A 57,671-nucleotide genomic window follows, 5' to 3' on the forward strand; every position below is an offset into this window, starting at 1 on the left:
AACGCCGATTTGTCGCTTATCAATATTTAAGGTGATGAAGTCTGCCGGTCGAATATCGCGACCATGCTTGTTTTTGTTGGGTTGAAAATACAAGTCACGGTTGGCCAGTTGCAGGGCACTGCCACTAAAGGTAGGCTCGCCCTTAATCAGCAAGCCATAGCCCGCTTCATTGCTCAGACTCATCCAGCGAACGTCCTGCTTATTGCCGGTTTCCTGTGGTCTTGCATAAGGGTGATATTGACTCCAAACGCTTGCGCCATAGTGGCCGATTGGGGCGGACAAATACCGATCAGCATAACTTTCATGCGGACCACGGCCAAACCATTGCAGCTGGTCAAATTCTTGCGGTAAGGTCATGCTCATGCCAAAACGTAACAAGTCACGACCGTTCTCTTGTATCGGCCGCAAAGTCGAGGTCAGCTGAATATCGCCACTGCCAAAGACACGGTAATGGGTTTGGTAACTAAAGCGGTTACCGTTGTTGCGCGACACCCAAATATCAACGGTTTTGCTATCGTTTTGCTCAACCTTGATGGTCGCGGTTTTATCGAATTTTGCCGGTGCATTTTTCCATTGCTTGGAAGTAATATGCAATTTACCGCCAATATCGTTATCGGTTAGTGGTCGCCAAAAATTAGCTTCCAGCGGGCTGCGGATCATTTGCACCTGGTCGTAGGTTAATGACGATAGCATGCCGCTATTTTTATCCAGGATTAACTGAAAACGTGCAGCGCTAACTTTGATTTCATCCTGGCCTTCCAACAGTTGCACGTCTTCCATGGCCTGAATGTCGAGTACCGCTTTGTCACTATGCCACGGCAAGTTAAATTGTTGCCAGGCAACCAAGTGCTGCTCAGGTAGTAACGGGTTCGCCAAATGGTTCGCATGGGCTTGCACCATTAAGAAATATTCCGAACCGGCGTTAATATTGATCTTAGGCAGATCTAACTTAACCTTGACCTTGCCACCGGCCCCGATCGCAGCAACAGCAAATTTACCTTCGGCGATGTCCAGTCCGTCTTCGCTCAATTGCCAGCTAAAGTCCAGATCTGTGCTGTCGTTAAAGTCGCGCAGATTGCGAATTGAAATTTCATTATTCATCAAATCAACGGCGCTGATAGCCAGCGGTTGAAACACTTTCTTCATTTCCCAGGCGTGTGGGTTCGGCGTGCGATCTGCCTGCAAAATGCCATTGGCTAAAAAGTTGCCGCGCAGCGGTTTCTTCGGCGGCGTGCTGCCATCAACTTGCTGCGGGCCAAAATCACCACCATAGGCAAAGAAATGGCTGCCGTCGCTGCGTTGCTGTAATAAGCCCTGATCGAGCCAGTCCCAGATAAAGCCGCCCTGCGCCATCGGGTACTTATTAATCACGTCCCAGTGTTGTTGAAATCCTCCCAGGCTATTGCCCATAGCATGGGCGTATTCGGAATGGATCAGTGGCTTTTGTGGATCTCCTCGTAAATATTGCTCAGTTTCTTCTGGTGAACGATAAAAAGGCACATAAATGTCGGTATAGTCCACCAGGCCCGCGGCTTGATATTGCACTGGACGAGTAGGATCTCGTTGTTTGGTCCAGTCATACATGTCTTTGAATGCCTGGCCGCCACTGGCTTCGTTGCCTAATGACCAGATGATGATCGACGGATGGTTTTTATCCCGTTCGACCATGGCCTGCATGCGGGTCATATGGGCCTTGTTCCATTCAGGCAAACTACCTAACGCCACTCGCTTGTTCATATAACCATGCGATTCAATATTGGCTTCATCCACCAGATATAAGCCATATTGATCGGCCAACTTGTACCAATAAGGATCATTGGGGTAATGGGATGTACGAACCGCATTGACATTAAACTGCTTTAATAGCGCGATGTCCTGCTCCATCGATTCTTTGCTGATCACCCGCCCGGTATTCATGTCGTGTTCATGACGATTAACACCGCGCAGAGTTACCGCCTTACCGTTAACCAGTAATTGCTCGGCTTTGAGTTCAACCGTGCGAAAACCTAAGTGATCGTTAATGCTTGCCAGTTGGTTTTGTTGATTATCATATAGTTCGATTGTTAACTGGTACAAGTGTGGCGATTCCGCCGACCAGGGCAACACCCCAGTAATGTTTTCATCAATGCTCAGCTGGCTATTTTGCTCAGTTGCAGCAAAGTCGATATCACGTCGGTACTGAGCTAAAGCGACGTTATCTTTGCCCAGACTAACCACCAGTTCACCTTGAAATGACTGGGATAAATGGTTGCTCAGGTCAACATCGAGTTGTAACCGGCCATTTTGATAATTATCTTCCAGGCCAGCGCGAACAAAGTAATCGCGCACTCGCACTTTCGGTGTTGCATAAAGGGTGACATCACGGCTAATGCCGGTTAAACGCCAGGCATCAACATCTTCTAAATAGCTGCCATCACTGAAACGATAGACTTCAACCGAGATGTTATTACTGCCGGGCTTGAGAAAAGCAGTAAGATCGAATTCCGCTGGCGTTTTTGAGCCTTGGCTGTAACCGACCTTTTCGCCATTTACCCATAAATAAAACGCACTTTCCACCGCGCCAAAATTGACGAACACTTGCTGGTTTCGCCACTGCTTCGGCACCATAAAATTTCGACGATAAGAGCCAACATGATTATCTTGGCTGGGCACATTTGGTTGTTGCATTTTGAACACGTAGCCACTGTTTACGTAGTACGGACGGCCATAACCATTTAGTTCCCAGTTTGCCGGCACCGATAACTCCTGCCACTGACTAACATCAAAATTGTTTTGCCAAAAGTTTTTTGGACGCAGCTCTGGGTTTTCAGACCAATGAAACTTCCAGTTACCGTTGAGTGATAAATGCTGCTTTGAATGCTCATGGGCTACATAAGGGGTCACATTCGCATGTGGCTGTTCACGATTAAGCTGTTGAATATCAGGCCTATTCCACTCAGAAATAGTTTGCTGTGGCTCTGCTGCTGCCACCAAACTAGAGACAAACATTAGTGTCGCGTACAGGGAAAAGAAAGTGCTTAGTTTTTTCATCATAAATCCAATTTTGTTCGGTTTTGCTCAATCGCTTTATTCGGGCCGTCACTGCTGGAGTTTGCTTTTGCCCATTGTTGGTAAAACCCCTTTAATTGCGCCATGATTTCTGGCTGCTCGGCCGACAGATTGATGGTTTCAGCAGGATCATTATCAACATCAAAAAGAAATTCATCCTCTGCCGGTTTAATAGGAAGTTCACCCGCAGCTAAATCGTCAATCATTGCCGTGTATTTCCAGTTATCGCGGCGTACCACGATTTCATCACCAGCATCAACAATCATTAGCCGCTCGGCCAGGTTGAAATAGCGGGTTGATTTTTTCATCATAAGCCTGCTTTCAGACGGTTGGCTTTTGTGATTTTACTGAGTTTTTTCGGCTCGACATTTGCCTTAGCCCATCGCTGGTATTGGGCTTTTAATTGCGCGACGACTTTTGGATAGTTGGCAATAATGTTATTGCTTTCACCTGGATCGGCATCCAAATCATAAAGATATTCGCCGAGTTCAAGATCAACCATTTGTTTCACCGCATAATAGTCATCAAACGCGGCTCTGTACTTCCACTTACCACTGCGCACCGCAATTTCGTGACCGCTATCCCAGATCAATGTTCGTGCCGCCAAGTTATTATCAACTGCTGTGTCTGACGTACTTGCTATCAATGGCGTAATATCCTGGCCATCGAGAAAGTCAGGAATTTCAATTCCTGCTGCCGATAACACCGTCGGATAGATATCCATGGCGCTGACGACATCCGTGACTACCTGTCCCTGTTGATAACCCTTGCCACCATAAATAATCATGGGGATACGAATACCACCTTCATACAAGGTATACTTACTGCCGCGTAATGGACCATTATTGGCATAGATAGGGGTAGATCCACCATTGTCGCCAACGTAAACCACTATGGTATTATCCATCAGCCCTTGTTGCTCAAGCTGAGCCAGTAATTTGCCAATCTCCACATCGAGAAAATGCAGCTGCCCTAAATAATGGGCTCTGCCCTCGGGATTATTTGGATAGCGCCCGCCAACATACCAGTCTCGGAAGTTTTCGGTGGCCGGATCCCAGTCGTGATAACCTTTTAGCCCCTGCTGTTTAAGGTAAGCGGCTGGCAATTGATGAGTAAAATTGTGGATCGCATTAAAAGATACCTGTAAAAAAAACGGCTTAGTTTTATTTTCAACAATGAACTGGTTGGCATGTTGACCAATCAATTCGGTGGAAAAGCCCTGTTGATCCACTTTACTGTCATTGAGCCACACCGGCCCCATCTCTAAGCCTTCACCCTTCTTGTTATGGGCTTTACGGCTTTGCTGGAACGCATTTTCCGCCGCTTGGTTGTGGATCAGGTAATGTTTACGTCCGCCGGAAAAACCATAGAAACTATCAAAGCCATGATCGGTAGGGAAATTACGAGATCCTGGTTGGTGGCTGGTGCCAAAATGAAATTTGCCGACATAACCGGTAGCGTAGCTTTGCGCTTTTAACGTTTCAGCCAGAGTTTGCTCGGTTGCTTGTTCAAGCCCGTTGCCACCATACCAATAACCACCAAATCGCTGGGTATATCGGCCGGTGATTAAACCCGCCCGCGAAGTATTGCAAATTGGTGATGTCGCATAAGCCTGAGTAAAGCGGATGCCATTGTTGGCCAGTTTATCCAAATTCGGAGTATTAACGTCGCTATTAAAGCCAGTACTGCCCAAATCGCCATAACCATGATCATCACCAACTATCAACAGGATATTCGGTTTGCTCTGCTCACCAGCAGAACGTTCTTCCTGCTGAAACACTTGTTTACTGCTTGCAGCAGAACAAGCACTGAACATCAGAAAAATGGTTAAAGTGCTAAAAGATAAGAGCGATTTTTTAAACATGAATGATTTACCTAAATTAACTAGCGTTATGATTTAATGAGTTGCTCGCTTACCACCTGCAGTTCAGCCTAAGTTAGGTGGCAAGCGAGTGAAAATGAAATACCAAAGGGGGTTGGGACCCTTTGGCTAAACCGATGACTCGGTTTAGAACTTGGTTGTAAAACCTAAGTAAACCCGTCGGCCAGACGTTTCACATTAACCATTTCTTCAACAAGAGCTAACGATGCCAAACTACTACTTAATACAGCATCAACAGATAAAGCCAATTTATTCTTTCTCATCATTTCCCCACTTCGATTTATCAGTATTCGTTATTTTATTATTCTTGCTCAGACAATAACTGCTACCAACTTAGGCAAACGTTACCACAGCAACTTTAAATTAACAATAAATAAAAACAATTCAAACAAAGTGAAAGATCAACAAACACAAGAAATACGACTAAACAACAGCGCAACAAACTGTTTTAAAAGGGATTATATAAAAATGTGAAATTTTGCAAATTAGGGAAACACCAAGGGAAAACGATCACCCCAAATGTAATTATTTCAACTTAAAAGGCTCATGACTGTTCTTATCGCTTGCTCTGTTAATTACGTTTGCATAGCTACAAATACCAGGGTATGCCACATAGCAGTTATTATATTTTCAGCTACTAACAACGACTTTGCGTCTAAACTGGCCATAATAAAGACTTTCTCAGGCTGATTTGTACCACAAGCAGCGATGCGATATTAGAAAAAATACTTCGTCATGTCGGAGGAGCACTAGCGACATCCGGTACCTCCTCCAGTAATAGTGTGCTTATAAAAAAGTTTGATTTTATTTATTTGTAGAACCACAGCTTACGTCAGGAGGTCCCGTGTCTCGTTTAGGCTCGCACAGGATGACGTCGCGCTTTTCGTAGAAAGTGTACGACTCTTAATCGCTCATCAGAGCCGTTGGTTCCCTCTATATTTAGAGGTAAAATAAATACAACAAACTAGGTACAGCATTACCACTCTACGAGATTATTATCTAAATTAATTTGATGTTGCTCATATGCAGCTTCAATACTTCCGCAATGTTCTAAGATAAGTTTTTCTACATGACATGAAGCTTTATGCTGATGAAACTTAATATATGTTTGTATCCAAGCTTTAAGTAAATACGGGGGAATATTTTCCATGTTTGACCACTCTTGCTTTTATTTTCTTTTAAATATAGATTAGAATTAAGTTTTTGTACAAATATTCAAAATATCAAATAGAGTGATGAATTAAATGCAAAATTTTAGTGATGGCGACAGGCTGATTTGAGCGAGCAGCAGACATTGAGCTGCCGTAAATACCTACTTTACAAATTCAAAAATTGCTAAGGGATAGCATGAAAAAAAATCTAGCCATCTTAACCGTCTTTCTTTTCTCTTTTGCTTTTCTTTCAGTGGTTGTTGGAATCATTGAAATAGGATTAATGGTGTTAGATACAGAAATAATAGCCAATAGCGACCCCAAAGTAATGGCTGGCTTAATTGCTGAAGAATTGGTATCCGCCGCTATAGTTTTGATTATTAGCCCATTTACCTCGGCGATAGGATTGATAATATTGTTATTCAACAAATATAGGGCTCGTTGGTATTTTTGGACTTGCCTTATATTCACTTTGCCTTATGTTTTCTTTTTTCCTATTGGCACTATAGTTTTCTCTATTACTTGGTTTTATTTACTGTATAAAAAACGAGAGTTTAATAATAACCACCCTGTCAATGTTGCAACATAGATACGGGCTAAATATCAATAACTGCTTGTGGCACAATTTGCACGGTAGCAGGATTTAACGTAATGTAATCAAAAGCTCACAGGCCGCTGCGAGCGATAACCAGACCCTCACTAACCATTATTATATAAACCTATCTAAGATATTATGCTAACCCGTGAAGAAAGAAGTCGTAGAATAAAAAGAAATGCCGCAATCAAGAAAGTTGCTTTAGCTGCTTGCGGAGTATTGTTGCTTTTCTGGGTTATGTTGAGCCTGTCTATTCAGCGTGATGATTCGGTTGTTTTGAATGAGAGCTGGCATGAATGTATTCCAAATCAATGTAGCTACAAAATTACTATCAATAACACATCAAGGATAAGTAAGACCGCTTACGTTCGTATAAAGGCTTATTTTCAAAAATCGCATCCTGACGGTGGTGATACTTTTCATATCGTGAATACAGAACGTATGGAGGTTTACCTAGAACAAAGTGAACAGCGAGTTTTAGAGGGAGTAATAAAAGTGCCCTTAGAAGCTCACTTTTTAAAATTTAGTGTTGGTGATGTTAACAGTGATTAGCATATTGATTTGACTGTAACCATTTGAAAAGGTTAAGGTCTGGTTGGAGCGAACAACGGACATAAGTAATCTAAGGATTAAAATTAATATGAACGCAAGGAAAGTATTGTTATGGGCGTTCTTTATTGGGTTGCTTATCGTTTGGGTACTACCTTTTTTGATTGGAAAAGCTGCCGCATTTCTTTTGCCTGTTTGGTTGGTACTTTTCTGTAAACTTGCAGCCAACTCTCTATGCCCCTCATGCGGGAAGCCAATACCTAAAATGAAAGGTTGGTTTAGTGGCAATGTTTTTTATGAGGCTGTATTTAGAGGGTGTTGTAATAATTGCCCTGAACGACAATAATGAGCGATTAAGAGACATAAAGAATTAGGCAATTCTAGAAAACAAAATAATATAAAAGGAATTAACCGTGCTGGTTACCGAAAGTGAAAAGTTATTTATAAGAGAGCGTATTAAGAACTCAAACAATTTAACAACTAGAGTGAAAATTGTATCTTGGTGCGTTTATATGTTGTTTTTTTCCTTGTCCATTTTTTTGTACTTAGATTTCTCTACATATGATAATTTACTATCCGAAGTATATATTTTGTTGTTTCCTTTATTCTTTTTTATAATAAACCGTTCTGACAAAGACCAATTGAAATTGATTAATGTACTAAAGAAATTGGATACTAATAAATAAGCAACGTAAACGGCAACAATGAGCGATAACCAGCCATTCAAGATTAACAAATACCACCATTGAAAGAATAAAGGACTATGAGCCAAGCAATATTATTTCTAACGCTTATTTTCACATTTAATGCTTATGCTACGACACTCGCAAATGTTGAACCTATCGATGTTATCAAGAATTCATCACGAGTGATTCACGTACAAGTTTTAGAAGCGAGATATAAGGAATTAACTCCTGAAGAAAATGACTATATACCTACATGCGGTACAAATGTTACCGCTAAAGTTATTCATGATTACTTTGGGATTGAAGGCAAAGAAATAGTGTTTTCTATTTTTGGCAATATCGAAGTAGGAAGCGAATATTTAGTTTTTTTGAATAAGAAAAACTCAGCAGAATGGTTTAAGGAGGAGTGGTGGAGATCTTTTGTTGAAGAAGATGAAATAAGCTCTCAAGCTATTAACTGCCTTAAAGATTCGAACGACCTTAAGGCAAGCTCATTTCCCCAAAGAGCTATTAAAATAGATTATGATTATAATTTAGTCTTTGAATTAAATAATATGTTAATTCCGAAAGAAGTTAATATCAAAACAGGCAAAGACTCTATTATTATAATGCAATATAATCAGACGCTTGTAAGCTTTCAGGATTTTGATAAATATCTTAAAAACTTAATTAAGTCTAATAATCTGATACCAGCAACTTCAACAGACGCTACTATTGATTAGTTCACCGATGACTGTCTCTGATTGGCACATTTGAAACATTCAATAGATCCTGAAACCAGTTCAGGAAGTCGAGATATTAATATTCACAATCTGCTTAATGAGGTCCCCTATGTCGCTTGAGTTCCTCGAGGACGGTGTACTTTTTCTAGTTATTTGATGTGCGATTCTGGCACCAAGTCGATGTTAGCACCTAGCGATAAAAATAGTCGGCTAAGCGACGAAAGTGACATTATGGGTTGGAAATCGTACTTCTCCTTTACTCTAAATAGACTTTAACCTTTTCAGTATAATAAAGTAATACTTGCCCCCAGAGAGAATAGTAAGTGATTTATTTACCACCAGCTAAATCAATAAATGAACCTGTAACATATGAAGCTTCATCAGAGAGTAACCACAAAATCGCATTTGCGACTTCCTCAGGTGTACCACCACGTTGCATTGGGATTTGCCGCGAAAGGCGTTCAACTCTATTAGGCTCTCCACCATCTGCATGCATCTCGGTGTAAATAAAACCAGGTCGAACTCCATTAACCCTGATGCCCATTGTTGCAACTTCAATTGATAAGCCTTTAGTTAAAGTATCTATTGCTCCTTTGGATGCCGCGTAGTCAATATATTCAAAAGGACTGCCAGACCTTGATGCTGCTGATGACACATTTACAATGGCCCCCCCTTCTTTCATAGACTTTAACGCCTCACGGCAACATAAAAAACAGCTAGTTATATTGGTTGTTAATATTTTATTGAACCGTTCAACACTAATGTCTGCTATAGAGGCTTGCTGAAAAAGGATTCCAGCATTATTAACTAGGTGTGTAACCGACCCGTAGGTGTTATTTACCGCTTTAAATAAAGCAATAACTTCACTTTCAATGGATACGTCAGCTTGAAATGAAAATGCTTGCCCACCATTATTACAAATATCGCCAACAATAGATTCTGCCATAGCTTTATTAGATTTATAGTTAACACAAACTGAATAATTATTAGCGGCAAGCAACTTAGAAGTAGCAGCTCCAATTCCTCGACTACCGCCTGTTATAATAACGACTTTTTTCATTTAATTCCTTGTGTGAATGACTATCAATTGCTCACTACTGCCTGTGATTTTTAAATAATTTACGTTATATATCTTAACGTTGCAAACGGACAAAGAAAATTCCCCAATAAAATAAAAAACCACCAGATTAGATAAATAATCTGATGGTTTTTTTAATAGAATCAGTTTAGGAAATCAACTTATCCCGAAGAGTGTCTATTACAAAAATGTAAAAGCTACTTTTAAGTTAAGAAGATAAACTTAGCGATGAACAGAGCAGTAAGCGCCCAAACACCGTTAGATATCTGGCTAGCCTTACCAGCACCTACTTTTAGAACAGTGTAAGTAATGAAGCCAAAAGCTATACCATTAGCAATAGAGAACGTGAACGCCATCATTACAGTAGTACACACTGCTGGAGCGTATTCAGTTAAATCTTCCCAGTCTAGTCCTTTAAGAGAGCTCATCATCAACATAGCAACGTAGATAAGTGCACCGTCAACAGCGAAACCAGGTAACATTTGTGCAAGAGGTAAAAAGAACATACCTAAAGCAAATAATACACCGATAGTAACAGCCGTTAAGCCCGTACGACCACCTACCGCAACACCGGCAGCAGATTCAACATATGAAGTAACTGGAGGACAACCAAAACCTGTACCAATAACAGATGAGATAGAGTCAGCTTTTAAAGATTTACTTAAACCTTCTATTTTACCATTTTTATCTTGCAAGTTAGCACGTTCAGCAACGCCCATTAATGTACCGGCAGTATCAAAAATATTAACAAATAAGAAGGTAACAATTACCGGGATCAAGGCGACTTCAAAAGCACCAACAATATCTGCTTTCCACAAAATTGGCTCAAGTGCAGAGAACTCAGGTACAGCAAGCAAGCCGTTGTAGCTAACAAAACCAGAGGCTGGTGCCCAAGCTTTAGCTTCTTCAGCAATAACAAAGAAGTCAGCAGGTAAAACCCAAGTCATTATAAATGCAACCAGAGTCGTTGCAGCAATACCAATAACAACAGCACCAAACACTTTACGGTAACTAAGAATAGCAATAAGTAAAAAGCTTAAAAAACCAAGAGCAGGTGCTTCAGGACCGAATTTACCAAAACCGAAGTGGGTAAGATCAGCAATAGCAACTACATTATCAGGATTTGGAACAACGATACCGGTGAAACGTAAACCGATGAAGCCCAAGAAAAGGCCTACACCTGCAGTCATTGCGAGTCGCAAGCTCATGGGGATACTATCGAGCATCCATTCACGCAATCTTGTGACACTCATTAATACGAAGATTACACCCGAAAGGAACACTGCTCCTAATGCAATTTGCCAACTATAACCCATAGCGCCAACGACGGAGAAAGTGAAAAAAGCGTTTAAGCCCATACCAGGAGCAAGACCAACTGGCCAATTTGCGTATAACCCCATCAGAATGGTTGCAATTGCAGCACCCAAACAAGTGGCTAAGAATAATCCATCAAAGGGCATGCCTGTTTTCGACATGATAATTGGATTTAAAAACATAATGTAAGACATGGTCACAAAGGTGGTAAGACCCGCCATGAGCTCAGTTTTTACAGTGGTGCTATGTTCAGAAAGTTTGAAAAGACGTTCTAGCAGTCCTATCTCACTCGCTTGGTTTTCGCTATTTGTACTAACCTGTTCCATAACTACAGTTCTCTCGTTGAATGATAAATAAGGCCGTTTATTTTTATACTTTTAAAGTGTGACCTGCTTGTTGTCAAACTACCGCAATAAGTCGGTAATCTCTGTGTTTGCTATTTTAAAGAAAGAGGCTGTGTTGGACCCTGTTTCTGTGTAGCTAACTCACTAGAGCATAAAAAAAAGCTAAAGTTAATAGTTACACCTTCTTTATGATTTCACATCGTGAAAACGATGTGTTTTAAGTTGGTTTAATCATGGTTAGCTACAGAGCTGAGTGACGAATAAGGCATTCTAATTCCACATAGTAAAATAGGCCGATAATTAATTAAACACCACCTGAAGCATTCAGTATCGTATTGAAGTACACAGATTTTTTGACTTTTTAAATCCTCTATTTGGTCAATAAAATATTTACTATTTTTACCATGTTTCGTGCTGTTGTTGATGTTAATTCATCAGTAAATAATGAGGAGTATTTGAGCAAAATTAGAGATGAATTATTTTTCGCGTGAACTTTGTGACTAGTTTTTAACCATTGTTTTCATTATAATTAGCTCATCATTTAAGTTTAAACTTATTTGCACATTTCATCATCTCTTAGTAGTTAAATCCGAAAATCTGTCCACGGTTCAGGTGTCTGGTTTATATTGTAGAACAACATCTCTGGTTATTTTCGTTCCACATCTGTAATAGATGTCAATCGTATAACGAGGGCAATTATAGTGGCATTAAATTAATGCGACTAACCAAACATTTTAAATTAGGTAACTATGCTTTCTTTATCACATTTTAATAGACAAACTATTAAGGGCGACATATTTGGAGCCCTAACATCAACAATTGTTGCATTACCTTTTGCCTTAGCCTTTGGTGTTACATCAGGGGCCGGTGCTAGCGCAGGTATTTATTGTGCGATTATAACCGGGCTATTTGCTTCACTATTTGGTGGTACAAATCAACAAATATCAGGGCCCAATACCGGTTTGACCGTTGCCATGGTAGCTATATTAACCAGTTTTGTTGCTCAGTCTCCTGAAAACGGTATTGCAATGGCCTTCACCGTAGTGAGTTTGGCGGGTTTATTCCAAATGCTGTTTGGTTTTTTTAAACTAGGTAAATATTTTATTTTGGTCACCTACCCTGTTATATCAGGTTTTACTTCTGGTATTGGTGTGTTGATCATCCTTTCACAAATTGAGCCGTTATTTGGCCGCTCTTTAGCTGAACTACAAGTTTCATTAGCGACATTAACCAGTACCAATACCTTACTGGGGCTTGCTTGTATATTAGTGCTGTTTTTGTGGCCACAAAAATATAGCAGAGTTGTTCCTGCCAGCATTATTGCGGTAATTGGTGCTACTATCTTTTATATATTTGCCGGCGTAGATATGCCTGTAGTTGGCGCTATTGCCAGTGAACTACCTTCTTTTAATATGCCTATCTGGGACAACGCCCTAGCAGGTGAAATGATTAAGTCTGCGTTATTAATTGCCACGTTGAGTACGCTCGATTCATTAATGACATCACTAACCGTTGATAGTATCAGTAATGATTTACATGATTCTGATCAGGAGCTTGTCGGTCAAGGCATCGGTAATATCGTCGCAGGGTTATTTGGCGCTTTGCCTGGTGGCGGCGCGACTATGCGTACTGTAACTAATTTAAGAGCAGGTGGTACCACACCGTTATCAGGTATTCTGCACGCGCTATTTATCTTAGCGATTGTATTATGGGCAGGTGAATATACCGCATATATTCCAGTGGCAGTTTTAGCTGCTATTTTGACTCATGTTGGGATCAGCATAATTGATTGGAACTTTCTTAAACGGATTCATCAAGTACCATTATTTAGTGTCGGTTTAATGATATCGACAATGTTTATGTCAGTAGCGTTTGATTTGGTTACTGCGGTGTTAATCGGTGTATTTATCGCTAATTTGGTGACAATTCGTCGTATATCAGAAATCCAATTAGATAATATTAAATTATGTACGGCTAAAGATGCCGAGCATATGTCGACACCGGAGAAGCAATTATTAGCGTCAATGGACGATAGTGTGATATTGCTTAATATTTCTGGGCCAATAGGTTTTGGTGTAGCACGCGGCTTAAAGCAGAGCGTCTCACAATCTGATCATAGCAAAGCCTTACTGATAGATTTAAGCGATGCGCGCTTTGTCGGCATTACCAGCACCATTGCAATTGAAGAAATAATAGTAAGCTATCTTAATGAGGGGCGGGATATATTATTATCAAGCGTTTGTGAGCGAGTGCGCAATGATTTTAATAAGTTAAAATTACTCGACAAAATTCCAAAAGAGCATATCTTTGCGACAAGAATAGATGCACTTAATTACTTAAAGCAGAAACTGTCAAAGTAATAAAATCAGTCAGGTTATTTTTAAGGCTTTAATGTTAAGGATTGGTACAGTGAAAATGCTAGTTAGCCTAAGTTAAGGTTAACTAGCAAACCACTTAAAGATAGTATTATTGAACGTTATAAAACATTCAGGCTAACCGATGCAGCTGTAATTCGACTAAAAGCATCAACCCCTGCTTGCGCACAACCTAAATCTTGCTCTGGAGAGCCAGAACTAACTCCTATACCACCCACAACCTTGCCGTCACAAGTTATTGGCAAACCACCGCCGACAATACACATACGCCCGCCTAATGCAGTATGAATTCCAAATAAATTGTTTTCATGACCCGGAATACACGCTTGATTGAATTCATGTGTGCCTTTACGAGCCGACGCTGCAGTAAAGGCCTTATCTTGAGAAATGGTAATACTGTGTATTTTACCACCATCCATACGCTCAAAAGCAATTAAACTGCCTGATTCATCGACAACAGAAATACACATGGGCACAGCCAGCTCATTTGCTTTTTTTACCGCACCGTCAATGATTAACTTAGCTTCAGTTTGATTTAGTCTATTTATTGTTAACATAATTTACACTCTTTAGTTTTAAAATCTGTGCATCAAACAAGCCTAAGCTTCATCAAAGAAGTAGATGTTTATTGTTATCTTGTTTGATATGAAACGAACATCGTCCATTTCATTAATTTAATATGTGATCTCGGCTGTTTTCCTTACATAAGGGAAAGCCTAGGTTTTGCTTAAGTCAAAATTGTTGTACTGATTTTAAAAGGGATGCAAGTATTGCATTAGTACAGACCGAATTAATATTCAGTAAAGTTTAAAGCTGTATTTTTAGATCACATCAGTATAAATTTCATTAGTCGCTTATATTCACCTTATAAACAACTGATAAAATTTACTGTTAATAGTTATTCATCGGAAGCTTCCGCTTCAATATATCCAAGCTCTGCAGAAAGTGCCCTTCCGGCAGTAATTAAATCTTTAGTCCATTCATCTTTACGTCTTTCAATAGGAGCAGAAACCGATAAACCGGCAACAACTTCACCGTACCGGTCATATAGAAGTACCCCAATACAACCTACTCCCATTTCAGCCTCTTCATTGTCAAAGGCAAAACCTTGTTTGACACAGCTTAAGCATTCTGGAATTAAAGTATCCAATGTTGAAAATGTTTTACGTGTATAGCCGGGTAAATTCGTGCGCTGGGCATATCCACGTATCCCTTCTTTACCATCCATACCCAGCATCATTTTACCCACCCCGGTTACATGTAAGGGGGCACGGCTACCAATAATTTGTTGAACATGCATCATTCTATTAGGGATCGCTTTTTCTACATAAATGATCACATCTCCCTCACGGGTAGTAAGGTTTATGGTTTCGCCAAACTTATCGCGAAGTTTTTCCATGTATGGTTTAGCAACTGCTCGAAAATCAATATTTGTATATTGAGAGTTACTTAACCGTATTAGCCGACCACTTAATTGATACTTACCCGTGCTATCTCTATCGACAAAGCGGTTATCAATTAACGAGTGTAAAATACGAAAGGCGGTAGAAGGCGCCAAATTTGTATCAGCACTGAGCGCTTTTAGCGTGACCGGTAATGAATATCGTGATATTGCATCAAGCAACATAGCAGCTCGATCAATCACTTGGATTCTAGATTCTGGTTTAGCTTTTTTCATAATTAATGCTACTCATGCGGCAACGCTCATTTTAAATATAAACCTAAAACTACATTAAAAAGCCCAATAAAACCACAATATGGTATGGGGTTACTTATTTCACATTATGGAATAAGTAAGTTAAAAGCCACAAAAACCAGTAAACACCGTAGAAATATCAATAACTTAGATTAAGAGTACACATTATAATTTCACTATATGAAATTCGAGGTATTTGCCAGTTATTAACATTTTCCATAGAGTGAAATTTCATTGCAGAATTAAAGCAAATACTCAAACTAATAAGTAAACATACCCCAGGAAGAGTCGCTAATTATATATACGGTTCTATTTTGGTAAATTTCGAGAGGAAAATATGAGCAGTTCAACCGAATCGACAATGTACATTCCAACCTTTGAAGATGTGCAAGTTGCCCATGAACGCATCAAACCCTATATTCATGAAACACCGGTATTAACCTCTCGTTTCTTGAATGAATTAACTGGTGCAGAGTTGTTTTTTAAATGCGAAAACTTACAAAAAGCTGCAGCATTTAAGGTTCGCGGTGCTTGTAATGCCGTATTTGGATTAACCGATGAAGAAGCAAAAATAGGCGTAGCTACCCACTCTTCCGGTAACCACGCGTTATCACTTTCTTATGCTGCTGGCCAGCGCGGTATCCCGGTAACAGTAGTCATGCCTAGAACTGCGCCACAAGCTAAAAAAGATGCTGTGATTGGCTATGGTGGCAGCATCGTTGAATGTGAGCCATCGACTAGTTCTCGTGAAGCAGTATTTGCAGATGTTGTAGCGCAATCGGGTGCAGATTTTGTTCACCCGTATAACGACCCGCGTGTTATTGCCGGTCAAGCTACCTGTTCAAAAGAGTTGGTAAATCAGGTAGAAGATTTAGACGCCGTGATAGCACCAATTGGCGGCGGCGGCATGATCTCGGGTACATGCTTAACGCTTTCAACAATCGCTCCCAATGTAGACATTTATGCCGCTGAGCCACTAAATGCCGATGATGCTGCACGTTCATTTAAGGCAGGACACATCATTGCCGATGATGCGCCTAATACCATTGCCGACGGCCTGAAAGTGCCACTAAAAGATTTAACCTGGCACTTTGTTAAAAACCATGTAACCGATATTTTAACTGCTACTGAAGAAGAAATTGTCGCAGCGATGAAGCTTATCTGGTTGCGTATGAAGCTTGTAATTGAGCCAAGCAGCGCCGTGACTTTGGCAACTATTTTGAAAAATCCTGACGTATTTAAAGGCAAACGTATCGGGGTAATTATTACCGGAGGCAATGTCGATTTAGACAAGCTTCCGTGGATGAACAAACAATAAACGAATTAAATAAATACTTAAAACTAATAGTTAAAACTTTGGAGAATATAATGGCAAGAGGAAATAATTTAGAAGTAGGCTACGATGTTCCTGCAGTACCAGGAATGGCTGAAACAGATATTCAAACCCCATGTTTGGTTGTCGATCTTGACGCGCTGGAGCGTAATATTAAAACTATGGGGCAATATGCTAAAGACATGGGCGTTCGCCATCGCGTGCATGGCAAAATGCATAAGTCGGTTGATATTGCGTTACTGCAAGAGCAACTAGGTGATAGCTGTGGCGTATGTTGTCAAAAAGTATCTGAAGCTGAAGTATTCGCTCGTGGCGGAATTAAAGATGTTTTAGTTTCAAACCAAGTACGTGATCCAGCAAAGATTGATCGCTTAGCCCGCATGCCTAAATTAGGTGCTCGTACGCTTTGTTGTGTTGATGATATCGAAAACGTTGCTGAGTTAGCCGCGGCAGTTAAAAAGCACGGTACTGAAATTGAGTGTTTAGTCGAAATTGACTGTGGTGCCGGCCGATGTGGTGTTAGTGAAGGTCAGCCAGTTGTAGATATTGCCAAAGCGATTGCAGCAACTCCAGGTTTAAAATTTGCTGGCATTCAAGCATATCAAGGTGCAATGCAGCACATGGAAAACTATCAAGAGCGTAAAGAGAAAATTGATATTGCCATAGGTATGGTAGCTCGCACAATCGACATGCTAAAAGCCGAAGGTCTTGAATGCGATATTGTTGGTGGTGGTGGTACGGGTTCGTATTACTTCGAAGGTAACTCTGGTGTTTTCAATGAATTACAGTGTGGTTCTTACGCATTTATGGATGCTGATTATCAACGTATCCATGATGAAAAAGGCGAAAGAATCTCTGAATTTGAAAACTCTTTATTCATCTTAACTTCTGTTATGAGTCATACAAAAACAGACAAAGCGATTTGTGATGCCGGACTTAAAGCACAATCAGTAGACAGTGGTTTACCGTATATCTTTGGCCGTGACGATGTTGAATACATAAAATGTTCAGATGAACACGGCGTGATCTCAGATCCGAATGGCGCGTTAAAAGTTAATGAAAAATTAAAGCTAGTACCTGGACACTGTGATCCAACTTGTAACGTTCACGATTACTACGTAGGTGTTCGCAACGGTAAAGTAGAAACATTATGGCCTGTTTCTGCTCGTGGTAAAGCTTACTAATTGCAATTAAAGTAAGCCAAAAAGATTTTCCCTAATACGAGAGTTTAAGAGTTTTAAGTACAGTTTCATTAGTCCCCAACTAAGCTACCCCTACATTTATGCAGGGTTCATTGTAACAACAGTGTTGAAGCGTACAATTTTTAAAACTCGTTTTAGGGAATTTTTAATAGTGTCCCCGTATAACACTGGCTGAAAAATACTCCCAATTGCATTGGTAACATTCTTACCACCTTTTCTCCTTAAGATTCACCTTAAGGGATTACAAATATTCTAGGAAAAAAACAATGAGTAATTCAAACCAAAATAATAGTAAAGGCGTATCAGTTGTATCTGAAGAAGTGTGTCAACAAATAATGGGACGTACTGAAGCCTTCACCGCAGTAGAAAGCGTGTTTGCCGCTATGGCGAAAAATACCGCCTATAATTTTCCAGTAATACGCGAAGCGATTGGTCATGCCGATGCCTTATACGGCTTTAAGTCAGGATTTGATCGTGACGGTATGGTATTAGGTTTAAAGTCAGGTGGTTATTGGCCTGGTAATATCCAAAAAGATTTAACCAATCATCAGTCAACGGTTATTTTATTTGACCCTGATACTGGTAAGTTAAAATCGCTTGTTGGTGGAAACTATTTAACCGCAGTACGCACTGCAGCATCATCTGCGGTATCAATTGCTCACTTAGCGCGTAAAGATGCCAAAGTATTAGGTATGGTTGGTGCAGGACATCAATCAACGTTTCAGTTAAGAGCAGCGGTTGAACAGCGTAACTTTGAAAAAGTGGTTTGTTGGAACTTCCACCCGGAGCAAATTCCTAACCTTGCTGCAGTAGCTGAAGAGTTAGGTTTACCGTTTGAGTCAGTAACTCGTGAAGAGTTAGGCGCACAAGCCGATGTTATTATTACCATCACTTCGGCGTTTGAAGCCTTAATCGATGCCGATTGGATCAAGCCAGGTACACACATTGCTTGTATGGGCACTGACACTAAGGGAAAACAAGAAGTTGATGCTAAACTATTAACTAAAGCAACTGTCTTTACTGATGAGTTAGCTCAATCTATTAGCATAGGTGAAGCACAACATGCTGTTGCACAGGGAATAATTAAAGAGTCAGAGATCACACCAATTGGTGATGTTATTAATGGCGCTAAACCTGGTCGTAGTTCAGATACCGAAATCACCTTATTTGATGGTACCGGTGTTGGTTTACAAGATTTAGCCGTTGCATCAGTAGCTGCAGAATTAGCCGAAGCTAAAGGCCAAGCGACTTATTTTAATTTATAGCTCTCGCTGACAATAAGAGAGTGCCTTGTTCGTAGGCATTCTCCTCTTAGCAACTAAATTTTTATAAACTACCTTTGTAGTTATAGCAAAAAAGTAAAGGACACAGTTATGGAGTTAAACGTTTATCTCTCAGGTGAAATTCACACCGATTGGCGAGAGCAAATAATTCAAGGTTGCCAAGAACACGATTTAAATATTACCTTTTGCTCTGCAAATACCAATCATGATGAAAGTGACAGTGCAGGTGATGCTCTCGGTAACGAAGATAAATCATTCTGGCGTGATCATAAATCAGCAAAAGTAAACGCGCTTAGAACAAATACATTAATTGAACGGTGCGATATAGCAATTATCCGCTTTGGCGATAAATATAAACAATGGAATGCAGCCTTTGATGCCGGCTATTGTGCGGCGCTTAGCAAGCCATATATTACCCTGCATAGTGAAGATATTATCCACCCACTCAAAGAAGTAGATGCCGCAGCCCATGCATGGGCTACAACCGTTGAACAAGTGGTTGAAACACTTAAGTATATAAGCAACAACTAGTTAACCTGAACTCATTACCTCAAGTTCAGGTTATTTATACAAAATAGGGGTTAATGGTTATTAATCCCTATTTTATTTACTTTGGTAACTCGCATGACGACCCCTTTTCATCATTTCATCAATAGCTTTCTGCGTAGTTTTTCTCAAATAATGCTGCAAAGAAATGCTCTCACTGGCTTATTATTTTGTCTTGGGATTGGTCTAAATTCTCCGACTATGTTGTTAGGAGGGGTAATCGCAACACTCTCAGGATTATTCACCGCTAGCCTGGGTAAGTTTACCTCTGAATCTATACAAAGTGGCTTATATGGTTTTAATTCCGCGCTTGTTGGTATTGCGGTATTTTTCTTCTTACCATTTGACGTAATTTCGTTAGTTTTGGCAATCTTCGGCGGCGTGCTATCGACTGTCACCATGCATTTTATACTGGTTAAAATCCCCAAAATCCCTGCATTTACTGCTCCATTTGTTATTTCAACATGGTTGCTTTTAGCGATTATTGATACTGCGGGCATAAAGACTTCGACGACTATCTTTACAACCAATGCTATCGGCGACTTTTTCATCGTTATGCGAGGTGTTAGCCAAGTAATGTTTCAGGATTATTGGCTCTGTGGAGTCTTTTTTATTGCTGGACTGCTTTTGCATTCCTTTAAAGCTGCGACTTGGGCTGTGATTGGCTCGTGCTTAGGAATGCTATTAGCCGGTATTTTAAACTTTTCGGACGATTTGGTGTTGATGGGGATCTATAGCTTCAATGCGAGTCTTGTTGCAATAGCACTCTCTGCTCGATACGAAAAAAAGCTTTTGCTAATTTTTCTTGGGGTATTATTTTCTGTTTTACTTACTGATGTTTTCGAGCAGATAACTTTGCCAGTATTAACCGCTCCGTTTGTATTGGCCTGTTGGTTAACTATTGGTTTCGTTAAAGTATGCTCGACCATTACAAACCGAATCAGTGAATGCCGCAGCCTTTAAGAATAATTTGCGTTAATGAAGACACAACCTCTTCAAAATCGTCATCGTTCATCGCTTCTTTGTCTAAAGCGGCAACCACTTGCACACTAAAGTCGGCGTAGTGTTGGGTTGAACTCCAAATTAAGAATAATAAATGATGTGGATTCACATTATCGATTAGGCCATTATCAATCCAGTTTTGAATAACCGCAACTTTACTCTTCAGCCATTCTTTAAAGTCACTATTTAAGTAATCGTTTAATACTGGTGCGCCATGAATTAATTCACTGGCAAATATCCTCGATGAATCAGGGTCATCTTTAGAGTGCATTACTTTGGCTCGAATATAAGCACTAAGGGCCTGTTTCGGCTCATGGTTAACATTTAATGTATCGTAGTCCCTGTTCCACACTTCAATGATATTGCTAAGCAATTGCTGATATAAATCGGTTTTATCTTGAAAATAATAATGAATATTAGCGCGAGCAATACTCGCTCGTTCGGCAATACGTTTAATTGACGCGCCTTTAAAACCATAAGTGACAAACTCTTGTTTGGCTGCATTGAAAATGATGGCTTTATTCTTTTGTCGAATGTTGCCTTCTGATGCTTTATTTTTTGTCACAAAAACTCCTATTTAACCATTAAAATAAGCCGCATCGAATATAGTGTAACCATGCGGCTGATTTGCCAATCATTAGATAATAAAAGTCACTTATTTTCAACCAAGAAAATCATGCTTTGAGAATTATTTTTTACATTTTAATTTACAGCTTTTAATTCAATACGACGCTGATGCAATAATGGTTCTGTATAACCACTAGGTTGCTCCTTGCCTTTGAAAATTAAGTCCATGGCGGCGTTAAAAGCAATGTTAGAGTCAAAGTTTGGCGCCATAGGTATATACGCTGCGTCGGTTATATTTTGTAAATCTACAACAGCAGCCATACGTTTTAATGATTCCATTACTTGCTCTTTGCTTAGTAAGCCGTGATGTAACCAGTTGCAAATGTGCTGACTTGAAATACGCAAAGTAGCTCTATCTTCCATACGGCCAACATTATTAATATCAGGTACTTTTGAACATCCTGTACCATGGTCAATCCAACGAACCACATAACCAAGTAAGCCTTGAACGTTATTATCGAGTTCGTTTTGAATATCTTCTACGCTAAGAGCTTCTTGATTCTGTAGCAATGGTATGGTTAATAAATCCGATAAATCATCGTCATTATTTGATTCGGAAAACTGCTCCAGCATAGCGCCTTGAATATCTGCAACATTGACCTTGTGGTAATGTAATACGTGCAATGTAGCGGCCGTTGGAGAAGGAACCCAAGCACAATTTGCGCCAGATTGTGGGTGGGCAATTTTAGTACTTAACATCGCAGACATTTCATCTGGAATAGCCCACATGCCCTTACCTATTTGCGCTTTACCTTTTAATCCAGTTTGTAAGCCAATACGAACATTGCGGTTTTCATAAGCCGAAATCCATTTTTCGTTTTTCATCAACTCTTTACGAGCCATAGGTCCAGCTTGCATGCTGGTATGAATTTCATCACCGGTTCTATCTAAAAAACCAGTGTTAATAAAGGCAAGTCGGTTTTTTGCCGCACGAATACACTCTTTTAAGTTCACTGAAGTACGTCGCTCTTCATCCATAATGCCCATTTTTATGGTGTTAGTCGCTAAGCCTAAACCTGCTTCAATGCGAGTGAATAATTCATTACTAAAGGCGACCTCTTCAGGTCCGTGCATTTTCGGTTTAACGATGTAAATACTGCCTTGGCGTGAATTTTTATATTTAGAGTTGCCTTTTAAATCATGCAAAGAAATTAATGTGGTAATTAATCCGTCTAAAATCCCCTCAGGTACTTCTTCGTTGTCTACGGTTAATACCGCATCATTCGTCATTAAATGGCCAACATTGCGGACAAATAATAAGCTGCGACCAGGCAAGGTTAATTCTTGCTCATCTAACCCGGTATAGGTTCTATCGCCATTAAGCTCGCGAGTAATAGTCGCGCCATTTTTTTTCAAGGTTTCTTTTAAGTCACCTTTCATTAAACCTAGCCAGTTACGATACACCGCAGTTTTGTCTTCGCCATCAACTGCGGCAATAGAGTCTTCGCAGTCTTGAATGGTACTTAACGCAGACTCTAAAATTATATCGGCTACTGACGCTGGATCAGTTTTCGCCACCGGCATACTAGGGTCTATTTTAATCTCAATATGCAGCCCATTGTTTTTAAACAAAATGGCCGATGGGTTTTGCTTATCACCTTTAAATGCAACAAACTTTTCTTGGTTAACTAAGCTTACTTGCTCGCCATTTTGCAAGGTAACCACAAGTTTGCCATTAGCAACTTGATAACTTGTAACTTCAATATGGCTGCCTTGAGTTAATGGAATAACATCATCTAAAAACCGACGAGCATAAGCTTGTACCCGTGCACCACGGATAGCATTGTAGTTTTTGGTAACTCCTGCGCCGTTGTCTTCACCGATAACATCAGTACCGTAAAGGGCATCATATAAACTGCCCCAGCGAGCATTTGCGGCATTTAAGGCAAAACGAGCATTCATTAAGGGGACAACAAGTTGTGGCCCCGCCACTGTGGCTACTTCTTCATCCACATATGACGTACTAATTGAAAAGTCATCTTGCTCTTCGATGAGATAACCAATATCGCTCAAAAATTGCTGATATTTTTGCTGTTCGAAAGGTTGGTTTTTATGGTCTAAATGCCAAGCATCAATTTTTGCTTGCATGTGTTCACGGGTGACTAAAAGTGCTTGGTTTTTAGGAATGAATTCATCAAATATATACGCTAAAGTCTGCCAAAAACCTTCCGAATCAATACCCGTTCCAGGCAGGACTTCATGCTCTACCAAATTGTATAAAGACTCTGCAACTTTATATCCGTGTTTAATTACGTGTTTATTCATAGGGTAACCCTGTTTATTTGTTTCAGATCCAGAAAAGCAGCTACGCTGCTTTTGGATTTACTATTACTCATCCCCGTTACCATTCAAGATGCAGGTTTAAGAGCACTTTGAATGGTAACGGACATATTCATTTAACTGATTAGTTAGTGCTTGTTTGCGCCAACCAAATAGCTAAACTGGTGCGTTCCTCATCGCTCATTTGTGTTTTATTCATAAATGGCATGTCTTTGGCATCAATGACACGCGCCTTTATCCGCGGTGCCCATTGTTCAATACTTGCCATATCGGTAAATACAATACCTGCTGGCGCGATTTTAAAAATATCATCCGTTGGTTGTTCTGAATGACAAGACCCGCAACGTTGCTCGATAATTTGAGTCACTTGTTCATTACTCACTACTTGTTGTTTTTGCTGTGCACTTATTTCTACCGTTTGAGGCGCGATAAGAAATGCCAGGGCGATAGTCGCAACAACAGAGCCAACTAATACCAATGGTTTTTGTTTACCAAAATGACGTAATACAAAATATTGGCGAACCGCAGCCGTAATTAAAATAATACCGATAAGTACTATCCAGTTAGCACTATGATTATAAGTCATTGGGTAATGATTTGAGATCATAATGAAGATAACCGGCAAGGTTGTATAAGTATTATGAGTTGAGCGCAATTTCGCATTTAATCCATAAGATGGGTCAGGCGATGTACCATCTTCAACCGCTTTCACCAAAGCACGTTGTGACGGCATAATTCCAAAGAATACGTTACCCGCCATAATGGTACCGATGATAGCTCCCATGTGCATGTATGCACCACGTGCACTAAATACCTGGGTTAAACCATAAGATAAAGCGGTTGCAACAACGATTAAGATCAAGCCTAAAATAATGCCATGATTTTTTAATTTAGTGCGCACTAAAACTTCATAACTACCCACACCAACAACAATTGAACCTATGCCTAGGGCGACAGCTTGAAATTGCGTTAAATCAGCAACACGTTTATCAATTAAATATGATTCAGCGCCAACGTAAAACATTAACGACAATAATAAGAAGCCAGTGATCCACGTAGTGTATGCTTCCCACTTGAACCAATGTAATGTTGTTGGCATTTTTGGCGGTGCAAGTTTGTATTTTGCCACTTCGTAAAAGCCACCACCGTGAATGGCCCATAAGTCACCACCAACGCCATTGTCGGCTTTTACTTGTGGTGGTTTTTCTAAATGGTTATCTAACCAGACAAAATAAAATGAGGCACCGATCCAAGCGATACCAGTAATAAGATGAGCAAAGCGAATGACTAAATTTAGCCATTCATTAATATACGGATCCATAATATTCCTTAATTCTTCTAATTGCGTGGGCGGGTTTAACTGAGTTAAACACGTTCACCCATGATATGAGTTGCTTTAACGTGGCGTTCATCACCTAACATACTTAAAATGAAAAGTTTTTCTTCTAAGTGTGTGCAATGTTGCATACGTCTATCCATCAGCGGAGTGGCATGATAATCAAGAACGATAAAGTCTGCTTCTGCACCTTTAGTGAAGTTACCTATAGTGCCCTCAAGATCTAACGCAATGGCTCCCCCTAATGTGGCCAAATAAAACGATTGGAATGGGCTGAGTTTTTCTGCACGAAGTTGTTGAGTTTTATAACCTTCGTTTAGTGTACTTAACATTGAGAATGTTGTACCGGCACCTATATCTGTACCGTAGCCAACATTAACATCAAATTTTTGTGCCTGTTGCAGGTTAAATAAACCACTGCCTAAAAACAGGTTTGAGCTTGGACAAAAAGCAATAGCTGAGTCGGTTTCACCTAAGCGCTGACATTCACTGTCATGTAAATGTACGCCATGAGCAAAAACACTACGGCGACCAAGTAATTTACTTTGATCGTAAACATCCAAGTAGCCATCACTGTCGGGGAAAAGATCATTTACCCAAGCGATTTCAGCTTTGTTTTCACTTAGATGCGTATGCAAATATACGCTTGGGTTTTCAGCGAGTAATTCACCAGCTTTGTTCAATTGTTCTTTCGAACAGGTTGGCGCAAATCGTGGTGTAATAGCATATTGTAAACGATCAGTTTTATGCCATTTTTCAATTAATGCCTTACTGTCGTCATAACCGGTTTGCGCGGTATCCGATAAGTAATCAGGACAATTTTGATCCATTAATACCTTGCCACAAATCATTCGTAGTTTTTTCTGCTGCGCAACGGTAAAAAAGGCCTCAACTGATTCTTTATGCACCGTACCAAACACTAAAGCGGTAGTAGTTCCGGCTTCAAGTAGCTGCGTTAAAAAGAACTCAGCAACTTTTTTACCATGCTCTAAGTCAGAAAATTTACGTTCAAATGGGAAAGTATAATTTTCTAACCATTCGAGTAATTGTTCACCATAGGAGGCGATCATTTCGGTTTGTGGATAATGCACGTGAGTATCGATAAACCCAGGCATGATCAAACCATTTTCATAGTGAGTAACTTCTACGCTCTCACCTAATGCAGGTAACAGCTCAGCAGCTTCTCCTACTTGTTCAATCAACCCATCTTTAATAATTAACAAGCCATCTTCTATATACTGATAACTGTCTTCTAGAGCAACTTTGGCTGGATCGGCCAAAAAATGCAGTAACTCTCCGCGATAAACTTTTAACATGTTGTTCTACCCTTTTGCATTATCGCGATTTATTTTTAATGATTTTGCGATATGTTCTGTGCTGTAATATCAAGTCGCTAAATCAATTTTCTACTTTAGAAAACCAGTTTAATCGACTTCTTGCTTGTTGCCTTTGTGCCCTTGATTTATGGCACGTTTGGCTTTTTCTATATACTTTTCTTGCTGTTCTTTTCAACTTACAATCCCTGTTTTATCAACTAGCTTGGGGCGATAACCAATGAACCATCTAACTCCAAGACGTCACAGTTATCACCTTCTCCGCCTCTATCAATCACTAAAAAGTCACTTTCACTGCCAAGTGTTAAACAAAAATGATGCCAAGTACCTTTATGGTAATTAACCCCTTGGCCAGCCTTGGCAAGAAATACTTCAATTTTGTTTACATCAAACTCTCCCTTTGGTGCAACAACAACTAAAAATGGATTTGACCCCATAGGTATGAACGCCTGACTACCATGAGGATGACGTTCCATCATTTTAATGGCGATTGGTTGTGCCAAAGGCGTGGAACGAAAAATATTGATCAAGGTATGACCGTTATTGTCGTTCACATCAACCTTAGCTAAATCATGATAACGCTGGGTAAAGCCATCATTAATGGCAAAGTTTTTTGCGTCTTCGCTAGCTTCAATAACATCGCCAAAAGCTCTGAAAGCTTCTTTGGTGAGCGATTTTGGCGTGATAATTTGCACGTTATCAGTCATTATAGTTTCCATAAAAGTTATCTTTAGCTGCCACGGTAAGTTGAATAACCAAACGCGGTTAATAACAACGGAATGTGGTAATGCGTACCGCTTGCGTCAATTTCGAACACGATATCAACATACGGGTAAAACCCTTCTTCGTTGTTCGCTTTAAAATAAGCTGAGGTTGCAAAGTGCATACGATAAATGCCAGCAGGTAATGTTTCACCCTCAGCAAGTAACCCCGGCAAACGGCCATCATCATTTGTGACTCCACCATTGATTTCTTGCCAGTCATTGCCTTGCTGGGCAAATAACGTGATAGGAACGTTTTGTGCGGGTAATCCACGTGTAGTATCAAGTATGTGAGTAGTAATTTGACTCATTAGTATTCCTTTAATTAGCCTTCAGCTAATGCTTTATCAATGCGAAGTTGGAAGATTTTTCGTTGCTCTTCAGCGGCATTAATTAATTCAGTTGCTTTGTCGTTTGGTAAACGTGCTTGCAGTAAGTCAGACATTTGCTTAGCACTTTTACCCGTGGCGCAAACAATAAAGATAAAGCCGAATTTCTTTTCGTAATCAGTATTACCTTGAGAAAGGACTTCAAGTACATCGTCGTTAGCTTCTTTAACTAAGCCTTGCTCGTTACCCGCTAATTCTTTGGTATTAGCGTATTTAGCTCGTAAGCTACTTACATCACCAATTTTCGGGTGACCTTCAAAAGCCTCTAAATAATCAGCTTCGGCCAACTCTTGCCAGGCTAAATCAGCTTGGTTTGCGATCGCTCTTTCATCAGCAAAAGGACGAGCATTCACCATAGCATTGACCCAAGTTGTTGAAGTACAGCACTGCATAAAGGTATGTGTTGCCTGCTCATCAGTAAAATTATTTAATTTTTCTAAATTCATTTCATCACCACTTAAGCGTTACGTTTACCAAATACACGCATACGTGATATTCCGCCATCAGGGAAAATATTTAAACGTACATGGGTAAAGCTTTGTTCACTGCTTACTGCGATTTCATTAATAAATAAATGTTCGCGGTGTGCATATAACTTGGTTTTAGTAATAATTGGTTGCCATTTGTCTTCTTGCTGACCTTCACTAAAATCATCACTGCTTGACACCATACCTTCAAGCGTAAAGGTGTCAGGGAAGTTACCTTTAAAATGACAGGTATCAACGATAACTTTTTCAATGCTGCCTTGGCTGGCAAGTTTAACGATAGACCAGTCAGGACCTGGGTCACGACGACGCTTAGTTTCCCAACCATCGCCCATATCTTTACCACGACCAGGCATAATTAAGTTGTTCTTATCGCTAAAGAACATGTCACTAACCAATAACGCTTTACCACCATTTTTAATGTAAGCTAAGTCAATTAATTCACCATCAATAAATTGCTCCCAGTTAACTTCGGCTTCACCATAAACACGTAAACGCGCAATACCGCCATCAGGGAACATATTCAAACGCACATGGGTCCAGGCAGTGTCATCATTAATGGCAAAAATATTTTGACTGTGAGCTTCTACAGCTACCGGAGCTAAAATGGTGTGCCAAACAGTATCAGCATTAGGCTCTACTTCACTTACACAGGCTTCTACTGAAACAGATTCAGGAGCATTACCACGGAAATAGTTGGTGTCGATATCAAAACCACGAATAACGCCTTTGATACCTAAACGAATGATGCACCAGTCAAAATCACGACCGTTATCACGACCGTAACTGCGGCGTGATTCCCAGCCGTCCATCCACTTACCTCTGTCGGTAAATTTGTCATCGATAAAAATACCGCGACCAGGTTTGATTAGATTTTCCATCTCAGCAAAAAAATCATCACTACAAGACAGAGTTTCTCCGCCTACGCGCTCACTGGCTAAATCAACACAATGGGTTTTTAGCTCGTTTTCTAATTCAAGCGGCTTACCGCTTAGTTTATTTTGTTGCTGAGTATCTATTTCTAGCATCATAGCTTGGTTTTCCTACATCTAAATTTGTTATTAATTCAATTTTGGCAATTATTGCTGCTACCTATTTTGGCAACTGATAATTACAACTTACCTTTTAATAAAGGACGCCCTTTTGGCGCATTGATGAATTCGTCTTGTTGATATACATGATGGCCACGAACAAAGGTATGCTCTACTCGACCGATAACCTTACGACCTGCGTAAGGAGTAATATTGTGACGGTGCTTGATCATCTCATTGGTAATGGTAAATTCAGCATTTGGATCAAACACTAAGAAATCAGCATGGTTACCAATTTTAATCTCACCTTTGACCGAATCTAAACCGGCAAATTTGGCTGTTTCCGTAGACATTAAACGCACAATATCAACTAGGCTAAAACCACGTTTTTTCGCTTCGGTCCAAATCAATGAAATGCCAAATTGTAGTGCAGAAATACCGCCCCATGCCTTTTCAATATCGCCGGTATCAATGTGTTTTAACTCTGGCGTACAAGGCGAGTGATCAGAAACAATAAAGTCTAAACGGCCATCAGTAACGGCTTGCCATAAATGTTCGCGATTGCTGTTTTCACGAATTGGTGGGCAACATTTGAATAACGTTTTGCCATCAGGAATAGTTTCCGAAGCAATAGTTAAATAATGAGGGCAAGTTTCAGCGGTAAACCTTAATCCTTCACTCTTTGCTTGGGCAATAGTATCTAGGGCTTCATCTGAAGATAAATGTACGATGTGAACTTTACAGTTATCGCCATTTTCTTTTGACTCACGTGCCATATCAACCATCAACGAAATCGCATCGTTTTCCCATTTTTTAGGGCGTGATTCAAGAAAGGTGTTGTATTCTTTAGTGATTTTTACATCATTAAAGCTGCCACAATCTAATTCGGCATGAATCAAATATGGCACATCATGCTTGGCCAAAATTGGCATCGCAGCGCGCATATCTTTCGCTTCAACAGGTGGGAACTCTTCAATACCTGAGTCAATTAAAAATGATTTAACGCCTAGTACGCCGGCATGTAATAGCTCATCCAGGTCACCGATATTTTGCGGAATAACACCGCCCCAAAAACCGCAATCAACCCATAATTTATCGTCAACTGAGTCTAGTTTCTCTTGAAAGGCAGCTTTAGTAGTGGTTACTGGAATACAGTTTAACGGCATATCAACTAACGCAGTGATACCACCAGCGGCGGCCGCTTGAGTTGCGGTATTAAACCCTTCCCACTCGGTTCGACCCGGTTCGTTAATATGTACGTGAGAATCAACCAAACCAGGCATGATCACTTGATCGCCAAAATCTTGCACCTCGCAAGATACAGCTTGGCCGTATTGATGAATAGCTTTGATAAGCTCATCTTTTATTTCGACACAAGCGGCGATCATCTCACCATCGATAATGACATTGTTACTTTGCAGGGCAAAATGAGACACTTTGCTTCTCCTATTGTTTTACGACTAACTACTTAATTCTTCGCTGGTCAGTAGTTGTTTAAATTCTTGCCAATGAATGCCCTGTTGAGAAACCGGACGTTTTTTTGACGGTTGTTTGTTTATTATGTTTGCTGCTTGAGTTTCGGCTTGCTGCATTTCACTCTGATAATGATGAATAACTTCGCCAGCAATCGACACCGCAACTTCCATTGGTAGTTTGCCACCGACTTGCTCAAGCCCAATTGGGCAATTCATCCGCGCAACCTGTTGAGGGTCAATTTCACGGTGTTTAAAGCGTTGCTCAAAACGACGTTTTTTAGTGTCTGAGGCGATTAAACCAAAATAAGCAAAGTCACCACGTTTTAAAATTGCTTGTGAAATGTCAAAGTCCATTTGATGATTATGAGTCATCACTATGTAATAGCTGTTTACCGGCATGCTTTTAACTTCAAGCTCTGGCTCATCGCTAACCACTTTATGCACATTATGATAACTATCGATGTTGGCAGGAAACTGCTCTTCACGACTGTCGACCCAAGTTACCTGACAAGGTAGTTGCGCTAAAATTGGCATCAATGCTTTGCCAACATGACCTGCGCCAAACAGCATAATGTTGACGCCAACAGCAGCAAAACATTCAAACAATACCGTGGCGTTGCCACCACAACACTGACCTAAATTACTGCCAAGTTGAAAATGCTCTAAATGCTGTGCATTTTTACCTGATGCCAGCATAGTTTTCGCATATTTAATGGTTTTATGCTCAAGATGACCACCACCAATAGTGTCAAAAATATCATCTTCGGTGATGACCATTTTAGTACCACTGTTTCTTGGCGTTGAACCAGACACGCCAACCAATGTCACTAACACATAGGCTCGGCCCTGTTTACTGAATTGATAAGACGCGCTATTCCAGTTCCAATTATTATCAGTAGTCATCAGGTTTCTCCTAATATGCTGTTACGATTGTGCTTTCATTGCTTCAACAGCAAAAAGCACTCGTTCTGGCGTTGCTGGTGTATCAAGTACCGGGCTGACTTTATAATCAGCAACACTTGCTACAGCATCTTTAAGCGCTGACCACACCGCCATACCTAACATAAATGGTGGTTCACCAACGGCTTTTGAATTGTAAATTGTGTGTTCACGGTTTGGTGCATCTGGTACTAAGGCAACTCTGAAATCTTCAGGCGCATCATTAATCGCTGGAATTTTATAAGTTGCAGGGTTATTTGAAAGTAGACGACCTTGCTCATTCCAAACCAACTCTTCAGTCGTTAACCACCCCATACCTTGCACAAACGCTCCTTCAATTTGGCCAATATCTATAGCAGGGTTAATTGAGTGACCTACATCTTGTAAGATATCTGTTCTTAATGTTTTATATTCACCGGTTAACGTATCAATAATAACTTCAGAAACGGCAGCGCCAGTTGCGTAGTAAAAGAACGGGCGTCCTTTACCGGTAGCGCGGTCGAAGTGGATTTTAGGGGTCTTGTAGAAGCCAGTAGACGATAAAGACACACGTCCCATATAAGCGATTTGCGAAAACTCAGCAAAACTAAAGGTTTGCTCACCCACAATAATGTTGTTATTTGCAAATTTAACTTGTTCAGCGCTTACTTGGTACGTTTCACAAGCAAAGTCAATTAACCGTTGCTTAATGGTTTTTGCTGCAGCTTCTGCCGCTTTACCATTTAGATCAGTACCAGAAGATGCTGCGGTTGGTGACGAGTTTGGTACCTTATCAGTACGAGCTGAAGAAATAGCAACAGTATCAACATCAACTTGAAATTCTTCGGCAACAATTTGTGCTACTTTAGTATTCAAGCCTTGTCCCATTTCACTACCACCATGGCTTAAATGAATTGTGCCATCAGTATAGATATGAACTAATGCGCCTGCCTGGTTTAAGTGTTGAACCGTAAATGAAATACCAAATTTAACCGGCGTTAAGGCAATACCTTTTTTCAGTATTGCATTGTTTGCATTAAATTCAGTAACCGCATTACGACGAGCTTGATAATCAGAGCTTTCTTCTAATGACTCTATGATTTCAGGTAAATTGTTATGCTCAACTTCTTGATGATAATGTGTTTCATTTCGACCTTCACCACCATATAGGTTAATTTTTCTAATTTCTAATGGGTCTTTACCTAAATGACGAGCAATTTCATCCATGACCATTTCGATAGTCATCATACCTTGAGGGCCACCAAAACCACGATAAGCAGTATGCGAAACAGTGTTTAGTTTACAACGATTGCCAGTAACAGTTGCTTGATCTAAGAAGTAGGCATTATCAGAATGAAACATCGCTCTATCGACAATTGCATCTGATAAATCCGGTGAATAACCACAGTTACCATTTACTTCAATGTTAATACCTTTGATCTGACCATTTGCGTCAAAACCAACTGTGTAGTTATTTTCAAATGGATGACGTTTACCCGTCATGATCATATCGTCCATACGACCTAATTTAAATTTAACCGGACGTTTTGTTTCATTCGCAAGTAAGGCTGCAATACACGCCCAAGGTGCTGCTTGTGTTTCTTTACCGCCAAAACCACCGCCCATACGGCGCATATCGACTAATACTTTGTTTAATGGAATGTCTAAAACTTCAGCAACTAATTTTTGCACTTCACTTGGATGCTGTGATGAAGTGTGAATATTCATGCCGCCATCTTCGGTTGGCTCAGCAGTTGATACTTGGCCTTCAAGATACATATGCTCTTGACCACCTACGACAATTTCTCCTGACAATTGATGTTCTGCGTTGGCAATAGCTGACTCTGAATCACCACGTTTCATCGTAAATGGCGGACGAACAAAATTTTGCTTCGCTAACGCAACTTTAACCGTTAATACAGCTTCAAGCTCTTCATACTCAACTTTTGCTAGTTTAACGGCTTTCCGAGCAAGGTCGTAACTTGTTGCTGCTACGGCAAAAAGCGGTTGACCAATAAATTCTACTTTGCCAATGGCAAGTACAGGGTCACCGGGGAATACTGGGCCAATGTCGGTATGCCCAGGAACGTCTTCAACAGTAATTACTGCGATAACACCTTCCGCGGATTTAACAGCGGATAGGTCCATAGAAAGAATGTTACCGTGAGCAATAGTTGATTGACCTACAGCAGCATGTAATTCACCCCGCAATGCTGGACGGTCATCAACATAAATCGCTTCACCGGCAACTTGCTTGTCTGCACTTTCATGTTTTTTAGAGCGGCCGACACCACCTAAACCAACATTATCTTGTCCATTAACAACACTTTTATCACTGTTTGAACTTGCTTTTTTTACATCAATCAGGCTACGCATAATTTACCACTCGTGTTTCTATAGTTTTGCTTTGCAGCTCTAAATAGCATTTTTCAATTAGGTTTTGAGCAACGCGCATACGGTATTTGTCTGAAGCACGAACATCAGACATCGGTTGGAAATCGGTTGTTAACGCTGTTTTTGCTTGAACGACCGATTCTTTAGTTAAGCTATTGCCTTGCAACACGGCTTCAGCTGCAGGAGCTCGTTTAGGAATAGCAGCCATACCACCAAAAGCAATGCGAATATTGTTGATTTTCTGACCTTCTTGCTCAATAAAGATTGCTGCTAATACAGCAGAAATATCGTCATCAATACGTTTTGATATTTTGTATAGTTTTAAGGTTTGACCAGCAGTTGGTTTAGGGATTTGTATTGACTTGATAAATTCAGAAGGTTTAAGCACTGTCTTCTTGTAGTCGACAAAGTAGTCTTCGACTAAAATCGTGCGTTCACTGCCGTTAACATGCAACGTCATTGTAGCGCCAAGAGCAATAAGTGCAGGAGGCATATCACCAATAGGTGATGCGTTACCTACGTTACCACCTAAAGTACCAGTGTTACGTACTTGCTTTGAGCCGATACGCTCAATCATATCCCCCAAATCAGGGTAATAATGATGCAAGGTATCAATAAACTGGCTGTAAGGTAGTGCAGAGCCGATAACTATCTCTGTATCTGTTTCTGCAATAGTCGTTAATTCTTCAACGTTACCAACGTAAACAAGTTTATCTACGGTGGCTAAATTTTGCGTCACTGACAGTGCTAAATCTGTACCACCAGCAACCAACGTCGACTTAGGCTCATTAGTTAACTCAGTAGCTAATTCATCAATATTTTTTGGTGCAATAAAATTATGACCATTGCCCGTTAAGGTAGGAGTAGGCAATTTCTTAAATTCTGTAAGTGTTGCCAACGTTTGTTGATAATGCTTCGCAAAAGAGTCTTCTTCACACTCTTTGCTTGAAGTGATTGCCGCTTCTATGATTGAACGGTAGCCAGTACAACGACATAGATTACCTGCTAACGCTTCAAGCACTTGTGCACGATTTGGTGTTTTATTTTGCTTATGTAAAGCAAATGACGACATAACAAACCCCGGGGTGCAGAAGCCACATTGTGAACCGTGGTTATCAACAATAGTTTGTTGAGCATGGTGTAACTTTGCCCCATCCTTCAAATCTTCAACGGTGATCAATTGCTTGCCATGTAAGTTACCAACGAAGGTAATACACGAGTTAATTGATTTATAACTAAGTTGACCTACATTGTCGGTATCTAGTTCTGCGAGTACTACGGTACAAGCACCGCAATCACCTGAAGCACAACCCTCCTTGGTACCTGTATTAAATTGTATTTCGCGTAGATATTGCAGAACCGTCAAATTCGGGTCGATGTTTTCTATTGTCACAACGTCGTTGTTTAATAAGAAACGAATTGTACTATTTGTCATAATTTGTTCCGTGGTTGATCTGATTTAATTTGATGTTGATCAATTTGCTATCATTTAAATATATCAGAATAAAAACCTGACACAAGTGTCAATTTTATAAAAATATACAATTCGACATAGAAAAAACAAAATTTTATAGCGTTACGAATAAGATAACGATTAACAAAAAAGACTAACGCCAAACAAAAAATACATATAAATCATACAAATAAATGAAAACGGTGGTTTTTTATTGCTTACTTGAAAGTTTACAATCAAAACCATTGGTTGCTTTGTAATTAATTTTTTTATACTACAAATTTGTAATGAAAATTGGGATTTATCCGGCAGAATTGTAAAAAATCAGTAACGTTGGGGGGATTAATGTCGCTGCATAACTCTAAAATAATTGCCTGAGGATGGGTAAAATAGATATATGAGGTGGTATAAATGATTGGTTGGTGAATTAGCTAACCGGCCGTTACTAATTTATTCTTATTTTCATTTCAAATGAGAATAAACCATATATTGCATTAATCTCGAGTGCATTAATGCAATATATAGCTATCGATTTTTATATTATCGCCAGAAGACTTAGTAGCCACGGCAACATAAATGCGGTAGTAAATGACGCTAACGCCATGCCTAACCCAGAAAATGCGCCCATAGTATTACTTTCTTGGAATGCTACTGCCGTTCCTAACCCATGGGAAGTTAAGCCCATAGCAAACCCTCTATATCGATCATCGGTAACACCAATTAATGAGAATATTTTTAGGCCGATAACCCCACCCAGCACTCCAGTGGTTGCGGCGAGTCCTGCAGACAATGAGACTATGCCACCGATTTGCTCTGATATTCCCATAGCAACCGGAGTAGTTACGGATTTAGGCGCTAAGGATATTTGCGTTTCAAGGCTTGCACCAAATAAATCAGCGATTCCAATGGCGCTCAATGATCCAATAAAAACTGATGCCACTAAGGTGATCATGATTGGAAAAAACAATTGTTTGATCCTATGTAATTGATGATACAAAGGAATTGCTAATGCTACTGTTGCTGGACCAAGTAAGAAATGAATGAATTTGCCACCAGCAAAGTAGTTTTCATAACTGATGCCAGTAATCAACAAGACACTAACTACCACAATCATTGAGGTAATAAAGGGGCTTAAGATTGGTTTGTAATCTGATTTCTTATATAGGTACATAGCTAATACATATGCCAATAATGTAATGCTAATTCCAGTTAAGGGAGACTCTTGAATCAATATCCATACTGCTGAAAGCTTTTCATCAAACGTCATGTTTTGTCTCTTTAGCAAAAAATCGGCTGGTAATAGACATGAGTAATGCTGTGCTCACCAGCATTATAATAGTACTTCCTAACAGAGTAACTGTAATTGCCAGCCACTCATTCATTAAAAGCTCATAATGCGCCATCAATCCCACACTGACAGGGACAAACATTATTGATAAATGTCCTATAAGGGTCGTAGATGCATTGTTTAGCGATTTACCAACACTACCTTTTATTAGCAGAGCGATAAGTAACAGCACTATTCCCATTACAGGGCCAGAGACTGGTAATTCAAAAAAGATAACAATAATTTCACCGAGTAGCTGAAATAATAACAACAAGGTGAAGCCTAAGATAAAGTCCATGAAAAGCCCTTTGAATATTGAGGATTTACTTAATCAAGAGGTAAATTAAAAGTAAATGATAGCAGCACTAATGTGTAAATTCATTTGATTTATTGAAAACTAAGTTTTATGGTATGAGAACAGGTCAGTGGTCTGACGAGTTAAAAATCCATACTTTAACAAAGCATCTGACCAAGGATAAAACTAATTAAATTACCTTTGAGTGAACAATGCCAGAATATAAAGCGCCAATTCGTGACACAAAATTTGTCATGCAAGAATTATTAAATTGTGAAGATCATTATCAACGTTTGGGTTATGAAGATGCCAGTTTAGAAATGGTCGACGCCATCATTAATGAGGCCGCAAAATTTAATGAACAAGTAATTGCCCCGATTAATCAAATTGGTGATCAACAAGGTTGTACTTGGGTTGATGGCGAAGTTAGTACACCGGATGGTTTTAAGGAAGCGTATCAACAATACGTTGAGAGTGGTTGGCCGACTCTTTCACAACCCGTTGAATTTGGCGGACAAGGTTTACCTGCTTCACTAAATTCCGCAATTGGTGAATATAGCTCTGCTGCTAATCATAGTTTTGCTATGTACCCTGGACTGAGTCACGGTTGTATGGCCACTCTTGAAGCTCACGGTAGTGAAATACAGAAACAAATGTTTTTACCCAAGTTAGTTGAAGGCACTTGGACTGGTACTATGTGTTTAACTGAAGCTCATTGTGGCACCGATTTAGGTATGTTACGCAGTAAAGCAGAGTTAAATGACGATGGTAGCTACCGTATTAACGGCAGCAAAATTTTCATCTCCGCAGGTGAACACGATATGTCTGAAAATATTGTTCATGTGGTAATCGCTCGCATTCCAGGCTCACCTGAAGGTACCCGTGGCATCTCGTTATTTATTGTGCCTAAATTTAACGTTAATGATGATGGCTCTATCTCTGATAAAAATGGCGTCACTTGTGGTTCAATTGAACACAAAATGGGCATAAATGGCAGCTCTACTTGTGTGATCAATTTTGATAATGCCACTGGCCATTTAATTGGCGAAGTTAATCGCGGCTTAAATTGTATGTTTACTTTTATGAATGCCGCGCGCTTGGGTGTTGCAAATGAAGGTGTTGCTGCGGCTGATGCCGCTTTTCAAGGCTCATTAGCTTATGCAAAAGATCGCTTACAAATGCGCTCTATGTCTGGTGTTAAAAACCCTGATGGACCTGCCGATGCGATCATTGTTCATCCTGATGTTCGTCGCATGCTATTAACCCAAAAATCTATAAGCGAGGGGGGCCGAGCTCTGATTGGCTATTTATCGCAACAAGTCGATATTGTACAGGCAAGCAAAGAGCAAGTGGACATAGCAAAAGCCGAAACAAACCTAGCGCTGTTAACACCTATTGCCAAAGCATTTTTAACTGAAGCAGGATTAGAATGCGCAAGTCATGGTGTACAAATTCTTGGCGGTCATGGCTTTATTAAAGAGTGGGGCATGGAACAACTAATGCGCGATACCAAAATTAGTTGTTTATATGAAGGCACTACAGGCATACAAGCGCTTGATTTATTAGGCCGTAAGATCTTGGGTTCAAAGGGAGAGTTGTTAAAAGGTTTTGCTACTGAAATTGGTGTATTTTGCCATGCAAACGGCCAAAATCCAGCATTAACAAATTACTGCATCATATTAGGGAAGTATGTTGAGGAGTTAGCTAAATATACGCAAGACATTGGCGCTAAGGCGATGATAAATCCTGATGAAGTTGGTGCAGCTTCAGTTGATTACCTAATGTATGCTGGTTATGTCACCCTTGCCTATTTCTGGGCTAAAATGGCCAAAACAGCTTCAGATACATTAGCTAAGGGCACTGCTGAAGAAGACTTTTATCAGGCAAAACTTAAAACCGCTAAATTTTATTTTGATCGCATATTACCAAGAGCAAAAGGTCATGCTGCCTGCATGGTTAATGGAGCAGACAGTATGATGGCATTAGACAGCGAAGATTTTATATTTTAAATCTAATACCAAGCCCGATAATTTATTGACCAATAAATTATCGGAACTGGTATAACCAAATTAAAAGGCTGTTAACAGTTGATTATCAGCCTTTTTTATTTCAGATTTATGATGAGCCCTATAAATCAAATTGAAAATATTGACCTTGGATTTTAAAAGACAAAAAATATCATTAATTAACAAAAGCATTCATCACTTTTTATATTTTTCTACTATATTCAATAGAGTAAATATTAACTCTAATAAAATCTTTCCATTCGATGATAATTAAGTAGCTTTTAGAATTAGTATAAGTTTATTAAATTAAAAATAATAAGGGTCGACTAATGGATGCAATTGAATCCGCCGAAGTTTTAGAAAATATTGATATAGAAGTAATCCAAAAACATTTAGATACCTTTATCGATTTAGCCATCACATTCAGCACAAAAATGTTGGTCGCGGTATTAGTTTTATGGGTAACAACTTGGATTGTTAAACGTATTGTTAAACTCGTCGATATGGGCATGACCGCACGTAAAGTCGAAGTTACTTTACACAAGTTTTTACTTAGCATTATCAATATCGCCCTAAGAACCATTTCAATTATTATATTTGCCTCGATGATTGGTATAGAAACAGCATCACTTATTGCCTTATTAGGTGCCGCAGGTTTAGCAATTGGTTTGGCATTACAAGGTAGTTTAGCTAACTTTGCCGGTGGTATTATTATCTTATTTTTCCGTCCATTTAAAGCAGGAGATGTGATAGAAGCACAAGGATTTGAAGGTACAATTCATGAAATTCAGATCTTTAACACCATAATGATCACTTATGATAATCGTAAAGTATTTATCCCTAACGGGTTGCTCTCGAATGGTTGTTTAGTAAATGATTTTACCCAGAAAGTTCGTCGTGTAGATATGAAATTTGGCGTAAGCTATTCTGACTCAATACCAAAAGTGAAAGAGGTTATTAAAAGTGTTTTGGAGGCAGATGAAAGAGTACTAACAAAACCTGCTCCCGATATTTGGTTAGCCGAACATGGTGATAATTCAGTCAACTTCTTTGTTCGCCCATGGGCAAAAAGCGATGATTACTGGCCTGTCTATTTTGGCATTCATGAAGAAATGAAATTAGCGTTTGATCGTGAAGGCATTAGCATCCCATTCCCACAACGCGATGTACATATGATCCCAATGAATAACGAAGCATGATAAACCTTCATAACACCTAATAAACTCAAACAGCCACTTTTAGAGTGGCTGTTTTATTCATGGAAGAATTATATGCAGAAATGCCATGGATGGTGTATTTTCTGTTTTATTTATACCACCCTGCTATATAGGGAAAACTATCAATTTGAGTATGACATTGCTAACAAACGAAGAAAACACCTTAAATTTTTCACCTTCTTGTGAACGTAATAAAGATGCCATTTTAGCGCGGCTTTTACCTATTTTATCATCCAAAAATTCGGTATTAGAAATTGGCAGCTATTCTGGACAGCATGCGCTGCACATTTGCCGATTACTACCAAGATTAACTTGGCAGCCAAGTGATCAACTTAGTTTAATTAATGACTTAAATGAAAACTTGCAACATCATAACGTCAATAATATAAAACCTGCTATTAACCTCGATGTAAGTAATGCTACACAATGGCCAGCAGAAAAGTACGACGTGATTTTTAGTGCTAATACGCTTCACATCATGTCATGGCAACACGTTGTTGCGATGTTCAAACATTTACCTCAATGCCTAAACAACAATAGCTACTTATGCATATATGGTCCGTTTAAATATAATGGTAAATATACCAGCGTAAGTAATGAAAATTTTCAGCAATGGCTGCAAAATCGAGATCCGGTTAGTGGCATAAGAGATTTTGAAAAAACAAATGAACTGGCGACAAATGTTGGACTCAAGCTTATTCATGACATTGCTATGCCAGCTAATAATCAATTATTAATATGGACAAATAAAAATGTTTGCTAAAACACCTAAGCCCCCTTATTACGCAGTTATATTTACTTCAACGCTAAAATCAGAAGATCCAGAATATGACAAAATGGCAGATCTAATGGTTAATTTGGCCACTAAGCAAGATGGTTTTTTAGGTATTGAATCTGCACGTTCAGAGGTAGGCATTACTGTTTCATATTGGCGAGATATTACAGCAATTAAGCAATGGAAAGCGCAAACAGATCATCAGGTGGCTCAATCGAAAGGCAAACATCAATGGTATAGCCACTACATTACTCGCATCAGTAAAGTAGAAAGAGACTATCAAATGTGACTTATACCTGTCTGCATAAGTATATAGTCAACTCAGTGCTTATGCAGAATGGTATTATGCGTAAGTAAATTTATGGTTGCTTGGTTTTTGCCATTAAAAACAAAATGAAGCCAAGTACTGACCAAGCTAAAACCATCACCCATTCATAAGGCCAAAGTAATGAACTTGGCCCCCATGGTAGATAAATCCACGCAAGACAAATGCTAACAATAAGAGCACTCCAGCCGACCAGTTGCCCATGCTTCACCCTAAATGGTCTTGGCATATCAGGTTCAAGTTGGCGTAACTTTAAAAAAGCGTAGGCCACCATGCCATAACCGATAACAACAGCAAAACTGCCGGCATTAATCAGCCATACTAAAATAGTTTTACCAAAAAATGGCGAGATACAACACAAGAACCCAATAAAGATAATAGCAATGTAAGGTGTATTATATTTAGGATGTAATTTGGCAAAAGGCGCTGGCAGCTGCCCCGCTTTAGCTAATGCATAAATTGCCCGGCTGCCTCCTAGAATAAATGCATTCCAACTTGTAATGATTCCGGCAATTCCTCCTAAAACGGTTAAGTTTCCGGCCCATTGACCATGCCATACATTAGCGTGAGCATCTGCGGTAGCCATGGTGCTATTGTTTAATTGAGCTGAATTCATAGAAAGCGCGACACCTAAACAGATAAGGCAATACCAAAGCACAGCTATTGCCACAGAAAAGACCAATACTTTGCCAATAATTTTAGGCTCTAGATTTATTTCCTGAGCGGATTGGGGAATAACATCAAAGCCAATCATCAGTGCTGGTATCATTGCCAACACAGCAAAGAACCCCTTATGTTCATCAACAAATAAAGGCGTTAAGTAAGTTAAGTTAAACTCACTTGCCACGCCCATTAAAAACATTAAACCAACGATTAAAAAACTAGCGGTAATAGTCGTTTGTACTACCGCCATAAACTTAATGCCTAAAACATTAATAGTTGTCATTACTATTGTTGCCAACACACCAATAATTGCATAGCTGATATATACGTCTGCATCAAACACTGACCATAAATAGCCAGCTTCTAAGTTTGGAAATAAATACTCAATGGCGACAGGTAATGCCGCTGATTCAAAGGTAGGTACAGTGACATAGGCCATAATGATTGCCCAAGTACAGATAAATGAACCGGTTCGGCCGAACGCTCTTTCGGTGTATACATGTTCTCCACCCACTTTAGGCATGGCTGATACTAGCTCAGCATAGGTTAAGCTAATTAGTAATATGGCAAAGCCGCCAACTAAAAAGGCCAATAGAGCGCCTAAAGTACCAGCAGAAGTTAACCAAACACCGGTCATAATTACCCAACTCCAGCCAATCATAGCGCCAACCGCTAATACTAGCACTTCTCTTTTCGATAACGTCCTGATTAAGCTTCCACCCGACATATTTAACTATTCTCTTGGTTTTTATAAAGTTTTTAACTTTAGTCAGTATTGATGCTTTTAATTTAAAAAGCCATTTTCATGCTTACTTTATAGCCGATAACAAACTAGCTCGAACAATTACAACTTGGTAACAGCTTTAAAATAAAAGCGCTTTATAATGACAACTATTGAATGAAGATTTCATTCGTTTTCTCTCCCTGAGATATCCCTTTTAAGCACCTACTTTAGGTGCTTTTTTTTTGCTACATGGATGGTTTTAGATTTGTAATTAGAGAAAATTCAATGTGTCAAAAGCATAACTAATGCAGTAAACGTGAACTATAGATTTACTCAATTATCACTGTGACTTCAGTAATTTTTCAGCGCTTATTTCCCTCACCAAGCAACTGCGTTAAACTATGTACAAATCTAGTAATTGAACTCCTTTATGCGCTTATTTATTTTCTTCACTTCCCTTATTTTTAGTGATTTACTTTTTGCCGCTACGCAAACAAAACCAGTAAATCCAGATGATATGGTTAAACAGTTTTCAGAGCTTCACCAACAGTTGATGCCAATAGTTGCCGTTGCCGATATGTTTTATGGTTGTCATTTAAATAAACCGCAACAGCAACAATATACGCTTGAGTTTTTAATTAATGACATGGATAAAGATTTATTAGCTACTAATTTAAGTGATTGTTTAGGTGAAGATAATTTAGCTTCAGACAATGCGCTAAACTACGGTATTAAAGCTTGTTTCAGTGATCAAATGAGTCATTTGCCAGAGAGCGAACAACAGCAAAATCTTGAACAAGTCGATACTGTATTAGCGCAATTACCACGAGCTGAAAGACAAAAAAGCTTTACCCAATGTGTTAATAATCAAACGCTAAAATATTTAGGAAATAGCGATTCCAATAAATAGTTAACATATCAATACTAAGCTTGTATCAGTTGATCGAAGATTGATACCATAACACCAACGTAATCTTTATATGAGTAAAATGGTTTTATTGTGAATAAAAGTCTCGTCACTAATTTAATTGCCTTTGCAATTGCCACTGCCGGCTATGTGTTAAGCCATAGCATGTTATTTTCTATTGGTATTTTTGCCGTATCTGGCGCAATTACCAATGCCTTAGCAATACACATGCTTTTTGAAAAAGTACCGGGGTTATATGGTTCAGGTGTGATCCCTGCCCGGTTTGAAGATTTTAAGGCCGGTATTCGTGATTTAATGATGAAGCAGTTTTTTACTGAGGAAAACATCGATAAATTCCTATCAGAAAAAAGCGGCGCGGCAAGTCATTTCGATTTAACCCCGGTAATTAAAAAAGTGGACTTAGAACCCGCTTTCAATTCATTAGTAAGTACCATTGAAGAGTCTTCATTTGGTGGCATGCTCGCTATGTTTGGCGGTACAGAAGCACTTACCCCTTTAAAAGAATCGTTCATTGAAAAAATGAAAACCTCGCTGGTAGAAATCACCGAAAGTGATAGCTTTAATGAATTAGTGCGCAATGAGCTTGAGCGGCCTAGCGTTGTTGGTTCAATGCGAGACAAAGTTGAAGACATCATCAACAAACGTTTAGATGAACTAACCCCACAAATGGTAAAAGAAATTATTCAAGAAATGATCAAGAAGCACCTTGGCTGGTTAGTTGTTTGGGGTGGTGTATTTGGTGGCGTTATCGGGTGTATTTCATCATACTTAATGTAAAAAGAAAAAATATATCAAAAAGCCGGCAGTTTAGCCTTAATTTTAACCGCTAACTAATATATGCTTGCGCTTTAACACTAAAGTATTCACAAAGAATGCTCATCATAAAAAGGTAAAGGAACCATGTTCGGTAATCTAACAGCTCTACCAGCCGATCCTATCTTAGGTTTATTGGCAAAATACAGAATAGATCAAAATCCCAACAAGATTGATTTGGGTGTTGGTGTTTATAAAAACGAAGCAGGTCATACTGCAATTTTAGATTGTGTAAAAGCTGCTGAAAAATTTCGTTTAGATACTGAAGATACCAAGGTCTATATCGGTCCTACCGGCTCAGCATCTTTTAATGATGAAATGGCCAAACTTGCTTTTGGTGAGCATGATGTTATTGCACAAAATAGAGTTCGAACGGTATCAACGCCAGGCGGTACTGGCGCACTTCGTGTAGCGGCAGAATTTATAAAAGCCTGCAAGCCAGGTGCAACTATCTGGGTGAGTGACCCAACTTGGGCAAACCATACCGGTTTATTTCAAGCTGCCGGCCTAACCGTAAAAACTTACCCATATTATGATTATGAGAACAAATCATTAAAATTTGAAGAAATGATTTCAGCGCTTGCCAACGTAGGCAAAGAAGACGTGGTATTACTCCATGCTTGTTGTCATAACCCAAGCGGTATGGATTTAAACCAGCAACAATGGCAACAAGTATGCGCATTGGCCGCTGAAAAAGGCTTCACGCCATTAATTGATATGGCCTATCAAGGTTTTGGTGATGGTTTAGAAGAAGATGCTTACGGTGTGCGTTTAATGGCCACTAGCGTTGAAGAAATGATCTTATGCAGTTCATGTTCGAAAAACTTTGGCTTATACCGCGAACGTATTGGTGCATGTACTATTATCGGTAAAGATGTAGCCACTACAGATATCGCTAATTCAGTTTTATTAAGCGTAGTACGTTGCATTTATTCTATGCCACCAGCACATGGTGCCGCAATCGTTGAAACTATTTTAACGTCTGATGAATTACGTAACCAATGGCATGAAGAGCTGGCTGTCATGCGTAATCGCATTAATGGCAATCGTCAATTGCTTGTAGATAACCTAAAAGCACAAGGCGTTGCTCGAGACTTTAGCTTTATTACCGAGCAAAAGGGCATGTTCTCTTTCTTAGGTATCACCCCTGAGCAAGTACAACTTCTGCAAGATGAATATAGCATCTATATGGTTGGCTCTAGCCGCATGAGTATTGCTGGTATTGCGAATAGCAATGTTGATTATTTAGCTGAGTCTATTGCTAAAATTTTATAGCAAAGCAAAGATAAATAAATCACTTCACTTGAAAAGCAAGCCTTTTCTGCTGAGGATTAGTACACAATAGACAAAAAAGACTTTCATAATGGAAGTCTTTTTTTTTCCTAAAATAACTTTAACGGTCTGAATTTTATCCATTTAAATATTTATAATTCTAAATAGATAAATAATACATATAAATTTGATGATTATTTAATCGCCTTTAAATTGCTTAAAACGCATTACTGATTTATCTTCCAATTCGCAAGGTTTACTCCCAAGTACCTTAAAATTAAAAGTATTGCCAACCAATTGCTAAGCTTTTAATTCGCTGCAAGTTATCCGTAGAAGTAATTAACAGCAGATCTGTATTTGGCCACTCCTTGAGTGGCCATTTTTCTTTCTGCTAAATCAAATCATCATCAACAAAATTTATATTGCTCCTTTATACCAATTCTAATAAGTTAGGATATCTATATTTTAAATTCGAGTAATTTATGGGAACAGGCAGTCACCACAGCAATGACGATCCTCGTAATGCTGACATACAAATAAATATTAATGGCGAATTATTTCATCGTGATCAGGCAAAGGTTTCGGTATTCGATTCCGGCTTTATTCTTGGTGATGGGGTCTGGGAAGGCCTTCGATTGCACCATGGCAAATTACCTTTTATTAATCAACATATGCAGCGCCTGTATGAAGGTGCAAAAGCTCTCGATATGGAAATTGGTATTAGTAAAGTCGAACTGATTAATAGAATATTTGAAACCTGCCAAGCTAATGACATGCATAATAATGTGCATATTAGATTAATGGTGAGTCGTGGAGTGAAGTCTACCCCCTACCAAGATCCACGGGTAACTATTACCCCTGCAACTATAGTGATCATTCCTGAATATAAAATGCCTTCGCCCGACGCTCTTGATAAAGGTCTGAACCTATATACAGTTTACGTACGCAGAGGCTATCCAGATGTTCAAGACCAAAAGCTAAATAGTCATTCGAAGCTCAATTGTATTTTCGGCTGTATACAAGCAACCAAGGCTGGCGCTGATGAAGCGCTGATGTTGGACCCTCACGGCTTTGTTTCTACCTGTAACTCAACTCATTTCTTTATTGTTCGCAATGGCGAAGTATGGACTTCAACAGGCGATTATTGTTTGTCAGGTATTACCCGTTCAAACATCATCAAACTGTGCGAGGAAAATGACATTAAGGTTTATCAGAAAAACTTCACCCTTTCTGAAGTTTATGGCGCTGATGAAGCATTTGTGACCGGAACATTTGCCGGTGTGACACCGGTTAAATGTGTTGATGGCCGAGATATTGGTGACTATCAACAAAGAGCAGGTAAAGGCGAAATTGTAACCCGCTTACAAGACCTTTATAAAGATATGATTGCTAAAGATTTCGGTTAATTCCATTGCCAAGAATAACGAAGGAAACACCATGACGTTAAAGATTGCTATGTGGTCTGGCCCAAGAAATATATCTACTGCAATGATGCGCTCTTGGGAAAATCGTAATGACACACAAGTCGTTGATGAACCGTTTTATGCCTATTATTTAGCACAGACCAAAGCTGACCATCCAATGGCAAAAGATGTATTAGCCAGTCAATCAAGCAGCTGGCAAGAAGTTAGCGAGCAATTAAGCCAGGAGCAATATCAAGGGAAGATCTTTTATCAAAAGCACATGACACATCATATGCTCGATGATATCGATTTAACCTGGACCAAAAAATTACGGCACTGCTTTTTAATTCGTGATCCTTTGTTTGTTATTAACTCCTACGTAAAGAAAATGCCTACGGTAAGCACTGAAGACATTGGTATAAAGCGTCAATTAGAGTTGTACCAACAGATAACTGATATCACCGGCCAAGATATTCCCATTATCGACAGCAAAGATGTGCTAATCAACCCAAGAGGTATTTTAAGCAAGTTATGTGAAAGTCTTGCTATTGAGTTTGATGAAGATATGCTTAGTTGGCCAAAAGGCAAGCGCAACAGTGATGGTGTCTGGGCTAAGCATTGGTATGAGAATGTAGAAGCGTCAAATTCATTTGCCCCTTATCAAGAGCCCTTGATAAAACTTACGACTCAACAAAAGCAGTTAGCTCAGGAAAATGATAACTATTATCAGCAGTTGTACAAGAAACGAATTATCGTAACAGGAGAGAAGATAAAATTAGACCGATAACAAAAGAATATTTTATTTCATTGGCTGTTTTCAGTTAGAATAGCGTGCTTAAAACAATGAAAGTTCATTAAATATTTGGAAACTGTTGTGGCTATAATCGGCAATTTATTTATTTTATCAGCGCCAAGTGGCGCTGGAAAGTCTAGCTTAATTAAAGAACTACTTGAGCAAAACAATCCTCGCCCACTGCAAGTTTCAGTGTCGCACACTACCCGTGAACCGCGCCCGGGTGAAATTGATGGTGTGCATTACCATTTCGTCAGTGTTAAGCAATTCAAGCAATTGATTGCTGACGGCGCATTTTATGAATGGGCAGAAGTGTTTGGTAATTATTACGGCACTTCAGAAACAGCTATCGATGAGCAGCTTCAGCAAGGCGTAGATGTATTTTTAGATATTGATTGGCAAGGTGCTCAGCAGGTACGTTTGAAAAAACCACAAGTCACGACTATTTTCATTTGTCCACCAAGCAGAGAAGAATTGCAGCAGCGACTACGCAATCGTGGTCAAGACAGTGAAGAAATTATTGCCGAGCGCATGGAAAAAGCAGAATCTGAATGCTCTCATTATCAAGAGTTCGATTACATAGTAATTAATGATGATTTTGATGTTGCCATCACTGATTTAAATACCATTATTAATAACCAACGACTAAAACAATCTCAGCAAGCAGAGAAACATCAAGAGTTATTAACAAGACTGGCAGGTAAAGGTCTTTAGTTAATCGATTAAAGGATCAAAACATTCGCTGATTTGATCAAATTGCTAGCATAAAGTTTAAGCATTTAGTAAACTATGCGACTTATTCAAAAAAATTTGTTCTCTGGAGTAGTTTAATGGCTCGCGTTACTGTTGAAGATGCAGTTGAAAAAGTTGGAAATCGTTTCGATTTAGTATTAATTGCGTCACGTCGTGCACGTCAAATCGCCACTGGCGGTAAAGATGCATTAGTTGAAATTGAAAATGATAAACCTACAGTTCTAGCACTTCGTGAAATAGAACAAGACCTTATCAACGAAGAAATTATGGACAACGCTGATCGTCAAACACAGGTTCAACAAGAATCTGCTGAACTTGCCGCTGTTGCCGCAATTGTTGGTAGTCAAGTTTAAAACTAACGGGTAATCCTTACCTATTTAGTTAAAAATTAGATTTAAATAGAAAGCCAATGGCATTTGCCATTGGCTTTTCTTTTAATTTAAGCATTAATATCATAAACTAAGATCTGATTAACATCACCTTTTCATAAAGCATTTGGAGTAATGGGTGTACCTTTTTGAACCACTAAAAAAACAAGCTGAAACCTATTTACCTGATGAGCAAATTGAATTGCTAAAGCAGGCCTATGTTGTTGCCTTCGATGCCCACGATGGCCAAATGCGTTCAAGTGGCGATCCTTATATAACCCATCCGGTAGCTGTTGCCCGTAATCTTGCTGATATGCATCTTGATCATGAGACTTTGATGGCTGCCCTACTTCATGATGTTATCGAAGATACAGAAGTGACTGGCGATGAATTAGCAGAATTATTTGGTAATACCGTTGCCGAATTAGTCGAAGGCGTAAGTAAGCTTGATAAAGTAAGTTTTAGTGACAAACAAGAAATGCAGGCGGAAAACTTCCGCAAAATGATCATGGCCATGGTGCAAGATATTCGTGTCATATTGATCAAACTTGCCGATCGTACCCATAACATGCGCACCCTTGGTGCCTTACGTCCAGAAAAGCGTCGCCGCATTGCCAAAGAAACGCTTGAGATTTACGCACCAATAGCCAATCGACTTGGTATTCATGGTATTAAAAATGAATTAGAAGTTCTTGGCTTTGAGGGGTTATACCCAATGCGCTCGCGAGCTTTAAAAGAAGCAGTTAGCCAAGCTCGTGGTAACCGTAAAGAGATCATCGATAACATCCGTGAAGAAGTACAAGCTCGTTTGCAAGAGTCTGGAATTGAAGCTCAAGTTATCGGTCGTGAAAAGCATTTATACTCTATTTATCGTAAAATGCTTAATAAAGAATTAATGTTCAATGAAGTGATGGACATTTACGCCTTTAGAATAATTGTTGATGAAAAATTTGACACCTGTTATCGCGCTCTTGGTGCTGTACATAATTTATTTAAGCCTATTGAAACCCGCTTTAAAGATTATATTGCTATACCCAAAAGTAATGGCTATCAGTCTTTGCACACTTCATTAATTGGCCCACATGGTATTCCTGTAGAGATCCAAATAAGAACCTGGGAAATGGATCAAATGGCTGACAAAGGTGTAGCTGCCCACTGGGTTTACAAACAACAAGGTGATGAGACTACTAGCGGTTCAGCGGCCCAAGCCCGCGCTCGTAAATGGATGCAGAGTTTAATGGAGTTACAGCAAAGTGCTGGTAGCTCGTTTGAATTTATTGAAAATGTAAAAACCGATATGTTCCCGGAAGAAATTTATGTATTTACTCCCGATGGAAAAATCATTGAATTACCTATGGGCGCTACGGCTGTAGATTTCGCCTATGCGGTACACACCGATGTAGGTAATAGTTGTGTTGGGGCAAAGGTTGAACGCAAACCTTATCCGCTTAGAAAACCATTATTATCCGGGCAAACTATTGAAGTTATTACTTCTACTGGCGCCCGCCCAAATGCTACATGGTTAAACTTTGTAGTTACCGCCAAAGCTAGGTTGCAAATACGTAATTATTTACGCTCAATGGAAGAAAACGAGTCGCTCAATTTAGGTAATCGTTTATTAAACCACGCCTTGGGGCAAACAAAACTTGAAGACATTGCTGCAGAAAGAATTCAAGAGGTTGTAATTGAAACCGGCTATGAAACATTAGATGAACTAATGGTAAATATTGGCCTAGGCAATGCGCTAAGTATTGGTATTGCACGTCGTTTAACCGGTGAGTTTACTAACGATAATGAAGAGCCAAGTTACGGTAAAGCAAAAATGCCTATTAAAGGCTCTGAAGGTATGCTGGTTACCTATGGTAAATGCTGTCACCCTATTCCTGGTGATGATATTGTTGCGTACATCAGCTCGGGCAAAGGCTTAATGGTGCATCAACATGGTTGTCGAAATATTGGTGGCAGAGAAAAAGAATTAGGTAAGTTCTTCCCGGTAAAATGGGATAAAGATATTGATAGTGAATTTATTGCTGCCTTGCGTGTAGAAATAATTAACCATCAAGGTGTATTATCGCAATTAACATCTGTTATCGCCAAAAGCGATTCAAATATTCGAACCTTAAATTCTGAAGAAAAAGATTCAAATTTATACTTGGTATCGATGGAAATTACGTGTAGAAACCGAGTCCATATTGCCAATATCATTCGTAAAATTAAAATAATGCCTGATGTACAGCGCGTGATCAGACCAAGAAAATAAAAGAGACATTTATGAAAACAATTATTTCTACCGACAAAGCGCCAAGCGCAATCGGCACATACAGCCAAGCGGTAAAAGTTAGCAATACCGTATATTTATCTGGTCAAATACCATTAGATCCAGAAACCATGGAAGTTGTTAGCCAAGATTTTTCCGAACAGGCAGAACAAGTGTTTAAAAACTTATGCGCTGTTTGTGAAGCGGCTGGTGGCAGTATCAATGATATGGTAAAGGTGAACATATTTATGACTGACCTAACTAATTTTGCCACGGTTAACGAGATAATGAGTAAGTACTTTTCACAACCTTACCCCGCCCGTGCAGCCATTGGAGTCAGTCAATTACCTAAAGGTGTTGATATTGAAATTGACGGCATCGTTGAAATTCCAAATATTAACTAACCTAGTTACCAAAAATTAATACTGAATCATAAGGATAATAATGACTCCTGAAAGACACCAACGCATTCTTGATATGTTAAATAAACGCCAAATAGACTTAACTGTTTGCATGGAAGGCGTACATAAACCACATAACTTGGCTGCCGTGGTTAGAACATGTGACGCGATAGGTGTTAACGATGTACACGCTATTTGGAAAAACGAAGTAATGCGTGTTGGTGGTGGTACCTCTGTAGGTTCACAAAACTGGGTAAATGTTCACAGCCATGAATCAACCAAAGAAGCAATTACTCGCCTAAAAGAGCAAGGCATGCAAGTGTTGGTAACCAATTTGTCAGATACCGCTGTAGATTTTAGAGAAATAGATTACACCAAACCAACGGCAATTATTCTTGGCCAAGAGAAGTTTGGTGCATCTGATGAAGCGCTGGCCTTAGCCGATCAAGATATTGTTATCCCTATGGTTGGCATGGTGCAATCGTTGAATGTATCGGTTGCTTGTGCAGTAACACTCTACGAAGCACAACGCCAACGTAAATTGGCAGGCATGTACGACTCACCGTCCGATTTGACTCAAGAGCAGCGTAATAAAGTTTTGTTTGAAGGCGGTCATCCTATTTTTGCCAAAGCCTGTAAGCGCAAAGGTTTACCTTATCCAGAAATTGACGATGATGGTCAAATTGTTGCTGATGATGATTGGTGGGTCAAAATGCAAATGACTAAAGATGCCTGGCAGGATCTTGATCAGTAATGACCACGGCGTTACGCGAAGGACTGCATAACCTAGCAAGCACTCCAGTTACTGTACTTAAAGGTGTTGGTCCAAGTGTAGCCAAAAAATTAGAAAAGCTCGGCCTATATTCCTTACAGGACGTGCTTTTTCATTTACCCTTACGCTACGAAGATAGAACACGGGTATATCGCATACGTGATTTGATGCCAGGATTACATACCAGTGTTATTGGTGAAGTAGTCGATAATCAGGTATCTATGGGCCGCAGACGTATGTTGCTGGTTAAGATCAATGATGGCAGCGGTGAGCTCACCCTGCGTTTTTTTCACTTCTCTGCCGCTCAAAAAAATACCCTTAGCAAAGGTACACTTGTTCGTTGTTTTGGTGAAATTCAACGCGGAGGCCGCGGTTTTGAAATAATTCATCCCGAATACAAAAGAGTAGACAGTAACTCTAACGCTGAGCAAGTAGAAGAAACGTTAACACCTGTTTATCCAACGACCGATGGCTTAAGACAAATTAGCTTACGCAATATTTGCGACCAAGCCTTACTACGATTACAGCGTGGTAAAGTGGAAGAATTATTACCTGATAATTTCTTTGCCGAGCCTATTTCGTTAACCGAGGCCATTAAATTAATTCATCGACCAACCCCTGATGTTTCCGTAACACTATTAGAGCAGGGACGGCATCCGGCACAATTGCGCCTGATTAAGGAAGAACTGTTAGCACACAATTTAAGTATGCTTAAACTGCGTCAATCCAGTGATAAGCACCCGTCTATTCCACTGTTAATAGATGAAAAATTAGAACAAAAGTTTTTACAAAGTTTGCCATTTTCACCAACTAATGCACAAAACCGTGTGGTAAAAGAATTACGCCAAGATCTCGCTAAAGAGTTACCTATGATGCGCCTTGTGCAAGGCGATGTTGGTTCAGGAAAAACTCTAGTTGCAGGCCTTGCAGCTTTAACCGCAATTGGTCAGGGTTACCAAGTAGCCTTAATGGCGCCCACTGAAATATTAGCTGAGCAGCATGCAATAAATTTTGCCAATTGGTTCACACCTTTAGGCATACAAGTTGGTTGGTTAGCAAGTAAAAGCAAAGCAAAAATCAAAAAGCACGCACTTGCGGCAATTAGCGATGGTAGCATGCAAATGGTAATAGGCACACACGCATTATTTCAAGAACAAGTAGTGTTTCATAATATGAGCTTAATCATCATTGATGAACAACATCGATTTGGTGTGCATCAACGTCTTGAACTGAGAGAAAAAGGCAAGATTGGTGATTGTTATCCGCATCAACTAATTATGACTGCCACCCCAATTCCTAGAACTTTAGCAATGACAGCTTATGCAGACTTAGATACCTCTGTAATTGATGAATTACCGCCTGGCAGAACGCCAATTAAAACCGTAGCTGTTGCCGATATTCGCCGTGATGATGTTATCGAACGGGTAAGATTGAATTGTTTAAATGAACACCGCCAAGCTTATTGGGTATGTACGCTTATTGAAGAATCTGAAGTCCTGGAATGCCAGGCAGCAGAAGACACAGCAGTATATTTACAAGAGCAGCTAGGCGATCTTAAAGTTGGTTTGGTTCATGGCAGAATGAAAGCTGTCGAAAAACAAGCAGTGATGGATGAATTCAAAGCAGGCAATATTGATTTATTAGTGGCAACGACTGTTATTGAAGTTGGCGTCGATGTACCAAACGCCAGCTTGATGATCATAGAAAATCCAGAGCGCTTAGGGCTGGCACAATTGCACCAGTTAAGAGGCCGTGTTGGTCGTGGTTCGGTCGCCTCACATTGCGTGTTAATGTATAAGAGTCCGTTGTCAAAAACAGCAACAAAACGCCTTGGCGTATTACGAGAATCTAACGATGGTTTTTTAATTGCCGAGCGTGATCTTGAGATACGAGGACCCGGAGAGTTGCTCGGCACCAAGCAAACTGGTTTAGCCGATTTAAAAATTGCCGACCTAGTTCGGGATGGCGAATTAATTCCAGAAGTGCAACAACAAGCCTACTTGCTCTGGCGACAATTTCCAGAAAAAGCAGAAGCACTTATCAAGCGCTGGCTCGCAAACAAAGAAAAGTATTCCAACGCCTAGAACTAGGGTTAAAACTAGGGTCAGAGTCAAGTTTAAGTATCATTATCCAAAGAAATGCAACAACAAACATATTGGCTCTGGCGGTAACACCTTCCATAAAAAGCAGAAGCATTAATCAAACGCTGGCTCGCAAATAAAGAAAAGTATTCCAACGCCTAAAACTAGGGTCAGAGTCAAGTTTAAGTATAATTACCCAAAGAAGTGCAACAACAAACATATTGGCTCTGGCGCTAACACCTTCCAGAAAAAGCAGAAGCACTAATCAAACGCTGGCTCGCAAACAAAGAAAAGTATTCCAACGCCTAAAACTAGGGTCAGAGTCAAGTTTACGTATAATTATCCAAAGAAGTGCAACAACAAACATATTGGCCCTGGCGCTAACACCTTCCAGAAAAAGCAGAAGCACTAATCAAACGCTGGCTCGCAAACAAAGAAAAGTATTCCAACGCCTAAAACTAGGGTCAGAGTCAAGTTTACGTATAATTATCCAAAGAAGTGCAACAACAAACATATTGGCTCTGGAGCTAACACCTTCCAGAAAAAGCAGAAGCACTAATCAAACGCTGGCTCGCAAATAAAGAAAAGTATTCGAACGCCTAAAACTAGGGTCAGAGTCAAGTTTACGTATAATTATCCAAAGAAGTGCAACAACAAACATATTGGCTCTGGCGCTAACACCTTCCAGAAAAAGCAGAAGCACTAATCAAACGCTGGCTCGCAAACAAAGAAAAGTATTCCAACGCCTAAATAAAATTGTACTGACCACACTTATTTAAGTAAACTAAGGCTATTAATTGCGATTCCATTCCAACGAGTAAAATCAATGAGCACAGAACACAAAGATGTGAGTAAAACAGAAGATGAGACTACTCACTTTGGTTATAAAACCGTAAAAACTGATGACAAAGAAACCATGGTTGCCAGTGTTTTTCACTCTGTTGCTAAGCAGTACGATGTTATGAATGATTTAATGTCATTTGGCGTACATCGTTTGTGGAAGCGCTTTACCATTGATGCAAGCGGTGTTCGTCCAGGCAATAGCATTTTAGATTTAGCTGGTGGTACCGGTGACTTAACCGCTAAGTTTTCAAAACTTACCGGCCCACAGGGTAAAGTGATATTAGCTGATATTAACTCATCTATGCTTAACGTTGGTCGTGATAAATTACGCGATCTTGGCATTGTTGGTAATGTTGATTACGTACAAGCCAATGCCGAAGCTTTACCATTTGATGATAACAGTTTTGATATTGTCACAATTGCTTTTGGCCTACGTAATGTTACCGATAAAGATAAAGCTTTACGTTCAATTTACCGGGTATTAAAACCAGGAGGACGTTTATTAGTGTTAGAATTTTCTAAACCTGAACATGACTTACTTAATAAAGCCTACGATTTTTATTCATTTAATATTTTACCCAAAATGGGTGAGTTAGTAGCAAAAGATGGTGAGAGTTACCAATACTTAGCCGAATCGATTCGTATGCACCCTGATCAAGAAACATTGAAATCAATGATGGACGAGGCCGGATTTGAGCAAACAACTTATCACAATTTAACTGGTGGTATTGTTGCCTTGCACAAAGGCTACAAGTTCTAATTGTAATGAATATTGAGCAAATGCTGCCCAAGCAAGTATTAACCGCTTTGTTAGAGATTATTATCAACAAAGCGCTAAGCTTAGATCCAAAAATCAACAACAGCTTAGCAGCGGTTAACAATAAAAATATCACCATATTACTATCAGAGCTTGGTTTTCCGATAACCATGCAAGTTCATCAGCATGAAGTAAGCGTCATAGCCAGTAAGTTATCAACCGACTGTGTTATTCAAACGAGTCTAAAAACCTTACCGAAATTAACTCAAACAGAATTATTAACATCGTTAATCAAAACCGGTGAGCTTGACATTATCGGTGACCCTAAACTTGCTCAGCAATTTGCCAGCATCGGTGAGCAGTTGAATATAGATTGGGAACAGCAAATAGCAGAAAGAATTGGTGATGTACCGGCGTTTAAACTGGGTAAAATGAATAAAGCTATACTTGCAAAGCTTAGCTTCGCTAACAAACAAATTAGTCAGGATGCCAGCGAATATTTATTACATGAGCAGCGAATATTGGTTACTGAAACAGAAATTAATGACTTTAACCAACAGGTTGCAGATGTTGCCCAAGCCGTTGATAACTTAGCCAACAGATTGAAAACTATAACTAATATTTTATAAATATTTCAACATTTTAGGGAATTAGAGTGCGCAGTAAACGCCTTTATCACATAGTAAAAACGTTTCTAAATTATGGTTTAGATGAATTACTGCCAGCTGATAAAACACCTTTTATCGCTAAAGTAGCCCGCCATAGTTTATTTTGGTTACGTAACAAGCATAAAAAAGAGCCTATTGAGCGCCGCTTTCGTCTGGCAATTGAAACTCTTGGGCCCGTATTTATCAAATTTGGGCAAATGCTCTCGACTCGTCGTGACTTGTTATCGCCTGAATTAGCAACTGAGTTGGCACTATTACAAGATAAGGTTAATGCCTTTGATGGCGATAAAGCCAAAGCTATTATTATTTCAGCCATTGGTGAGCAAGCTTTTAAGCTGCATTTTAGAGATTTCGACACTACCCCGTTAGCTTCAGCTTCAATTGCCCAGGTTCATACCGCCACGTTTTTAAATACTGAAACTGAAGAACAGCAGAACGTTGTCATTAAAGTTTTAAGACCAGGTATTGATAAAGTCATTAAGGCCGATCTTAAAGTCATGCAAACTTTCGCTCGACTGGTAACTAAATTCTATTCAGAAGGGAAACGCCTTCGTCCCGTTGAAGTAGTAAATGAATATAAAAAAACCATTCTTGATGAGTTAGACTTATTGCGTGAAACCGCAAATGCAATCCAATTAAAACGTAACTTTAATAATGACAATGTATTGTATGTTCCTGAAGTACATAGTGAGTATTGCTTTAAAAACGTGATGGTGATGGAGCGCATTTACGGCATTGGGGTTGGTGACGTTGAGCAACTAAAAGCAAACAATGTAAATATGCAATTGCTCGCCGAACGTGGCGTTGAAGTGTTTTTCACGCAAGTTTTTCGTGATAGTTTTTTTCATGCGGATATGCACCCAGGCAATGTATTTGTTAATGCAACCAATCCTGACGATCCAACATGGATAGCAATAGATTGCGGTATTGTCGGCACCTTA

The 57,671-nt window shown here is 39.6% G+C and carries 50 protein-coding genes (2 of these 50 running past the window's edge); 27 read left to right on the top strand and 23 right to left on the bottom strand.

Translation table 11 applies throughout. The features are described 5' to 3' along the window. From RI844_RS11655 to RI844_RS11670, 4 genes are all read right to left on the bottom strand, one after another. Nucleotides 1-3,030 carry the 5' portion of a glycoside hydrolase family 2 TIM barrel-domain containing protein gene (locus RI844_RS11655; RefSeq protein ID WP_348394840.1) on the bottom strand. 147 nt of this gene lie to the left of the window's left edge, so only the first 3,030 of its 3,177 coding nucleotides appear in the window; it begins with the start codon at nucleotides 3,028-3,030; the stop codon falls past the left edge of the window. Then, nucleotides 3,030-3,359, bottom strand: coding sequence for a hypothetical protein (locus RI844_RS11660; protein WP_348394841.1), 330 nt, complete (start codon nucleotides 3,357-3,359; stop codon nucleotides 3,030-3,032). Before RI844_RS11660 ends, RI844_RS11655 begins: the two co-directional genes overlap by 1 nt. Continuing rightward, nucleotides 3,356-4,864 (bottom strand): sulfatase family protein, encoded by a 1,509-nt coding sequence (locus RI844_RS11665; protein ID WP_348394842.1) that lies wholly within the window; start codon nucleotides 4,862-4,864, stop codon nucleotides 3,356-3,358. Before RI844_RS11665 ends, RI844_RS11660 begins: the two co-directional genes overlap by 4 nt. A 1,042-nt stretch (nucleotides 4,865-5,906) precedes the next feature. After that, nucleotides 5,907-6,080: a hypothetical protein gene (locus RI844_RS11670; RefSeq protein ID WP_348394843.1), complete on the bottom strand. Its 174-nt coding sequence runs from the start codon at nucleotides 6,078-6,080 to the stop codon at nucleotides 5,907-5,909. A gap of 197 nt (nucleotides 6,081-6,277) precedes the next feature. Between RI844_RS11670 and RI844_RS11675 the strand changes: the two genes are divergently transcribed. From RI844_RS11675 to RI844_RS11685, 3 genes are all read left to right on the top strand, one after another. After that, nucleotides 6,278-6,670 (top strand): hypothetical protein, encoded by a 393-nt coding sequence (locus RI844_RS11675; RefSeq protein WP_348394844.1) that lies wholly within the window; start codon nucleotides 6,278-6,280, stop codon nucleotides 6,668-6,670. 144 nt (nucleotides 6,671-6,814) lie between these two features. Continuing rightward, nucleotides 6,815-7,228, top strand: a complete 414-nt coding sequence (locus RI844_RS11680; RefSeq protein WP_348394845.1) for a hypothetical protein — start codon at nucleotides 6,815-6,817, stop codon at nucleotides 7,226-7,228. Between the two features lie 760 nt (nucleotides 7,229-7,988). Then, nucleotides 7,989-8,633, top strand: a complete 645-nt coding sequence (locus RI844_RS11685) for a hypothetical protein (protein ID WP_348394846.1) — start codon at nucleotides 7,989-7,991, stop codon at nucleotides 8,631-8,633. Nucleotides 8,634-8,961: 328 nt separating this feature from the next. Here RI844_RS11685 and RI844_RS11690 read toward each other — a convergent pair whose 3' ends face one another. Together RI844_RS11690 and RI844_RS11695 are read right to left on the bottom strand one after the other, a co-directional pair. Further along, the gene (locus tag RI844_RS11690; protein WP_348394847.1) at nucleotides 8,962-9,693 is read right to left on the bottom strand and encodes an SDR family oxidoreductase; all 732 of its coding nucleotides are present in this window, start codon (nucleotides 9,691-9,693) and stop codon (nucleotides 8,962-8,964) included. Between the two features lie 221 nt (nucleotides 9,694-9,914). Then, on the bottom strand, nucleotides 9,915-11,351 hold the full coding sequence (locus RI844_RS11695; protein WP_348394848.1) for an NCS2 family permease: 1,437 nt from the start codon (nucleotides 11,349-11,351) through the stop codon (nucleotides 9,915-9,917). A 767-nt stretch (nucleotides 11,352-12,118) separates the two neighbouring features. Between RI844_RS11695 and RI844_RS11700 the strand changes: the two genes are divergently transcribed. Next, nucleotides 12,119-13,729 (top strand): SulP family inorganic anion transporter, encoded by a 1,611-nt coding sequence (locus tag RI844_RS11700; RefSeq protein ID WP_348394849.1) that lies wholly within the window; start codon nucleotides 12,119-12,121, stop codon nucleotides 13,727-13,729. Between the two features lie 116 nt (nucleotides 13,730-13,845). Here the strand turns inward: RI844_RS11700 and RI844_RS11705 are convergent, their stop codons facing one another. Together RI844_RS11705 and RI844_RS11710 are read right to left on the bottom strand one after the other, a co-directional pair. After that, nucleotides 13,846-14,301 carry a GlcG/HbpS family heme-binding protein gene (locus RI844_RS11705; protein ID WP_348394850.1) on the bottom strand — a complete coding sequence of 152 codons (456 nt, stop codon included), beginning with the start codon at nucleotides 14,299-14,301 and terminating at the stop codon, nucleotides 13,846-13,848. A gap of 341 nt (nucleotides 14,302-14,642) precedes the next feature. After that, nucleotides 14,643-15,422 carry an IclR family transcriptional regulator gene (locus RI844_RS11710; protein ID WP_348394851.1) on the bottom strand — a complete coding sequence of 260 codons (780 nt, stop codon included), beginning with the start codon at nucleotides 15,420-15,422 and terminating at the stop codon, nucleotides 14,643-14,645. 355 nt (nucleotides 15,423-15,777) lie between these two features. Here RI844_RS11710 and bhcB point away from each other — a divergent pair, with 355 nt between their 5' ends. From bhcB to RI844_RS11735, 5 genes are all read left to right on the top strand, one after another. Continuing rightward, entirely contained in the window at nucleotides 15,778-16,758 is a 981-nt protein-coding gene (bhcB, locus tag RI844_RS11715; RefSeq protein ID WP_348394852.1) for a beta-hydroxyaspartate dehydratase BhcB, read from the top strand. Nucleotides 16,759-16,808: 50 nt separating this feature from the next. Next, the gene (bhcC, locus tag RI844_RS11720; protein ID WP_348394853.1) at nucleotides 16,809-17,957 is read left to right on the top strand and encodes a 3-hydroxy-D-aspartate aldolase BhcC; all 1,149 of its coding nucleotides are present in this window, start codon (nucleotides 16,809-16,811) and stop codon (nucleotides 17,955-17,957) included. A 284-nt stretch (nucleotides 17,958-18,241) separates the two neighbouring features. Then, nucleotides 18,242-19,240, top strand: a complete 999-nt coding sequence (gene bhcD / locus RI844_RS11725) for an iminosuccinate reductase BhcD (protein ID WP_348394854.1) — start codon at nucleotides 18,242-18,244, stop codon at nucleotides 19,238-19,240. A 108-nt stretch (nucleotides 19,241-19,348) separates the two neighbouring features. Continuing rightward, nucleotides 19,349-19,789 carry a YtoQ family protein gene (locus RI844_RS11730; protein WP_348394855.1) on the top strand — a complete coding sequence of 147 codons (441 nt, stop codon included), beginning with the start codon at nucleotides 19,349-19,351 and terminating at the stop codon, nucleotides 19,787-19,789. A 93-nt stretch (nucleotides 19,790-19,882) separates the two neighbouring features. Further along, nucleotides 19,883-20,767: an urea transporter gene (locus tag RI844_RS11735; RefSeq protein WP_348394856.1), complete on the top strand. Its 885-nt coding sequence runs from the start codon at nucleotides 19,883-19,885 to the stop codon at nucleotides 20,765-20,767. Here the strand turns inward: RI844_RS11735 and RI844_RS11740 are convergent. The 14 genes from RI844_RS11740 to RI844_RS11805 all read right to left on the bottom strand — a co-directional run bounded on the left by RI844_RS11740 (nucleotide 20,745) and on the right by RI844_RS11805 (nucleotide 36,914). Then, nucleotides 20,745-21,371 carry a TetR/AcrR family transcriptional regulator gene (locus tag RI844_RS11740; protein ID WP_348394857.1) on the bottom strand — a complete coding sequence of 209 codons (627 nt, stop codon included), beginning with the start codon at nucleotides 21,369-21,371 and terminating at the stop codon, nucleotides 20,745-20,747. The genes RI844_RS11735 and RI844_RS11740 overlap by 23 nt on opposite strands. Before the next feature lie 137 nt (nucleotides 21,372-21,508). Then, the gene (locus RI844_RS11745; RefSeq protein WP_348394858.1) at nucleotides 21,509-23,698 is read right to left on the bottom strand and encodes a malate synthase G; all 2,190 of its coding nucleotides are present in this window, start codon (nucleotides 23,696-23,698) and stop codon (nucleotides 21,509-21,511) included. Between the two features lie 139 nt (nucleotides 23,699-23,837). Further along, on the bottom strand, nucleotides 23,838-25,034 hold the full coding sequence (locus RI844_RS11750; RefSeq protein ID WP_348394859.1) for a urate hydroxylase PuuD: 1,197 nt from the start codon (nucleotides 25,032-25,034) through the stop codon (nucleotides 23,838-23,840). A gap of 44 nt (nucleotides 25,035-25,078) precedes the next feature. Continuing rightward, entirely contained in the window at nucleotides 25,079-26,365 is a 1,287-nt protein-coding gene (gene guaD, locus RI844_RS11755; protein ID WP_348394860.1) for a guanine deaminase, read from the bottom strand. Between the two features lie 218 nt (nucleotides 26,366-26,583). After that, on the bottom strand, nucleotides 26,584-27,090 hold the full coding sequence (locus RI844_RS11760; protein WP_348394861.1) for an ureidoglycolate lyase: 507 nt from the start codon (nucleotides 27,088-27,090) through the stop codon (nucleotides 26,584-26,586). A gap of 23 nt (nucleotides 27,091-27,113) precedes the next feature. Then, nucleotides 27,114-27,455 (bottom strand): hydroxyisourate hydrolase, encoded by a 342-nt coding sequence (gene uraH, locus RI844_RS11765; protein ID WP_348394862.1) that lies wholly within the window; start codon nucleotides 27,453-27,455, stop codon nucleotides 27,114-27,116. 14 nt (nucleotides 27,456-27,469) lie between these two features. Further along, entirely contained in the window at nucleotides 27,470-27,979 is a 510-nt protein-coding gene (gene uraD, locus RI844_RS11770) for a 2-oxo-4-hydroxy-4-carboxy-5-ureidoimidazoline decarboxylase (protein ID WP_348394863.1), read from the bottom strand. Between the two features lie 11 nt (nucleotides 27,980-27,990). Further along, nucleotides 27,991-29,049, bottom strand: a complete 1,059-nt coding sequence (alc, locus tag RI844_RS11775; RefSeq protein WP_348394864.1) for an allantoicase — start codon at nucleotides 29,047-29,049, stop codon at nucleotides 27,991-27,993. Between the two features lie 80 nt (nucleotides 29,050-29,129). After that, nucleotides 29,130-30,485: an allantoinase AllB gene (gene allB, locus RI844_RS11780; protein WP_348394865.1), complete on the bottom strand. Its 1,356-nt coding sequence runs from the start codon at nucleotides 30,483-30,485 to the stop codon at nucleotides 29,130-29,132. A 24-nt stretch (nucleotides 30,486-30,509) separates the two neighbouring features. Continuing rightward, a complete protein-coding gene (gene xdhC / locus RI844_RS11785) occupies nucleotides 30,510-31,427 on the bottom strand; it encodes a xanthine dehydrogenase accessory protein XdhC (protein ID WP_348394866.1) in 918 nt (305 codons plus the stop codon). Between the two features lie 21 nt (nucleotides 31,428-31,448). Then, a complete protein-coding gene (gene xdhB, locus RI844_RS11790; protein ID WP_348394867.1) occupies nucleotides 31,449-33,818 on the bottom strand; it encodes a xanthine dehydrogenase molybdopterin binding subunit in 2,370 nt (789 codons plus the stop codon). Continuing rightward, nucleotides 33,811-35,271: a xanthine dehydrogenase small subunit gene (gene xdhA, locus RI844_RS11795; protein ID WP_348394868.1), complete on the bottom strand. Its 1,461-nt coding sequence runs from the start codon at nucleotides 35,269-35,271 to the stop codon at nucleotides 33,811-33,813. Before xdhA ends, xdhB begins: the two co-directional genes overlap by 8 nt. 553 nt (nucleotides 35,272-35,824) lie before the next feature. Next, on the bottom strand, nucleotides 35,825-36,556 hold the full coding sequence (locus RI844_RS11800) for an LrgB family protein (RefSeq protein WP_348394869.1): 732 nt from the start codon (nucleotides 36,554-36,556) through the stop codon (nucleotides 35,825-35,827). Then, the gene (locus RI844_RS11805; RefSeq protein WP_348394870.1) at nucleotides 36,546-36,914 is read right to left on the bottom strand and encodes a CidA/LrgA family protein; all 369 of its coding nucleotides are present in this window, start codon (nucleotides 36,912-36,914) and stop codon (nucleotides 36,546-36,548) included. The genes RI844_RS11800 and RI844_RS11805 overlap by 11 nt, the downstream gene beginning before the upstream one ends. Nucleotides 36,915-37,123: 209 nt before the next feature. Here RI844_RS11805 and RI844_RS11810 point away from each other — a divergent pair, with 209 nt between their 5' ends. The 4 genes from RI844_RS11810 to RI844_RS11825 all read left to right on the top strand — a co-directional run bounded on the left by RI844_RS11810 (nucleotide 37,124) and on the right by RI844_RS11825 (nucleotide 41,198). Further along, entirely contained in the window at nucleotides 37,124-38,920 is a 1,797-nt protein-coding gene (locus RI844_RS11810; RefSeq protein WP_348394871.1) for an acyl-CoA dehydrogenase C-terminal domain-containing protein, read from the top strand. A 326-nt stretch (nucleotides 38,921-39,246) separates the two neighbouring features. After that, entirely contained in the window at nucleotides 39,247-40,116 is an 870-nt protein-coding gene (locus RI844_RS11815) for a mechanosensitive ion channel family protein (RefSeq protein WP_348394872.1), read from the top strand. 151 nt (nucleotides 40,117-40,267) lie between these two features. Beyond that, nucleotides 40,268-40,897, top strand: a complete 630-nt coding sequence (locus RI844_RS11820) for a DUF938 domain-containing protein (RefSeq protein ID WP_348394873.1) — start codon at nucleotides 40,268-40,270, stop codon at nucleotides 40,895-40,897. Next, nucleotides 40,881-41,198, top strand: a complete 318-nt coding sequence (locus RI844_RS11825; RefSeq protein WP_348398346.1) for an antibiotic biosynthesis monooxygenase family protein — start codon at nucleotides 40,881-40,883, stop codon at nucleotides 41,196-41,198. Before RI844_RS11820 ends, RI844_RS11825 begins: the two co-directional genes overlap by 17 nt. 70 nt (nucleotides 41,199-41,268) lie before the next feature. Here the strand turns inward: RI844_RS11825 and RI844_RS11830 are convergent, their stop codons facing one another. After that, on the bottom strand, nucleotides 41,269-42,624 hold the full coding sequence (locus tag RI844_RS11830) for an APC family permease (protein ID WP_348394874.1): 1,356 nt from the start codon (nucleotides 42,622-42,624) through the stop codon (nucleotides 41,269-41,271). A gap of 427 nt (nucleotides 42,625-43,051) precedes the next feature. On the opposite strand from RI844_RS11830, the gene RI844_RS11835 reads away from it, so the two are divergent. The 14 genes from RI844_RS11835 to ubiB all read left to right on the top strand — a co-directional run. Then, nucleotides 43,052-43,531 (top strand): hypothetical protein, encoded by a 480-nt coding sequence (locus RI844_RS11835; protein WP_348394875.1) that lies wholly within the window; start codon nucleotides 43,052-43,054, stop codon nucleotides 43,529-43,531. Nucleotides 43,532-43,621: 90 nt separating this feature from the next. After that, nucleotides 43,622-44,326, top strand: coding sequence for a DUF445 domain-containing protein (locus RI844_RS11840; protein WP_348394876.1), 705 nt, complete (start codon nucleotides 43,622-43,624; stop codon nucleotides 44,324-44,326). A 123-nt stretch (nucleotides 44,327-44,449) separates the two neighbouring features. Beyond that, nucleotides 44,450-45,637, top strand: coding sequence for an amino acid aminotransferase (locus RI844_RS11845; protein ID WP_348394877.1), 1,188 nt, complete (start codon nucleotides 44,450-44,452; stop codon nucleotides 45,635-45,637). Nucleotides 45,638-46,116: 479 nt separating this feature from the next. Then, a complete protein-coding gene (locus tag RI844_RS11850; RefSeq protein ID WP_348394878.1) occupies nucleotides 46,117-47,040 on the top strand; it encodes an aminotransferase class IV in 924 nt (307 codons plus the stop codon). A 31-nt stretch (nucleotides 47,041-47,071) separates the two neighbouring features. Further along, a complete protein-coding gene (locus tag RI844_RS11855) occupies nucleotides 47,072-47,824 on the top strand; it encodes a sulfotransferase-like domain-containing protein (protein WP_348394879.1) in 753 nt (250 codons plus the stop codon). Between the two features lie 87 nt (nucleotides 47,825-47,911). Beyond that, nucleotides 47,912-48,544: a guanylate kinase gene (gmk, locus tag RI844_RS11860; RefSeq protein WP_348394880.1), complete on the top strand. Its 633-nt coding sequence runs from the start codon at nucleotides 47,912-47,914 to the stop codon at nucleotides 48,542-48,544. Nucleotides 48,545-48,660: 116 nt separating this feature from the next. Beyond that, nucleotides 48,661-48,936 (top strand): DNA-directed RNA polymerase subunit omega, encoded by a 276-nt coding sequence (gene rpoZ / locus RI844_RS11865; RefSeq protein ID WP_348394881.1) that lies wholly within the window; start codon nucleotides 48,661-48,663, stop codon nucleotides 48,934-48,936. Nucleotides 48,937-49,090: 154 nt separating this feature from the next. Continuing rightward, nucleotides 49,091-51,211 carry a bifunctional GTP diphosphokinase/guanosine-3',5'-bis pyrophosphate 3'-pyrophosphohydrolase gene (gene spoT, locus RI844_RS11870; protein WP_348394882.1) on the top strand — a complete coding sequence of 707 codons (2,121 nt, stop codon included), beginning with the start codon at nucleotides 49,091-49,093 and terminating at the stop codon, nucleotides 51,209-51,211. Between the two features lie 11 nt (nucleotides 51,212-51,222). Further along, entirely contained in the window at nucleotides 51,223-51,612 is a 390-nt protein-coding gene (locus tag RI844_RS11875) for a RidA family protein (RefSeq protein ID WP_348394883.1), read from the top strand. Between the two features lie 40 nt (nucleotides 51,613-51,652). Continuing rightward, nucleotides 51,653-52,363 carry a tRNA (guanosine(18)-2'-O)-methyltransferase TrmH gene (gene trmH / locus RI844_RS11880; RefSeq protein WP_348394884.1) on the top strand — a complete coding sequence of 237 codons (711 nt, stop codon included), beginning with the start codon at nucleotides 51,653-51,655 and terminating at the stop codon, nucleotides 52,361-52,363. Then, entirely contained in the window at nucleotides 52,363-54,465 is a 2,103-nt protein-coding gene (gene recG / locus RI844_RS11885; protein ID WP_348394885.1) for an ATP-dependent DNA helicase RecG, read from the top strand. The genes trmH and recG overlap by 1 nt, the downstream gene beginning before the upstream one ends. 823 nt (nucleotides 54,466-55,288) lie before the next feature. After that, the gene (ubiE, locus tag RI844_RS11890; RefSeq protein ID WP_405054391.1) at nucleotides 55,289-56,065 is read left to right on the top strand and encodes a bifunctional demethylmenaquinone methyltransferase/2-methoxy-6-polyprenyl-1,4-benzoquinol methylase UbiE; all 777 of its coding nucleotides are present in this window, start codon (nucleotides 55,289-55,291) and stop codon (nucleotides 56,063-56,065) included. A gap of 5 nt (nucleotides 56,066-56,070) precedes the next feature. Next, nucleotides 56,071-56,691 carry a ubiquinone biosynthesis accessory factor UbiJ gene (locus RI844_RS11895; protein ID WP_348394886.1) on the top strand — a complete coding sequence of 207 codons (621 nt, stop codon included), beginning with the start codon at nucleotides 56,071-56,073 and terminating at the stop codon, nucleotides 56,689-56,691. Between the two features lie 26 nt (nucleotides 56,692-56,717). Further along, nucleotides 56,718-57,671: the 5' portion of a ubiquinone biosynthesis regulatory protein kinase UbiB gene (gene ubiB / locus RI844_RS11900; RefSeq protein WP_348394887.1), read on the top strand. The gene runs 678 nt beyond the window's last position; the window shows 954 of its 1,632 coding nt (coding positions 1-954); it begins with the start codon at nucleotides 56,718-56,720; its stop codon lies beyond the right edge, outside the window.

Origin of the sequence: Thalassotalea fonticola (genome assembly GCF_032911225.1) — a bacterium.
Taxonomy (GTDB): Bacteria; Pseudomonadota; Gammaproteobacteria; order Enterobacterales; family Alteromonadaceae; genus Thalassotalea_A; species Thalassotalea_A fonticola.

Coding starts and splice junctions, on each gene's coding strand:
- RI844_RS11660 (WP_348394841.1), bottom strand. CDS start 3,359: ATGATGAAAAAATCAACCCGCTATTTCAACCTGGCCGAGCGGCTAATG.
- RI844_RS11665 (WP_348394842.1), bottom strand. CDS start 4,864: ATGTTCAGTGCTTGTTCTGCTGCAAGCAGTAAACAAGTGTTTCAGCAG.
- RI844_RS11670 (WP_348394843.1), bottom strand. CDS start 6,080: ATGGAAAATATTCCCCCGTATTTACTTAAAGCTTGGATACAAACATAT.
- RI844_RS11675 (WP_348394844.1), top strand. CDS start 6,278: ATGAAAAAAAATCTAGCCATCTTAACCGTCTTTCTTTTCTCTTTTGCT.
- RI844_RS11680 (WP_348394845.1), top strand. CDS start 6,815: ATGCTAACCCGTGAAGAAAGAAGTCGTAGAATAAAAAGAAATGCCGCA.
- RI844_RS11685 (WP_348394846.1), top strand. CDS start 7,989: ATGAGCCAAGCAATATTATTTCTAACGCTTATTTTCACATTTAATGCT.
- RI844_RS11690 (WP_348394847.1), bottom strand. CDS start 9,693: ATGAAAAAAGTCGTTATTATAACAGGCGGTAGTCGAGGAATTGGAGCT.
- RI844_RS11695 (WP_348394848.1), bottom strand. CDS start 11,351: ATGGAACAGGTTAGTACAAATAGCGAAAACCAAGCGAGTGAGATAGGA.
- RI844_RS11700 (WP_348394849.1), top strand. CDS start 12,119: ATGCTTTCTTTATCACATTTTAATAGACAAACTATTAAGGGCGACATA.
- RI844_RS11705 (WP_348394850.1), bottom strand. CDS start 14,301: ATGTTAACAATAAATAGACTAAATCAAACTGAAGCTAAGTTAATCATT.
- RI844_RS11710 (WP_348394851.1), bottom strand. CDS start 15,422: ATGAAAAAAGCTAAACCAGAATCTAGAATCCAAGTGATTGATCGAGCT.
- bhcB (WP_348394852.1), top strand. CDS start 15,778: ATGAGCAGTTCAACCGAATCGACAATGTACATTCCAACCTTTGAAGAT.
- bhcC (WP_348394853.1), top strand. CDS start 16,809: ATGGCAAGAGGAAATAATTTAGAAGTAGGCTACGATGTTCCTGCAGTA.
- bhcD (WP_348394854.1), top strand. CDS start 18,242: ATGAGTAATTCAAACCAAAATAATAGTAAAGGCGTATCAGTTGTATCT.
- RI844_RS11730 (WP_348394855.1), top strand. CDS start 19,349: ATGGAGTTAAACGTTTATCTCTCAGGTGAAATTCACACCGATTGGCGA.
- RI844_RS11735 (WP_348394856.1), top strand. CDS start 19,883: ATGACGACCCCTTTTCATCATTTCATCAATAGCTTTCTGCGTAGTTTT.
- RI844_RS11745 (WP_348394858.1), bottom strand. CDS start 23,698: ATGAATAAACACGTAATTAAACACGGATATAAAGTTGCAGAGTCTTTA.
- RI844_RS11750 (WP_348394859.1), bottom strand. CDS start 25,034: ATGGATCCGTATATTAATGAATGGCTAAATTTAGTCATTCGCTTTGCT.
- guaD (WP_348394860.1), bottom strand. CDS start 26,365: ATGTTAAAAGTTTATCGCGGAGAGTTACTGCATTTTTTGGCCGATCCA.
- RI844_RS11760 (WP_348394861.1), bottom strand. CDS start 27,090: ATGACTGATAACGTGCAAATTATCACGCCAAAATCGCTCACCAAAGAA.
- uraH (WP_348394862.1), bottom strand. CDS start 27,455: ATGAGTCAAATTACTACTCACATACTTGATACTACACGTGGATTACCC.
- uraD (WP_348394863.1), bottom strand. CDS start 27,979: ATGAATTTAGAAAAATTAAATAATTTTACTGATGAGCAGGCAACACAT.
- alc (WP_348394864.1), bottom strand. CDS start 29,049: ATGATGCTAGAAATAGATACTCAGCAACAAAATAAACTAAGCGGTAAG.
- xdhC (WP_348394866.1), bottom strand. CDS start 31,427: ATGACTACTGATAATAATTGGAACTGGAATAGCGCGTCTTATCAATTC.
- xdhB (WP_348394867.1), bottom strand. CDS start 33,818: ATGCGTAGCCTGATTGATGTAAAAAAAGCAAGTTCAAACAGTGATAAA.
- xdhA (WP_348394868.1), bottom strand. CDS start 35,271: ATGACAAATAGTACAATTCGTTTCTTATTAAACAACGACGTTGTGACA.
- RI844_RS11800 (WP_348394869.1), bottom strand. CDS start 36,556: ATGACGTTTGATGAAAAGCTTTCAGCAGTATGGATATTGATTCAAGAG.
- RI844_RS11805 (WP_348394870.1), bottom strand. CDS start 36,914: ATGGACTTTATCTTAGGCTTCACCTTGTTGTTATTATTTCAGCTACTC.
- RI844_RS11810 (WP_348394871.1), top strand. CDS start 37,124: ATGCCAGAATATAAAGCGCCAATTCGTGACACAAAATTTGTCATGCAA.
- RI844_RS11815 (WP_348394872.1), top strand. CDS start 39,247: ATGGATGCAATTGAATCCGCCGAAGTTTTAGAAAATATTGATATAGAA.
- RI844_RS11820 (WP_348394873.1), top strand. CDS start 40,268: ATGACATTGCTAACAAACGAAGAAAACACCTTAAATTTTTCACCTTCT.
- RI844_RS11830 (WP_348394874.1), bottom strand. CDS start 42,624: ATGTCGGGTGGAAGCTTAATCAGGACGTTATCGAAAAGAGAAGTGCTA.
- RI844_RS11835 (WP_348394875.1), top strand. CDS start 43,052: ATGCGCTTATTTATTTTCTTCACTTCCCTTATTTTTAGTGATTTACTT.
- RI844_RS11845 (WP_348394877.1), top strand. CDS start 44,450: ATGTTCGGTAATCTAACAGCTCTACCAGCCGATCCTATCTTAGGTTTA.
- RI844_RS11850 (WP_348394878.1), top strand. CDS start 46,117: ATGGGAACAGGCAGTCACCACAGCAATGACGATCCTCGTAATGCTGAC.
- RI844_RS11855 (WP_348394879.1), top strand. CDS start 47,072: ATGACGTTAAAGATTGCTATGTGGTCTGGCCCAAGAAATATATCTACT.
- rpoZ (WP_348394881.1), top strand. CDS start 48,661: ATGGCTCGCGTTACTGTTGAAGATGCAGTTGAAAAAGTTGGAAATCGT.
- RI844_RS11875 (WP_348394883.1), top strand. CDS start 51,223: ATGAAAACAATTATTTCTACCGACAAAGCGCCAAGCGCAATCGGCACA.
- trmH (WP_348394884.1), top strand. CDS start 51,653: ATGACTCCTGAAAGACACCAACGCATTCTTGATATGTTAAATAAACGC.
- recG (WP_348394885.1), top strand. CDS start 52,363: ATGACCACGGCGTTACGCGAAGGACTGCATAACCTAGCAAGCACTCCA.
- ubiE (WP_405054391.1), top strand. CDS start 55,289: ATGAGCACAGAACACAAAGATGTGAGTAAAACAGAAGATGAGACTACT.
- RI844_RS11895 (WP_348394886.1), top strand. CDS start 56,071: ATGAATATTGAGCAAATGCTGCCCAAGCAAGTATTAACCGCTTTGTTA.